This is a genomic window from Streptomyces sp. NPDC056734, from assembly GCF_042790455.1.
Lineage (GTDB): Bacteria > Actinomycetota > Actinomycetes > Streptomycetales > Streptomycetaceae > Streptomyces.
The window spans coordinates 87,438-144,217 of sequence record NZ_JBHTZD010000016.1 but is presented as its reverse complement, the minus strand read 5'-3'; the positions used below and the strand labels follow the sequence as shown (position 1 = coordinate 144,217).

Here is a 56,780-nt window from a genome sequence, read left to right as displayed (position 1 = left end):
ACCGATCTGGGGCCGCTGGCCGACGTCGTACGGGACGCCGATGTGGTGGCCCTCGGGGCCGCGACCCGTCAGTCCCATGAACTGTCCGTCCTCGCGCACCGGATGCTCCGGTTCCTGGTCGAGGAACTGGGGTTCCGCACCCTCGCGCTGGAAGGGGACGACGCGTCGAGAGTCGGACTCGACACCTACATCGGCACGGGGGCGGGTGACCCGCGGCTGATGCTGGCCGGCGCCCGGTCCTTCTGGCGGACCGAGGAGTTGCTCGACGTCGTCCACTGGATGCGCTCGTTCAACCGCCGGCACCCCGGTGACCCGGTCCGGTTCGCCGAGACGGTCCACGCCCCTCGCGGGCAGGTGCCCCCGTCGGTCACCCTCGCCGAGATCGAGTGGAGTCTGGCCGAGGACACCATCCGGTGGCAGGAGCGGACCGCGGACCGGATCGTCTACTGGGGCGGCCTCGGCCACACCGCCGACAGCCGCCCACGGACCGGCTCGCCCTCGTCCCCGCCCGTCACGCACCGCACCGCGGGCAGCCATCTCCGCGATCATTTCGGCGCGGGCTACGTCTCGATCGGCCTGACCTTCCATCACGGCACGCTTCCCTACCCGGTCCCCGCCCCGCCCGCCGACTTCGCCGACGCGCTCCTGGGCACCGCCGGACCCGGCAGCTACCTTCTCGACCTGCGCACCGAGGCACCGGCCACCGTACGGACCTGGCTCGACACCCCGACCAGGACCCGTCTGATCGGCCCGTTCTACGACCCCGGCGCCGACGCCGCCTTCCATCTGGCCGGTGGCTCGCTCACCGACTGGTTCGACGCCGTCCTGCACACCCAGGAGGTCACCCCGGCCCGCTCGCTGTCCCAGCCGGACGATTCCTGAAGCGGTCCTTCGGACGCCGCGCGTGACACCGAACGGGTGGTCGCTGTTCGGGCGAGTGTCCGGGAGCCTGCGGGGTGCGAGTGACGGATCGGGGGCGTGTGCCCCACCTGGGTCGTCTCTCCTCGTGTGTTTTCGCGTCTGTTCGCGTCGGAGGTGGTGGGCGGCCCGCGCGGGGGAAGAGTGGAGCCGTGGCTACCACCAGCAGTGCCTTGCAGGAGGCTCAGGAGCGGGTCCGGGTCTGTCGGGAGAGCGGTGACCTGCCCGGTCTCGCCCACGCCCTGATCGTGCTGTCCTCGGAACTTCAGAAGGTCGCCCGTCATGACGAGGCGATCGCCGCGGCGCGTGAAGGGGCGGATCTCTATCGCGGGCTGGGCAACCGCGGCGGGCTCGTCTGGGCCCTGGAGAATGTCGGCTACCGCTGTGCGGCGGCGGGCCGGTACCAGGAGGCCGCCGAGGCGACACAGGAGCGCGTCGACATCCAGCGCGCCGCGCAGGACATGCTGGGGCTCGCCCATGCGCTGGTCACCCTGGGCTCGCACCTCGAAGGTGCCGGGCGGCTGGAGGAGGCGATCACCGCGGCCCTGGAGGGCACGGCCGTGTACCGGCAACTCGACCGGGCCGGCGGGGTCGCCTGGGCGCTCCAGAACCTCGCCCGCCGCTACTCGACGGCGGGCCGGCATCACGACGCCGCGCAGGCAAGCTTGGAGGAGGCCGGTATCCACCGTGCCGCCCAGGACGTTCCCGCGCTGGCGCACGCCCTGGTCGTCCTGGGCTCGACTCTGCTGAGCGCGGGCGAGCCGGAACAGGCCGTCGTGCCCGCCCGTGAGTCGGTCGGGCTCTACCAGTCGCTCAACAACCTCGCGGGCTTCACCTGGGCGCGCGAGAGCCTCGACCGGATCGGCGCCGTCCTGGCCACTCGGCAGCCCTTCGAGTACACGGTGCCGCCGCCGTTCACCGTCGAGGCGTCGTTTCCGCCGGGTGCGCCGCTGGCGACGCTGGCGCGGATCGCCGACCACATGGAGGTCTTCGCCGTCGACACCGCCGGGCGGATGTGGACGTCCTGGTGGTGGTACGGCTCGTGGGAGGGGAGCTTCCTGCTGGGCGGGCACGCGTTCCTGCCGGGCGCCCATGTCGCCACCGTGTCGCGCAACGACGACCACATGGAGGTCTTCGCCGTGGACGGCGACGGCCAGGTGTGGGGCAACTGGTGGAACGGGGACTGGAAGGGCTGGTTCCCGCTGCCGGGTCACACCTTCCCGCCGGGTGCGCCGCTGGCCACCCTGGCGCGCAATGACGACCACATGGAGGTGTGGGGCGTCGACGGCGAGGGGCGGGTGTGGGGCAACTGGTGGAACGGCGAATGGAAGGGCTGGTTCGAGATCCCCGGGCACACCTTCCCCGCCGCGGCCCACCTGGTCTCGCTCACCCGCAACGACGACCACATGGAGATCTACGCGGTCGACGGACAGCGCAGGGTGCACGCCGCGGCGTGGGGCGGTGAGTGGGGACCGTGGACGCCCATCGGATCGTACGACTTCCCGCCGGGGTCCCCGCTGGGCAGTATGTCGCGGCACGAGGAGCACCTGGAGGTCTTCGGCATCGGCACCGACGGGCAGGTGCGCGGCAACTGGTGGGACGGCCACACCTGGCACGAGTGGTTCCCGCTCGGGACCCGGCTCTTCGAACCCGGGTCACCCCTGGCCACGGTCTCCCGCCACGAGGACCACATGGAGGTTTTCGTCGTCGCCGCGGACGGTCAGACGTGGGGGAACTACTGGGACTCCGAGGACTGGCACGACTGGTTCAGGGTCAGGGACGAGCGGCCCTTCGCCGGGCCCGCCCATCTCGCCACCCTGACCCGCGACGACCATCACATGGAGGTCTTCGGCATCGGCGGATCGGGGAAGCGGACCGCCGCCTGGTATGTGGACGGCACCTGGCACGACTGGTTCACCCTGCCCCCGGCGACCGTGCCGCTGCCCGACGGCGAGATCCCGCCCGGCGACGAACGGACCTTCACCCTGGGCAAGGAGATCTGGGTCTACAGCACCGTCGGCACCCGGCTCCCCCTCTACTGCTCCGAGGCCCGGCTGGTCTGCCGGCAGGACGGCGGCTGGCGGTTCACCGCCTTCCTGCGCAACACCGAGACCGACGCCGACTGCCAGTTCGACCTCTACCTCCGGCTCAACGGCACCTCCAGGCCGTTCGACTTCCGGCTGTCGGGCGAGCTGGGCGCCCCCGGCGACAAGGAGGCCGCACGCATCGGCCGCCGGGCCCTGGGCATCCTCCCGGAACGCCGTTTCCAGGAGGAGGGCCACTACGACGCCCTCACCGACCCCGCCTTCTTCCGCGAGGTGTACACCTGCGCGGCGACCTTCACGATCCCCCCACCGGCCTGGGACGACTACATCGTGCCGCCGGCGGAGGAGCCCGAGGAGTAGGTCCCCAAGTCCGCTGGGCCTCCGGGCTCCTGGGGTCCTGGGGTCCCAGGTCACCGCTTGGGGCCGCCGCTGCCTTCCAGCATCCGTTCCAGCCGGTCGAAACGCTCGTGCAACGCTCGGGCCGCCTCCTCCATGCTCTCCTCGGCACGTGGCACGCGACGGTGTCGGCGCTCCTGGTCCCGACCACCGGTTCCCTCGCGCTGGGACTGCTCCGCCCGGCCTCCGGCACCGTCCGGTTCCTTGGGGAGCCCCCTCGCCGCCGCCACCCGCACCCGGCTGCGCGCCCACCACGGCGTGGTGGCCGGACTGCTGGACCGGGTCGGGCTGCCGGAGCGGTTCGCCGACCGGCTGCCGCACGAACTGTCCGGCGGCCGGCGCCAGCGGGTCGCCATCGCCCGCTCCCTGATCACCCGGCCCCGGTTCATCGTCTTCGACGAGGCCGTCAGCGCCCTTGATGTGTCCGTCCAGGCCCAGACCCTCAACCTGATCCGCGACCTCCAGCAGGAACACGGCTTCGGCGCCCTGTTCATCTCCCACGACCTAGCCGCCGTCCGGTACGCCGCCCACCGCATCGCCGTGATGCAGGGCGGCCGGATCGTCGAACTCGCGGACACCGCCCGCTTCTGGAACACCCGCCCCGAACCGCGCCCCAGCGCCGGGGACCGGGTGGTCGGCTACGACTTCCCCGGCGTCGAGGTCGGCACCGCCGAGTACACCGAGGGCCCGACCGGCGTCACCGTGGTCCATGTCCCGGCGGGCGCCCGGATGTCCTCGACGCCCGGGGCGGCGCCATCGGCCTCACCTACGGCGCCGACCACTTCGCGCACGCCGTCTGTCTGGCCGGCGGCTCCCTCTACGGGCTCGGCGCGGCGCCCGGGGTCGGGGCGGAACTCCTCACCCGGGTCGGCAACGACGTCAACTGGGACCGGCTCAAGTGCGTGGCCGGGGCGATCATCTACGACTTCAGCGCCCGCGACAACGCCGTCACCCCGGACGCCGCCCTCGGCCGGGCCGCGATGCGCGCCGCCCGGCACGGGGAGTTCCCCGTCGGCCGCTGCGGGGCGGGGGCCAGCGCCTCCGTCGGCAAGGTCGAGTACTCCCGTACCGAATTCGCCGGCCAGGGCGCCGCGTTCCGGCGGATCGGGGACATCAGGATCCTCGCCGCGACGGTGATCAACGCGGTCGGTGTCATCGTGGACCGGGACGGCACCGTGCTGCGCGGCGACTACGACGCCGCGACGGGCACCCGGATTCTGCCGCAGCTCGACTACGCGGAGGCGTTCGAGAAGAACCCGGCCGCCGCGCCCGCGACCATGCCGGGCAACACCACGATCTCGGTCGTCGTCACCAATGTCCGCCTGGACGACCGGGAACTGGCCTGCTTCGGCCGTCAGGTGCACGGTTCCATGCATCGCGGCATCCAGCCCTTCCACACCAACCTGGACGGTGACACCCTGTTCACGCTCACCACGGACGAGGTCGATCTGCCGCGCAACCCGATGCGCACCGGGCAGGACACCATGACCTCCGTCGCCCTCGGCTCGGTCGCCTCCGAGGTGATGTGGGACGCGATCCTGAGCAGCGTCCGGTGACCCACGCCGACCTCTCCCGCCCGGCCCCCGGCGTGACGGCAGCCGCGCCGGGGCTGCCCGCCTTCCGCTCCGACGACCCGGACCCCACCCGCCGGGGCCACGCCTTCGGCCGCACCCACGGCCACCGCGTCCGGGCCACCGTCGCCGCCTACCGCGAACTGTTCGACGCGGTCGGTGTCGACCCGCACGACCTCCGGCCGCACGGTGAGCAGGCGGGCGACGAGATCGCCCGCTGGGCGCCCGACCTGTACGCGGAACTCGCCGCGTCGGCCTCGGGGGCGGGGCTCCCGGTGTGGGAACTGGCCCTGGTCAACGCCCGTACGGAGATCCTCGCCACGGTCGGCGCGACCGCCGAGGGCGAGTGCTCCACCGCCGTCCATGCGGGGGGTCCGGGAGCCCCGCACACGGCCGACGACGGCACCCTCCTGGACCTGGGGGAATCCGCCGGAGTCCGGCTCCCCTCCGCCTGCCGCGCGGCAGCCTGCGGAACCTGTCTCCAGCGGGTGGAGGGCGCGACGGCACACCTGATCACCCCGGGCCTGCCGGTCCCTCCGGGCCATGCGCTGCCGTGCTGCGCGGTACCCACGGGCGCGATCACCGTGCGCGCGTGAGGACGGCCAGGTGTCGCCGTGAACCCAGCGGCTTCCGGGCGTCCCGCGAGCGGCCGGGAAGGTGCTCGTGTGATCATCATCGGTATGGGAAGTCCAGCGCCGCCCGGCCACGAGCCGACCGACCGCCGACCGCGACGAGGCGGGCCCGAGCGCCGGAGGGACGCGCCGTAACCTATGTCGGATCATGCCCATCGGGAGAACAAGGGCCTGGCGAACAGGAGACGCGCACCTGATGAAGCCCTCACGGACACCGGCCGTGGGTGAGCCCACCGACCCGGACGTCGACCTCCATGTCCCTTCGCAGCGGCCCGGCCAGTGGCGTGCGCAGCTTCCCGTGGTGACGGCGGTGGCGCTGGGCGGGACGCTGGGCGCCTCGGCCCGCTACGGCGCGGCCCTGCTGTGGCCGACGGCGACCGGCGGCTTCCCGTGGACGACGTTCTGGGTGAACACGCTCGGCTGCGCGGTGATCGGGGTGTTCATGGTGCTCATCAGCGAGGTGTGGACCGCGCACCGGCTGGTGCGGCCGTTCTTCGGCACCGGTGTGCTGGGCGGCTTCACCACGTTCTCGACCTACGCGGTCGACATCCAGCAACTGGTCGACGGCGGCCGGGCCCGGGCCGGACTCCTGTATCTGGGACTGACACTGATCGCGGCACTGGCGGCGGTGTGGAGCGCGGCGTGGGTGACCCGCCGGATCGTGGCGTGGAGGCAAGCATGACGAGACTGACCGGGCGCGCGCTGCGCGTGACCATCTTCATCGGCGAGGACGATGTCTGGCATCACAAGCCGCTGTTCACCGAGATCGTCCACCGCGCCCACCGGGCCGGGCTCGCGGGCGCGTCGGTGTTCCGCGGGATCGAGGGCTTCGGCGCCTCCTCCCTGATCCACACGACCCGGCTGCTGTCGCTGAGCCAGGATCTGCCCATCGCGGTGGTCATCATCGACGACGAGACCCGCGTCCGGGCGTTTCTGCCCCAGCTGGACGAGCTGGTCACCGAGGGCCTGGTGATCCTGGACGACTGCGAGGTCATCCGTTACGTGGGCCGGTCGAAGGAACGTGCCGAGTGAACTGGTTTCTGGTGATCGCCGGAGCCGCCGTCGGCGCGCCCCTGCGCTATCTCACCGACATGGCCGTGCAGAGGCGCCACGACACGGTGTTCCCCTGGGGCACCTTCACCGTCAACGCGGCGGGCTGCCTGATCCTGGGCCTGCTGACCGGCGCGGTCACCTACGGCGCCGCGTCCCACTCCCTGCAACTGCTGATCGGCACCGGCCTGTGCGGGGCGCTGACCACGTACTCGACCTTCTCCTACGAGACGATGCGGCTGGCGGAGGAGGGCGCGAGGTTCTTCGCCGCCGCCAATGTCGTCGCCAGCGTCGTCGCCGGTCTCGGTGCGGCCTTCGTGGGGGCGGCGGTGGCGAACGCGATCTGGGCCTGAGGGGCCTGAGGGGGCACCCGCTCCCCCCTCAGGCGGCTCCGCGATGGGCTCAGTTGCCGCTGGCGGCGGCGTGGCTCGCGCTGACGGCGCCGTAGAACGGCATGGCGAGGTTGCTGAAGATGTCGGCGGTGCCGGGGCCGCCGGGGTTCTTCCAGTCACGCAGGAGTTCCGAGATGACGCCGACGGTGCTGTTGAGGGTGGCACCGGCGTTCTGGAGGCGGAGCAGGGAGGTTTCCCGGGCGAGGGTGTTGGTGGTGCCCGAGGCGTCGGTGACGGCGTGGACCCGGTAGCCCCGGCCGAGGGCGGACAGGGACGCGAACATCAGGCATACGTCGGTGATGACGCCCGCGATGACCAGGTTGGGCCGGTCCATGGCGCGGACGGCGGCGTCGAAGTCCGGGTCGTCGAAGGCGTCGACCTCACCGCTGCGGTGGATGACCGGGGCGCCCTCGGGCAGCTCGCGCACGAGTTCCGGGAGCAGGGGGCCGTTGGGGCCCTGCGGTGCGGAGGTGGTGGCCACGATCGGGAGGCCGAAGACCTTGGCGGTGCGGGCGAGGGCCTGGGCGTTGCGGCGGACCTCGTTCTGGTCGTGGTCCTGGACGCCGAGGATCAGCCCGGTCTGGTGGTCGACCAGCAGGATCCCGGTGTTCTCCGGGGTGAGCCGGTGGGTGAGGTAGCTGTTCTCGCTCATCGTTCTTCCTGGTTCCTTGGGGTGCGGCCGTGCTCACGGCCGGGGCGGTCGCCCGCTTCGCCAGCACCTGTTTGTTGCTTGCGCATTCATCTTAACCATGAGGGGTGGGCGGCCATTCCCCGCCCGGTCAGCCGCCCGATGTGGTCTGCGTCACTCGCTGGTGTCGCAGTCGGCCGGGTGCTCCCCCGGTTCCAGCCGCGCCAGAACGCCGTACAGCATGTCCAGCTCCTGCCCGGAGAGACGGCCCGCGAAGGCCCGCTCCACCACCTCGGCATTGGTCCGCACGGCCGCCCGCAGCAGCTTCCGGCCCTCCTCGGTCAGCTGGATCAGCGCCCCGCGCTGGTCCTCCTCGATCGGCGTCCGGGTCACCAGACCGCGCTGCGCGAGCCGGTCGGCCATCCGGCTCACCGCGCTCTGGGTCAGCACGATCCGCTCCTTCAGATCCTTCAGCCGGGTACCCGCGAGCGGAATGTTCACCAGGGTGTCGAACTCGCTCACGGACAGCCGGTGCCGCTCGGCCAGTTCCCGCTCGATCTCCCCCAGCACCCGCTGATGCACCTCCATGAACGACCGCCACACCCCGACCCTGAAAGCCTTCGACCTCACCGGCTCCGTACCCGACACTCCAGCCTCCTCCTTGAATGCGCCTGCATCATTGTCGCACCGGCCGGCCGCTCGCGGTGAGGCCGGCGCAGCCGTGCGGGGCGGCGAGGACTGGACGGCTGGGCGCGGCCGGGCTGACGCCGATGTCCCGGGCCAGCTGCCGCGGCGGTGCATACATTGGGACCATGGCCAAGAAAACGGACACCCATTCCTGGAACACCAGCGACATCCCCGATCAGGGCGGCCGGACCGCCGTCGTGACCGGCGCCAACAGCGGACTCGGCCTCGCCACCGTCACGGCGCTGGCCGACGCGGGCGCGCATGTGGTCCTCGCCGTCCGGGACACCGGTCGTGGCGAGGCGGCGGCACGGACCGTGCGGGGCAGTGTGGAGGTACGCCGGCTGGACCTGGCCGACCTGTCCTCGGTACGCGAGTTCGCCGCCGCCTGGCACGGCCGCCTCGATCTGCTCATCAACAACGCCGGCATCATGAACGTCCCGGAGGCCCGTACCAAGGACGGCTTCGAGAGGCAGTTCGGCACCAACCATCTGGGCCACTTCGCCCTGACCAACCTGCTCCTGCCGCACATCACGGACCGCGTGGTGACCCTGTCCTCGGGCGCCCATCGGATGGGCAATCCGCACATCCGCTTCGACAATCTCAACCTCGCGGGTGAGTACAAACCGGTGGCCGCCTACAGCCACTCCAAGCTCGCCAACCTGCTCTTCACCCTGGAACTCCAGCGCCGGCTCGACGCGGCGGGCTCGTCCGTCCGCTCCCTCGCCGCCCATCCCGGAATTGCCGCCACCAACCTCCAGGCACACGACGCCAGCCGCTTGCGCGTCCTCGCCATGCGGTTGGGCAACCGCGTCATCGCCCAGGACAGCAAGGCGGGGGCGCTGCCCACCCTGTACGCGGCGGTCGAGGAGCTGCCCGGTGCCAGCTATGTCGGCCCGGACGGGTTGTTCGAGATGCGCGGCGCACCGACCCTGGTGGGCCGTTCCACGGCGGCCAGTGACCTGGCCACCGCCCGGCGCCTGTGGACCGTCTCCGAGGAACTGACCGGGGTCACCTTCCCGGAACCCGCCCTGACGGCCCGGAGCTGACGAGGCGGAGCCGAAGGAACAGGGCCGGACGGGTGGCGGGGCCGAGTCCTACTCCGGGCTTCCCGTCGGCCGGAAGTCCATCACCGTGGCGCCCCCGGGCAGCCGGTGCGACGCCCTCAGCCGGAGACCGGCCCGTCCGGCGAGGTGCGCGTAGTCGGACTCCGCACGCTTCCTGCCGCCCAGGAGTACCAGCATGCGCAGATCGTGCGAGGTGAGCCGCCGGGTCTCGGAGAGGTCCCCGGCGGCGGCCGGTCCGCCCGGGAACACGCGCTCGGCGATCAGCACCCGCCCCTCGGCGGGGACAGCCGCGGCACAGGTCCGCAGGACGCGTACGGCACTGTCGTCGTCCCAGTCGGCCAGGACACGGGAGAGAAGGCAGGTGTCGGCGCCGGCCGGCAGGCGGTCGAACATGTCGCAGACCACGGCGTCGCTCCGCTCGGCGAGCCCCGCGGCGGCGAGATGCCGGCGGGCCTCGGCCACCGATGCGGCTTGGTCGGCCACGGTGCCCCGCAGCCTCGGGTGGGCCGTGAGGATCTCCTGGAGCAGGGCTCCGGTGCCGCCGCCGACGTCGATCACATGCCGGACGCCCGACCAGTCGTAGCCGGTGCCGATGCCCCTGGTGGACCGGGAGACCTGTGACATCAGCCGGTCGAACGACTCGGTGCGCGCGGGCGTCGCGGCGAGGTCCTCCCAGAACGGGGCGCCGTGGACCTTCGCGTAGACGGAGGTTCCGGAGCGGACGGCGTCCACCAGGTGGGCGAAGGTGGTGTCGAGGCGCCCGGCGACTTCGTCGGCGTCCAGCCACTGACGCAGGTTGTCGGGATGGTCGGACAGCAGTTCCGCGGCCGGTTCGGTGAGCGCGTAGGTGCCCGGTTCGGGCTCGGCGAAGATGTCCCGGCAGCTGAGGAAGCGCAGCAGGCGCGCGAGTGCCCCGGGGTCCGCTCCGGCGGCCTTGGCCAGATCGGGCAGCCGGGTGTGTCCGGCGGCGATGTGGTCGGCGAGGCGCAGGGTGGCCGCCGCGCGGACCGCGAAGGGGGTCACGATATCGGCGATCTCGGCGAGGCCCCGAGGCTGCTCCGGGCGCTCGGGCCGACCTGGGGCCGAGGTGGACGCGGCGGTCATGTCTTCCTCCGTAGGGGCGTCGCGGGGGCGACACCGGGGCAGGTGCAGGGGCGGACGGGCTCGGGTGGGGGGGACGCGTGGGGTGGGGGTGACGCGTCGGGCGGGGTTGGCGCGTGCAGCGGGGTTGGCGCGTCCGGCGGCGGCGCATCCGGCGGGGGGTGATCGGGCGATGGTGGTGGCGCGTCGGCGGGCCCGGCGGCGGCTCCGACCCCGAGCGCGGCGGCCTCCGCTCCGGCCTCAGCACCGGCTCCGGCCTCAGCTCCGGCTCCGGCCTCAGCTCCGGCACCGGCACCGGCACCGGCACCGGCACCGGTCAGCGTGGTGAGCAGGGCCGTGGCCTCGCGGCGGGTGCGGCAGCGGTGGACCGGGGTGCCGGCGCGGCGCAGGGCCGCGTCGATGATGACCAGGTCCCGCCGCCGGAACAGCAACGCCTTGCGCAGCAGTGCGGTCAGGCTCAGCACCGGGGGGTCGCCGGACTCACGGAGCCGACGCGGCACGTACTCCGTTCGGTCACCCCCGGGCGGCCGTCGGGCGGATGGCGGTACCCGACGGCGTACCCGAAGAGGCGCCCGACGGGGTGCTGGACAACGTACGAGAAGAGGCGCCGCACGGGATGCCGCGCGGGCCGCGTGGCGCAGGCGCAGGCTGCGACGGGCCAGTGCCTGGGCGCACAGCAGCGGATGGCGGTCGAAGAGGACGACGAGATCCGCGGCGTGCACGCGCGGTTCGGCGGTGGCGGCGTAGTTGCCGTCGGCGATCCATCGCGGCAGGGCGCACAGCGCGTGGACGCGGCGGTTCCACTCCTCCTCCGCGGGCCGGGTCCAGCCCGGGGACCAGTAGAAGTCGTCGAGGTGGTAGAGCGGCAGGCCGGTCGTGGCGGCGAGCAGATGACAGAAGGACGTCTTGCCGCTGCCGGGGCTGCCGAGCACGACGATCCGCCGGGGCGCGTGCCCCGGCGGCGGGTCACAGTACGGCGATGCCATGGAGCTTCCCGAACCGCGCGGCGTCCTCCACGGTGTTGACCAGCGGTTCTCCCTTGATGTTGAGGCTGGTGTTGAGCAGCATCGGGCAGCCCGTCTCCTCGTGGAAGCGCCGGAGCAGGGTGTGTACGAACGGGTTCTGCCGCTCGTTGACGGTCTGCACCCGGCTGGTGCCGTCGACATGGCACACGGCGAGATGGGCGCCCGGGTCGCGTGCCGTCCCGACGAACTGCATGTACGGGCTGGTCGGTACGGGCAGGTCGAAGCACGCGTGGGCGTGGTCCTCCAGCACGATGGGCGCGAACGGCCGGAACGGCTCACGCCGTTTGATCTCGTTCACCCGGCGTTTGGCGGTGGCCGGACGGGGGTCGGCGAGCAGGCTGCGGTTGCCCAGGGCCCGGGGGCCGAACTCGGCGCGGCCGTGGGCCAAGGCGACGACCTCACCGCGTACGAGCCGCTTGAGGGCGTCCTCGGGATCGGGCTGCCGTTCGATGTCGTGGCCGAGATACGGTCCGGGCCACCTGATGTGCCGCCCGAGACGGGCGAGGGCCGAGCCGACCGAGCTGCCCGCGTCGCCGGGGCTCGGCATGATCCAGATGGTGTCGAAGAGGCCGGAGCGGGCCAGGCGGGCGTTGTAGGCGCAGTTGAGGGCGACGCCGCCGGAGAAGACGAGATTGCGGGACCCGGTCTCCTCGGCCGCCCAGGCGAACAGCCCGTCCAGCAGCCGTTCGGTGACCTCCTGGGCGCCGGCTGCGATAGTGGCCGGGTCGGTCAGCTCGGGCCGCCAGTCGGCGATGCCCCGGTGCACCGAGCGGGTCAGCCGGAAGTGCGGCCAGTCCGCGCGGCGGACGAAGTCGCGCCAGATGACGTCGGCGAGGTCCGGAGTCCCGTAGGCCGCGAGGCCCATCATGATGTACTCCTCCTCGTTGGGCTTGAAGCCCGCACGCTGGGTGAAGGCGGAGTACAGCAGGCCGATGCTGTGCGGGTAGTTCACGGTGGCCACCCGGTCGAGCCGGTCGCCGTGGCCGCGCCACAGCGAGACGGTGTTCCACTCGCCGATGCCGTCCACGACGACCACGGCGGCCTCGGGCAGGCCGGAGGTGTAGTAGCCGCCGGCCGCGTGCGAGTGGTGGTGGTCGACGCTGTGGACGCGCGCTCCGCGCAGTTGCGGAAAGCGGCGCAGGTAGGCGCGGAGTCCGACCGGGTCGGCCGCGAGGCCCAGTTGCCCGGAGCGCAGTTGCCGGGTGCGTTTGAGGAGGGGGCGTTCGTAGTACACGACGTCGTCCACGCGGTCCAGGTGGGCGAGGGCCGCCGACAGGGCCCCGGCGGACAGCTCGGCGTCGTTCTTGCGTCTGCTGTAGCGCTCGCAGTGGGTCGCGAAGACGAGTTCGCCGTCGCGGATCGCGGCGACCGCCGCGTCGTGACTGCGGCAGGACAGGCCGAGGATGTGCGTCATGGGGTGCGGCACCTCCGGTGGTGCGCGGCGTCGGCGTTCACGGCATAGGGGGTCGCGGGGTCAGGGGTCGCGGGTCAGGGGCCGCGGGGTCGGGGTTCGCGGGGTCGGGGGTCGCGGCAACGGGGCCCATCTGCGTACGGCCGCCCCTCATCGCGCGAGGCGCCCTTCCGTGGCGAGGCCCTCCTGGCGGGCGGCGGCCGGGCGGTCGGTCACCGCGTCCAGCAGGCGGGCGACGCGTTCCATCCGGGGCCGGTCCGCGAGGGACACCCGGAAACAGCCCCGCAGCCCGGGGACGTCGGACAGGGAGCGGATACGGACATGATGCGCGGCCAGATGGTCGCGGGCCGCGTCGGCGGTGGCGGGGTCGGGAGACCAGAACGTGGCGAAGTTGGCGCCGGGCTCCAGCACCCGCCAGCGCGGGTGGGTGGACAGCACCCGGTCGGTGAACTCCCGCCGCAGGGCGCGGACGTCCCGCCAGATCTCCCGCCAGCGCTCGCCCTGGGGCGCCAGGCGTTCCAGCAGGGCGAGCCCGGGGGCGCCGACGGCGTTCTCGGGGCGGAAGCGGCCGAGGTGCTCCCGCAGTTCCGGGTGGACGAGCAGCGCGGCGACGCGCAGTCCGGCAAGGGCGAACACCTTGGAGTAGGAGTGGACCACGACGACATTGGCGAACTCCGCGACCAGCGGCGCGTGGGAGACCTGGACGAAGTCGCCGTACGCCTCGTCGATCACCAGGAGATGGCCGTGCGCCCTGGCGGTCTCGGCGAACCGGCGCATGACGGACGGGGCGAAGAGCAGCCCGCTGGGGCTGCCCGGGTTGGTGACGGCGGCCACCGACGGGCCCGGCGCGCACCGCAGCGCGTCGAGCAGGGGGCCGGGGTCGGCCACGGCGGGTGCGCCGGCGGTGCCGGGGACGGCGGTCACGCGGACCCGGCGCAGCGCGGCGTAGTGACGCCATGCCTCGAAGGCGGGCTCCTGGAGGAGCAGGCGTCCCACCGGGCGGACGAGGGCGTCGACGACGAGGCCGATGCCATTGTCGGAGCCGGCGGTGAGCAGGATGCCGGTGCTGTCGATGCCGTGGTGGGCGCCGAGCCTCTCCAGGGCGCGGTCCTGGAAGGGGTAGGCGAGGGTGTCCGCGAGGGTGAGGGCGGCCAGTGCGTCCTTGACCAGCCGGTCGCTCCACGGGTGCTGGAGTTCGCAGCTCTTGAGGTTGAGGGTGCCGGGGCGGCGCTCGCGGGGCTGCCAGCGCACGCCGAGGGTCTCGGTGCCGAGAGGGAAGCGGAATCCTTGGAGGTCGGCGGTGCGGGTGAGGCCGGGCACCTCGTGGTCCGGGCCGGTCACCGGGCGGTTCGCTGCGGGATGCGTTCATGGACGCTGGTGAGGCGGTCCTCCCGGCCGAAGAGGAAGGCGTAGCGCGGGTCGGCCCCCGGGCCGTTCTCCGGCGCTTCCTCCGGCCCGCCGGAGATCAACTGGCGGTTGAAGCGGGACACTTGATGGGGCGTCATGTCGGCGGTCATCTCATGGAACGGGGTGTACATGGTCGGGCGGACGCGGGCGCCGAGCGAGCGGGCCAGTTCGAGGGTGCGGGCGGTGCCCTCGGCGGAGGTCCCGGGCAGCCCGACGATGATGAAGGCGTTCAGCTCGATCCCGGCCGCGTCGCACCACTGGGCCAGCGACCGGAACCGCCGCTCCTCGGTGCGTTTGCTCCGGGGCAGCCCGCCCTGGCCCTGTGCCTCCAGCGTCTCCAGGCCCACGGAGATCCGGACACACCCGGCCCGGCCCATCAGCGCCACCAGCTCCTCGCCGAGGTGGTGGACGGTGGTCGCGCACTTCCACCGCGGTGCGACGGGACCCTCGATGAACCGCTCGCACAGCTCCCGGACCCAGCGCCGGTCCAGCGTGAACGTGGGCGCGTAGAAGGCGACGTACTCGAAGGCGTGGCGGTCGTAGCTGTCCCGGATGTAGTCGATGACGGCGTCCACCGGCAGCCGGCGTTCGCGCAGTCCGAAGATCTCCGGGACCTCGCAGAACTCGCAGCCCACCGGGCATCCCCGGGCCGCCGGAACGACCAGTTCCCGTCGGAAGGGTATCCCGCAGAATTTGTGTTCGTCCTTGGCGTAGAAACGATCGTAGTCCTGATAGGGGATCTCCTCGATATCGGGAAGAACCCACTGCTTCGGATCAAGTCGGCTGCCGTGTCCGGAGGGCTCGATCCAGTCCCCGCCGTGCCGTACCGCGACACCGGGCAATCCGGCCGGGACCGTGTTTCCGGGGCCGGATCGGGCCAGGGCGTTCACATACTCGGCGACTCCGCACTCGTAGTCGCCGGACTGCACGACCGCGTCCAGATCGAACTGGCGGAAGAATCCTGGATTGAGGCTGGAGAGGCGACCGAAAGTGATCAGCCGGCTGTTCGGGGAAAGCCCTCGCGCGTAGTCGGTGAATCGCGCCAGGCCGTCCACCGCGTCGAAATCGTTCATGACCGCGATGACGTCATATCGACCTTGGTAGAGCAGGTCCCCGACGCCCTTCCAGTTCATGCTCAGGGTGCCTGCCTCGCAGGTGTCGACCCGCCCGGTGGTGGGTTGGAGGCGCAGATGTCCGGCCACCATGTACAGCGGGCTGTGGTGACCCGCGTTGAAGTAACTCGGCACGTGAGGCGGCCAGATCAGCAGCACGTCAGTCATGTGGGACCCCTGGTGTCGATGGGTCGTGGTGTGGCTGAGATTGCGCCCCGCCGAGACTGAGCAGACCTACCTTTGTGGCTGCGGAAGCACAGCGTGTGTTTTACCCCGTCGTGGTCCGCTCGGCAATGGCACATCCCGCCCGATCGACCGGTTCTTACCGGCTGGACCGAATGGCGTGGATCCGGAGGGTCAGGTCAGACGGTCGGAACCGGGGGATTGATCTATCTGAGTGTATCCACCAATGGCCGAAAGCATCGAGAATCATGGACAGGCGGCGCTCGGTCGCGGTTGCCGTTCTGAACAGCACAGTGCTTCAATCCGAGTCAGTCCGCGACGAGTTTGTCAGCCGCAAGTCGGTCAGCAGCAAGTCGGTCAGCAGCGAATCGGTCGGCAGCGGGATGCCGCGCTACTTCCCTGTGTTGCGCTGGAGGTCATTGATGCTTCTGTACGCGAACGGCTGTTCAATGACGTACGGCGCCGAGTTGGTGGACGACAATGACCACGACCCCATGCGCCAACGCTATAGGGAGGATCATTCCTGGCCGGCCCGGCTCGGTGACTTCCTGGACGCCGACCGGGTGGTCAATGAGGCGGTGATCTCCGGTTCCAACGACCGGATCGTGCGCACCACGATCGACTGGCTCTCGGAGCACGCGGAGAGCGTCGGCGAGGGGCAGTTGCTGGTCGTCATCGGCTGGTCGGGGGCGATGCGCCGGGAGTTCTATGTGGACGGCGAGTTCCGGCAGGTCATCCCGTACCAGCCGCACCGGCATCCGGACGTCCAGCGGCTGACCGATGTCTACCGCGAGGTGGCCTGGAACGACCGGGAGTGCGGAGCCCGGCTCGCCACGCAACTGCTGTCCCTCCAGTCGTTCCTGTGGCTGCACCGGATCCCGTATCTGTTCTTCGACGCCATCGAGAGTTCCTTCGACAGTCTCGGGCGGGCCGGGCTGGCGGAGCGCGGCACCACACGGCTGGTGGACCGGTCACGCTTCTACCGGTTCGGGGACGCGGACGGGTCGATGGCCGACGTACTGCGGGCCGCGGGGACGGGCTGGAAGGGACGGCATCCGGCCGAGGACGGGCACGAGACCTGGGCGCACAGGCTGGCGGCGCACATCGTGTCCGGACGGCTGCTGCGGCGCCCCACCGCCGCGTCCGCCGCGCCGCCGTCCGGTCCCGCCTTCACCCGCCGACGCGTCTTCCGGTCCGCGAACCGCGACTTCCTCTACCCCTGAGGCACCCCGGCCCGACGTGCCTCGCGCCCTCGTCCCGCCCCGCTCCCGGAGAGGCACAGCCGATGGACACGCCCTGCGCTCCCCCCACGCCCCCGCCATGCCCGGCGCCCGCCCGGTGAGCACTCCCCCGCCCAGGTCCCCGTACGTACCACGGCTGTTCGCCGCGGGGGTCAACCTGCGGGCCGTGACCCCTTTGGGGGTGGCTCCGGGCCGGATCTGGCGCGCGGGCGACGGGGGGTCCATGGACGCGGGCACCGCCGCCGAGCTGACCGGACGTCATGGCCTGCGCAGCGTGATCGATCTGCGCTCGCCCGGGGAGACGGCGCGCTCCGGCGCCCCGGCCGCACTCCTCGCGCACCGGGCGCGCTGGGTCCGCGCCCCGCTCACCGGGTACCCGCGTGACATCGTGCATGTCCCCCGGCCGACCCCCGGCCACTACGTCCGCTACTACCACGCCATCCTCCTGCACAGCGCCCGGGGCGGTGTTCCCGCGCTGTTCGCCGCCCTGGCCGGCGCGGCCGGTGAACCCTTCCTGGTCTGCTGCCACCTGGGCAAGGACCGTACGGCGGTGGTGGTCGCCGCCCTGCTCTCCCTGGCCGGGGTGCCCGACGAGACGATCGCCGCGGACTACGCGGCCAGCGGTACGGCTCTGCGTCCGCTGCTCGACCGCTTCGAGCACAAGTGGCGGGCGCACGGCTGGACCCGCGAGGACTATCTGACCCACCTCGACACACCGGCCGTGATCATGCGGACCTGGCTCGCCGAACTGCGTCTGCGGCACGGCGGTGTCCGGGCCGCGCTGATCAGCGCCGGGGCCGCCCCCGGCGACCTGGCGGCGGTCACCGCGGCGCTCGCCCGACCGGTGGAGCAGCCGCCCGGCACCGTCGGTCCGCCACCGTCCCGGACCGGGCCCTGAGCCCCCCGCCCCAGGGCGTACGGCAGAACGGATCCTCCGCCCGGCGGTGGAGGCAAGGAGAAGGTCAGCCGTGGGACACCCAGAACGCCGCGACCGGACCGCCCGAGACGGCACCTGCCGCCGCGGCCCACTCCTTGTCTCTTCCTCCGGGCGGAGGAACACCCCGGCCCCGCCCTTCCGCTCCCGGCATCACTCCCACCCCCGGCGACAGGAGCCCCGATGAGCCCCCCACCCGCAGCCACTCCGCCCGCCCCCGGCCCCTTCCGGGGTGCCGTGGTGCTCGGCGGTACCCACGGTCTGGGTCGCGCGCTCGCGCTCGGCGCGCGGGAGCGGGGACTGCGGACCGTCGTCTACGGCCGCTCCGCCGGGTCGCGGCCCGGCACCGAGGGCCTGCTGCCCCGCCACCTGGACCTGTGCGATCCGCAGAGCGTACGGACCGTCTCCGTGGACGTCCCGAGGCCCTGCTACGTGCTGTGGGTGGCCGGGGCGTTCCTCAAGAAGCCGCTGGTGGAGACCACCGAGGACGAGGTCGAGCAGCTGACCCGGCTGCTGTTCACCGGGCCGGTGCTCTTCCTGCGGCGGCTGCTGGCCGGTGCCCCGGGGCCCGTTCATCTGATCACGATCGCGTCCTCGTCCTCCTGGAAGCGCCGCGAGCGCGAGTCGCTGTACTGCGGGCTCAAGGCCGCGCAGGCCACCCTGGTGCGCAATCTGGTGCCCGAACTGCTCGCCGCGCACCCCGGGAACCGGATCACCCTGGTCAACCCGGGCGGCCTCGCCGTACCCGACTTCCACACCGGACTCGCCCTGGACTTCGGCGCCATGATGGACCCCGGCGAGGTGGCCGGGATCGTCTGGGACATCGCCACCGCACAGCGGCAGGCGTTCACCGAGGTCCAGATCCTGCGCAGTCTCTCCCCCGGCGCCGAGGGCACCCCCGAGGTCTCGTACGGGGCCCGCCTGCCGCAGACCCCCGAGGAACCGGCCCCGGCCGCACCCCTCGCCCCGCACTCCCCCCACCACTGACGGAAGGGACACGCCATGCTGGACCTCGACGCGCCGGTGGAACGGCACGACGAACCGTACCGGTGGGCCGTGGCCCACTCCGTCGTCCCGGAGCCGACCACCAGGATCCTGCGGGCGGAGATGCCCGCTCCGGGGGAGCTGCACCCCGCCGAGCGGACCGGCGACGGCGACAAGACCTACCGGATGGCGGTCCTCCCGCTGATCCACCGGGGCGCCCATGAACCCGGCATGGCGAAGGTGGGCGCGAAGTGGCACGAACTGATCGCGCACCTCCAGTCGGACGCGTATCGCGCCTGGGTGCGCCGGACGATCGGGATCGATGTCACCGACACCACCATGGACATCGGTCTCTTCGTCTTCCAGGGCGGTGACCGGATCTCCGCGCACACCGACAAGCCGGGCAAGCGCGCGACCCATGTCATCTACCTGAACCACGACTGGGCGCACGACCACGGTGGACAGTTCGAGGTGCGCACCGGCCCCGACCTGTCCGTCACGCCCTATGCCACGGTCGTCCCGGGCGGCGGACGTTCGGTGCTCTTCGCCCGGTCCGAGCACTCCTGGCACGCGGTCTCCCCGGTGGCCGCCCACGCCCCGCAGTTCCGGCTGACGTGCCAGGTGGAGATGTGGAATCTCGGCTGACCCCCGCCCTGTCCCCCGGCGAGCGGCCGGCGGGCGGTGGCGGTGGGGTCCCCTACTGGGACGTGGAGGCCGCGCCGCCGCTCTCCGGTGAGCTGCGGATGTCCGGGTTCAAGCACCTCATGGTGGGCTGCCTGGCCGCGGCCGGGCTGTCCGAGGAACCCTGGGACCTGTACAACGCGCCGGACCTGACCGACCGGCAGGCGCTGGCGGACATGCTGCGGGCGCTCGGGGCGCGCGTCGACATCGACGCGGCCGAGGAGCGGATACGGATCGACGCGGCCCCGCTGACCGGCCATCACGTCCCGCCCGAGCGTTCGGCCCAGGTCCACGGGGGCGCGTATCTGCTGCCGGTGCTGCTGGCCCGGGGCGGGCGGGCGGAGTCGGGGGCGCACGGCGGCTGCCGTATCGGAGACGGGCGCGGGGGTGGCCGGCCGGTGGAGCACATCGCGCGGGTGCTGGAGCGGTTCGGGGCGGTGTGCGACACGGACGGCACCGGGCTCACCGCGACCGCTCCGCGCGGACTGCGCGGCGCCGTGATCGACCTCGCCGACTTCTCGACGCCCGACCCGCACCGCGGGCTGCCCACGGGTCCGCACTACTCGGGCGCCACCAAGACCGCGCTGCTGGCCGCGGCGACCGCCCGGGGCACCACCGTCCTGCGGCACCCCTATCCCAAGCCCGACGCCCAGGAACTCGCCCGGGTGCTGGCCTCGGCCGGAGTCGCGATCGACGTGGCACCGGACGCCATCGAGATCCAGGGCGCGGACGGCCCCATCGGCGCCGCCTCCGTCCTGCTGCCCTCGGATCTGCTGGAGGTCATCACCTTCATCACGGCGAGCGTGCTGCTCGACCGCGCCCTGACCCTGCGGCTGACCCGCGCGGACGTGGTACGGGAGGGGCTCGCCCCGGAGTTGCACCATCTGCGGCGGATCGGTGTCCCGCTCACCTGGGACGGCGAGCTGCTGCGGATCGCGCCGGCGGCGGGCCCGCTGGCGCCCGACCGGGTCGTGGCCGCGTCCCATCTCGTCTACAGCGACGCCCAGCCGCTGTTCGCCCTGCTCCTGCTGGCCGCGTCGGCACCCTCGACCCTGGTGGAGACCGTCTGGTCCGGGCGGTTCGGCTATGTCGACGGGCTGCGCTCGATGGGCGCGCGACTGTCCGTGGACGGGCGGGAACTGCGCATCCGCCCCGGCCCGTTGCGCCCCGCCCCCGGACCACTGCGCGGCACGGATCTGCGGGCCGCCGCCACGCTGCTGCTCGCGGCGCTGGCCACCGGCACCCCGCACCGGCTGTTCGGCGTGGAGCACCTGGCCCGCGGCTATGCGGGGCTGCCGGGCAAGCTCCGCGCGTTCGGCGCGCGGATCACGCCCGGGAGCACCACGGCGCCCCTCGCCGACATCCACTCACCGACCTCACCGACCTCACTGGGCGCATGGGGCTCACTGGGGTCGCCGGACTCATTCGAGCCGTCGGACTCATCGGGGCCGTCGGGCTCAGTTCGGCCGTCAGGCTCATTGGGCCCGTCGGGCTCATTGGGGCCGTCAGGCACACCGGGGCCGCCAGCCTCACCGAGCCCGTCAGGCACACCGGGGCCGCCAGGCTCACCGGGCCCGCCAGGCACATTGAGTCCGCCGGCCTCACCGGGCCCGTCAGGCACACCGGGGCCGCCAGCCTCATTGAGCCCGCCAGGCACACCGCACCCGTCAGACTCACCGGCCTCACCGGACTCCCAGCAGAAGGAGCCCCTCCCCGATGCCTGACGTCCCCCCGCAGACGAGCCCCCTCTCCCCCGGCGACCCGGACCCGGTGCTCGACCTCTCCGCGCTGCGCCGCGCCGAACCGGCCGCGCGCCCCTATCACTGGGTGGAGCTGCCCGACACCCTGCACGGCCCCGGCGGCCGGACCGCAGAGCGGCTGGAGGCGGAGTTCCCGACGCGCGGTTTCCGGCTGACCGAGCGGACCGACGCGGGCGCGGGAAAGACGTACCGCACCCGCAATCTGCCGCTGATCGAGGAGGGCCGTCCGGTCGCCGGGAGCCGCTTCGCCCTCACCCCGCTGTGGCGGCGTCTGGTCGATGAGCTGGCGTCGGCCGACTACCGGTCGGCGGTGGCCGGGGCGGTCGGCCGCCCGCTGGACGGCTGTCTCGCCGAGGCCCGCGTGGTCCGCTACGGCCCCGGCTACTGGATCGCGCCGCACACCGACCGGGCCGACAAGGTGGTCACCCAGCTGTGGTACTTCAATTCCCACTGGCCGGCACACTGGCGGGGAACCCTGCGCATCCTGGGTTCGCAGGCGGAGGACGACGTACGGGCCGAGATCACACCCCGCCAGGGTTCCTCCGTCCTGCTGGTCCGTTCGGATGACTCCTGGCACTCCGTCAGTCCCGTCTCCCCCGAGGCGACCCAGGACCGGCGTACCTTGCTGCTGCACTTCGTCGACCCCGCGGTCGATGCCGCTTCGGGCGGTCCGGCGCCCGGCGCGGACGGGTGACCTCGGGGCGGACCGGCGCGACGCTTGCGCGCGGGTGGCAGGAGAGCCCGGCGCGGCATCCCCGCACGGACTCCGCACGCCACCCGGCTGACACCCTGTCACCCCCCGCTTCCCGGGCGGTCGGACGCACCCACGACCGACCGGGAACCCGCTCCTTGAACCGACCCCCCGCAGCCGCCGTACCGACCGCCCCCACCGAGGACCCGGTACACAGCCGCCGCCACGGCCGCCGCGTGCTCTCGGTGACCTCGATCACCGCTCTGCTGACCGGCCTCAACACCAGCGGCCTGGATGTGTCGCTGCCCAGCACCGTCCGGCACTTCGACGCGTCCGCCGCGCAGGCGGGCTGGATCGTCCTGGGCTATCTGCTGGCCGGTACGGTCCTGCTGCTGGTCTGGGGCCGGCTGGCGGACCTGTTCGGACGCCGCAGCCTCTATCTCACCGGGGTCGCCCTCTTCGCGGTGGCCAGCGTCTGCTGCGCCCTCGCCCCGGACGCCCGGATACTGATCCTCGGCCGGATACTCCAGGGCGTCGGCTCGTCGGCGATCGTCGCCAACACCACGGCGCTGCTCGCGGACTCGTTCCCGCCCGGGCGGCTGCCGGGGGCCCTCGGTCTCAACGCGACGCTCATCTCCGCCACCCAGGCGGCCGGACCGCTGCTCGGCGGGGCCCTGACGAACCTGTGGGGCTGGTCGGGCATCTTCTGGGTCAGCGGCGCGACCGGCCTGGTGGCCCTGGTGTGGGCGGCCCACATTCTGCGTCCGGGCCGCCCGTCCGACTCGGCGGAACGGTTCGATCTGGCGGGCGCCCTGCTGTCGGTGCTGTTCCTGGGCGGCGGGGCGCTGGCCCTCACCGAGGGCGGCCCGCGAGGGTGGACGAGCGGCACCGTCCTGCTGAGCGCGACGGTGTCCCTGTGCGCGCTGCTCATGTTTCCCGTGGTCCAGAGCCGCCGCCGCCACCCCCTGCTGGACTCCTGGCTCTTCCGCGACCAGCGCCGCGCGATGGCCCTGCTGGCCGCCTTCCTCACGGCGACGTCGTACTTCTCCGTCGTCCTGGTGATGTCCCTGTACCTCCAGACACTTGAGCGTCTGGACGCCCTCACCGCGGGACTCCAGGTGATGCTCATGGCGGCCGGTTCCATGCTCACCTCCCCGCTGGCGGGATACCTCTCCGGCCGCTTCCCGGCCCGCACGGTGGCCAGTGCCGGTACGGCGGTGTCCGCGCTGGGCATCGCCCTGCTGACCCTGGCCCTCGGGCCGCCCGCACCCGCCGGACTCATCGGCCTGGGCCTGTTCCTGACGGGCGCGGGCGCGGGCCTGTTCGGGGTGCCCAACACCGACGCGCTCATGTCCCTGGTCCCCGCCCACCGCCGGGGAATCGCGAACGGAGTCAGGTCACTGCTCCAGAACGCCGGGTATGTGATCAGTACGGTCCTGACGCTGACGCTGGTGGCGGGTCACGGACTGACCGGAAGCGCGGCGAGCCAGCTTCCCGGGCCCGCGGTCGGCCCGTACCGCACGGCCTTGGTCGTGCTCCTCTGCCTGTGCCTGGCCGCGATGACGGCATCCCTCCTGCGCGGCACAGCACAGGCGCAGCCCGAGCCCAGCTGAGACAACAGAATCGGAGCAGCCGTGGAAACCCCCATACTCAAGGCGCACCACACCGACTTCGTGGTCCAGGAGACCATGGTCCTGCCCCTCCAGGACGACCTGGACGGCACGGGCACCACCCAGTACCAGTACCTGCGTCTGCGCAAGCGCGGATACACCACCTTCGAGGCGGTGGAACGCATAGCCTCCGTGTGCGGTGTCCCCGCCTCCGACCTGTCGACGGCGGGACTCAAGGACGAGGACGCCGTCACCGAGCAGCACCTAGCCTGCCGGGGCGGACTGCGCCCCGAGGCGATCAGCGAGTTCAACAGGGTGCACGCCACGGGTGAACGGGCCATGACGCTCACCGTCCACGGACACGGCCATCTCGCCCTGACCGCAGGGCACTTGGAGGGAAACGCGTTCAGGATCACGGTCCGCGGGCTGAGTGCCGGATTCGCCGCCACGCTGTCCGCCCTCGGCGAGCGAGCCGAGAACCTGTTCTTCGTCAACTACTACGACGTTCAGCGCTTCGGTGTGGCGGGCGGCCCCAAGACCACGCACCGGATCGGCGGGGCGCTGCTCGAAGAGGACCACGCGACGGCTCTCGCCCTGGTCCGGGAGTCCAGGTCCCCGGAGGAGGACCGCGCCCGGCGGTTCACCGGACCGGCGGCGGAGTTCTTCGACCGCATCGACCCCAGGGTCCGGGCCTTCTACCTGTGCGCACACGCCTCGCAGCTCTGGAACGCCCAGCTGGCGGCCCTCCTGGCGAAGGTGAGCCGCCACCCCCTGGACGAGACACTCCGGGAGGGCATCCCGTACGTCTTCACGACCCATGACGATGACGTCCTGGCCCTGCTGCGGAGGGCGACCTCCCTCCCGTACGACCGTTACCGGTGGTCACAGGGGGCGATCCGCCGGACGCAGGGGCTGCGCCGGACGGTCGTGCAGAGCCGGGTCCGGGTGGACCGCACCGGCCAGGACGGTGACTCGCCGGGGCGGTACGCCTGTGAGATCGCGCTGTTCCTGCCGCCCGGGTGCTACGCCACGAACGCGGTGTCGCAGTGGGTCACCCGGATCGCGCGCGCGGACGCGCCCGGGGCCACGGACGCGTAGCGGCGGCGCTGTCAGGTGTGCCGGGCGGGGGTGCGGGGGGTCATTGTGTCGGCCGCCCGCCAGCCCGTGGCCCGCGCCCAGGGTTCGGCGACGGCGACCACGAGATCGACGACGGGGTCCTTGACATCGGCGTAGGTGGCGAGGTCCGGCACGGATCGGGCCAGCACCCGCTTGAAGGCCGCGTACGCCGGAACCGCGTCCGGGTGGGCCCGCAGCCAGTCACGGAAGAGGAGGGCGAGCCGTTCGTTGGGCGAACCGGCCACCCGCACATGCAGGTTGACGTCCGGCTCCCGGTGGTCGCGCCGGGTCCACAGCCGCTTGGTCCAGCGCGCCGGATCGTCATCGCTGCCGGCCGGCACATGATCCTGCCGGTAGGGCTTGAGCACGAACCCACGATCGGCCAGCGGCCCGGCGAACGCCTCCTGCGCCTCCTGGAGATCACGGACGCTGGCCTGGAGGTCGAAGACGGGTTTCGCGGCCATGCCGGGCACCGCCGTACTGCCGATGTGCTCGACATGCACCACGAGCGGCGTGAGCAGGTCGTACAACTCGGCGGTCAGAGCGCTGCCCCGAACGGTCCAGGCGGGGTCGAAGTCGGCCACTACGAGGTCGGGGGGAATGTCCTTGGGCACCGGGCGAGTCTAGACCGGGAGGGGAGGTGCCTCGCGCAGGCGGCGAGAGGGGAGCGGCCGTCGCCCGGTGACTCCGGCCGCACCTCCCTCCCTCAGGGCGCGGTCACTTGCGCCAGAACAGATGGTGGGTCACGCCGCTCGGGCTGGGGACGACGTCCAGGTGGAAGCGGTCGAGGAGTTCGTCGGGGGATTCCCACAGGCGTACTCCGGAGCCGAGCTTCACCGGCGAGACCGCGATGTGCAGGGTGTCGACCAGGTCGGCGTCGAGGAACTGCCGGATGGTGGTGGCCCCGCCGCCGAGCCGGACGTCCTTGCCGCCCGCCGCCTCCCGGGCCTGGGCGAGGACCGTGGCCGGGTCGGCGTCGACGAAGTGGAACGTGGTGTCGGAGAGGGTGAACGAAGGGCGCGGGTGATGGGTCAGGACGAACACCGGGGTGCGGAAGGGGGGCTCGTCACCCCACCAGCCCTGCCACTCATGGTCCTGCCAGGGCCCGCGCTGGGGGCCGAACTTGTTACGGCCCATGATCTCGGCGCCGATGTCGCGGGCGTAGTCCCGCGTCAGGTAGTCGTCGAGGCCCCGGCTGCCCCCGGGCTCCGTCCGCATGGGCCAGCTCGCCGTGGCCCCGGCCCAGGCGAACAGCCGCCCGGGATCGACATGACCGAACGGCCGCTCCAGGGTCTGATCCTCACCCGCGCCGATGCCATCACTTGAGACATTGAAATTCTGAACCCTCAGCAACTGAGTCATGTGTTCCTCCTGTAGTGACCCGTAACGGTGGTCAGACTCTCACGGACGGGAAAACTCATCGCCACCGGTGAGGTGCGCGTCCGGACAGGACGTGCCGGGTCAGGTGGTGTACGAGGTCGTCCGCCGCGTGCGGGCCGCGGGCGCCGCCGAACAGATGGAAGTCGGGGCGGATCACGACCACCGAGGCGGGCAGCCGGCCGAACCAGGCGGCGTACGCGCCCTCGGGGTCGGTGAGTCCGCCGGGGCCGAAGTGGGCGCTGCGGCCGCCCAGCCGGTGCCAGGCCGTGCGGTGGGCGGGTGAGAGGACGTCCAGCGGGTCTTCGTCCCGGCCCAGCAGGAGGAAGGTCCCGGGGGCGATCACCTCGTCCAGGGGGCCGGTACGGGTCCCCGCGCCGACCCTGGCCTGCAAGCCCAGGCCGCCGCCGATGCCGTCGTCCTGGAGGGTGCCGCCGCGCAGGGTCCAGTTCATCCGCACCTCGTGGACCGGGCCGGCGTTCCCGCCGAGCAGGGCGTCGCGCCGGGCGCATTCCGCGGGGTCGGTCATGCAGATCAGGCGGCCCAGGTGGACGGTGTCCTCGATGATGCGCGCGAGCTGTCCGGCGCGTTCGGCCGAGTAGTCAGCCAGGAGCCGTTCGTCACCCTGGCCCCGGATCAGCAGGGCCAGGCGCCAGGCCAGATTCGCGGCGTCGCGGATGCCGGAGTTCAGCCCCTGGCCGGTGAAGGGCGGCATCTGGTGTGCGGCGTCACCGGCCAGGACGACACGGCCGTGGTTCCACCGGTCGGCCCAGCGGCCCCGGAAGGTGTACCGGGCGTGCCGGACCAGTTCGGCGTTGCCGGGGTGGACTCCGAAAGGCGCCAGCAGTTTCCAGGCGTTCTCGTCGGTGTCGACGGACTCCTGCTCGTCCGTCGGCAGGATCATGAACTCCCAGCGCCGCCGCCCCGGGCCCGCCGGTACGAGGGTGGTCGGTCTGCCCGGTCCCAGTAGCTGGCAGGCGTAGGGCGGCCAGGCCAGCGGGGCGTGCGGGACGACGTCCACGACCAGCCAGTCACGGCTGAAGCCGAGGTCCGTCAGCTCCAGCCCCAGCAGCGCGCGCACGGTGCTGTTGGCGCCGTCGCAGCCGACGGCGTAGGCCGCGCGCAGGGTGCGGGGCACACCGTCCGGCAGGGGGGCGAGGCCCGTGTGCGGCCGGATGCGCGCGCTGACGCGGTCGCCGTCGTCGGTCAGCGCGTCGAGCGTGTGGCCCCGGTACTGGGCGATCCGGGGCTCGGCCCGCACTCGCCGCTCCAGCAGGGTCTCCAGGTCGGGCTGTGAGAAGCCGGACATCCGCGCGTGGCCGGACTCGGACTCCGGCGGGCACGCCGGCTCACCCACGATGAGTCCGGAACCGTCCGCGAAGCTGAACCGCTGGCCGTCCAGGCCCCAGGGTTCGAGCATCGGGTCGAGTTCGGTGCCCAGGCCGAGCTGCCGCAGGATCCGCTGGACGTCATGGCTCATGGTCACCGCGCGCGGCAGCGGGTAGGGCTGCGCCCACCGCTCCACCACACTCACCCGCAGCCCCTGCCGGGCCAGCAGCAGCGCCAGCACCTGGCCGACCGGTCCGGCGCCCGCGATCAGTACATCGGCGTCGGGGTGCGGGCGCCCGCTCGCCGGGTCGGTCGTCGTCTTCTTCGTCTTGGTCTTGGTCTTCGTCGTCGGTTCGTCGCTCATCGGTCAGCCCGGGGTGCCATGCCTGATCGGGGGAAACGCAACCGTACTATCCGGCGGGCGGCGGGGCTGTGTGGCGTTGGCCGTGTCGGCGGTGCCGGCCGATCATTGGTAGTACACGGCGGTCCGCTTCCCGTCGATCTCATGGATCCGGACGGGGGTGTCGAACACCTCGGTGAGTACGTCGGCCCGCATCATGGCGTCGACCGTGTCGGAGGCGGCGACGCGGCCGTCGCGCAGGGCGATGATCCGGTCGGAGTAGGCGGCGGCGAAGTTGATGTCGTGCACGATCAGGACGATGGTCTTGCCGAGTTCGTCGGCTGCGCGGCGCAGTTGGCCCATCATCCGGACGGAGTGCTTCATGTCGAGGTTGTTGAGGGGTTCGTCCAGCAGGAGGTACCGGGTGTCCTGGGCCAGCACCATCGCGACGTAGGCGCGCTGGCGCTGGCCGCCGGAGAGCTGGTCGAGGTAGCGGTGCTGGAGGTCGCCGAGGTGGAGGAAGCCGAGGGCGTCGTCCACGTGGGCCACGCACCGGGGGGTGAGCCGTCCTCGGCTGTGCGGGAAGCGGCCGAAGGAGACCAGCTCTCGTACGGTCACCCGGGCGGTGAAGTGGTTCTCCTGGCGGAGGATGGACAGGGTGCGGGCCACCTCCTGGGACCTGGCCCGGTGGATGTCGAGTCCGTCGACGGTGACGGTACCCGAGGTCGGTTCGGCGAGCCGGCCGATGATGGTCAGCAGGGTGGACTTCCCCGCACCGTTGGGGCCGACGAGCGAGGTGACGCCGCCCGCGGGGATCTGTCCGGAAACAGGGCCGAGCACGGTGTCGTCGCCGTAGCTCTTGCTGATGTCGGTGAACTCGATCACAGGGTGCCCTTCCTGAGGAGATGGATGAGGAAGACCGCCCCGCCGAGGAACTCGATGACGACGGTGAGCATGCCGGAGGCGTAGAAGACGTGCTCCATGACGAACTGTCCGCCCGCCAGGGTGATCAGCCCGATGAGGAACGCCATCGGCAGGACGACGACATGCCGGTGGGTGCCCGCGAGCTGGTAGGCAAGCATCGCGGTGACGAATCCGAAGAAGGTCATGGGTCCCGCGAGCGCGGTGGACATCGCGATGAGCACGGAGATCAGCAGCAGCATCACCATCAGCTCGCGCTTGTGGGCGATGCCCAGGCTGGTGGCGGTGTCCCGGCCGAGCAGCAGGGTGTCGAGCCGGTAGCGGCGGTGCCAGATCACGGCGCCGACGATCAGGCACACCGCGCCGGCCAGGGGCAGGTGCCCGGCTTCGGCGCTGCTGAGCCGTCCGAACAGCCGGGCCGACAGGACGTCGTACTCGGCGGGCGACAGCAGCCGTTGCAGGAAGTCCGACAGACTGCGGAAGGCGAGCCCGAGCACCACCCCGACCAGCAGCAGTACGTGCAGGCTGCCCCGGCGCCCGGAGAACAGCCAGCCGAACAGCAGCATGGTGAAGCCGACCATGAGCAGCGTCTGGGTGAGGAGCTTGGGTGTCCCGTCGGTGACGGCGAGGACGCTGCCGCCGAAGAGGGAGACCAGCAGTGTCTGCATCAGGATGTAGACGGCGTCGAACCCCATGATCGACGGGGTGAGCAGCCGGTTGTGGGTGATGGTCTGGAAGACGACGGTCGCCGCCGCCTGCGCGAACGCGACGACGGCCATGGTGCCGAACGTGGTCAGGCGCCGCTCGAAGGCGAACTCGAAGGAGCCTTCGATGAACAGGAAGAGGAAGGCGCCTATGGAGGCGGCGGCGAGGACGGCGGCCAGGCCGATCCGGACGGCCGCGGGCAGTCCGCGACGGCCACCGGGGGTGGGCACCCGCTTCCCCGCAGCCGGCGGTACGGCACGCGGTTCGTCCCCCGGTGGGGCACTCGGCACCCAGGGCGTCGCCGACAACTGACGCTCAGACATGAACCATCCCTCGCTGACGCAGGATCATCGCCACGAACACGACCGCGCCGACCGCTCCGAGCACCACCGTCGCCGGGATCTCCAGCGGGAAGACGACGAGCCGGCCCACGAGGTCGCAGGCGATCATCAGGGCGACACTGCTGAGCACCACCCAGGGCAGGTTCTTGCGGACGTCGTCGCCGCGCGCCATGGAGACGAGGTTGGGCACGATCAGCCCCAGGAAGGGGATGAACCCTACGACGACGGTGGTCACGCCCGTGGCCAGGGCGACCATGGTGAGTCCGATGAACAGGATGCGCCGGTAGGGCAGTCCTAGGCTGACGGCCGTGTCACGGCCGAGTCCGGCGATGGTGAAGCGGTCGGCCGCGAGGTACAGCCCGATGACGATGGCCCCCACCACCCACAGCGGTTCATAGGTGCCGCGCACCACGGAGCTGAACCCGCCCGAGCGCCAGATGGCGAGCATCTGCAACAGGTTGGTGGAGGAGGCGATGTACAGGGTCACCGCGCTGACCAGCGCACCCAGCATGATGCCCACGATCGGCACGATGACCTGCGACTTGAGCGCGATCCGGCCGAGCACGAACAGGAAGACCAATGCGCCGACGAACGCGAAGGCGCTGGCGGCCCCCATCTTCACCATGGGGGGTGCGGCCGGTGCGAGAAGGGTCAGCAGCAGCACGCCCAGGGCCGCCCACTCGCTGGTGCCGGTGGTGGTCGGCTCGACGAATCGATTCTGGACCAGCATCTGCATGATCACGCCGGAGACCGCCATCGCGGCGGCGGCGAGGATCAGGGCGAGGGTGCGCGGCACCCGGGAGATCAGGAACATCCGCCGGGCCTCGGGGTCGGTGAACAGCGCGTGCAGGTCGATGTCGTAGCCGCCGACGAACAGCGAGACGATGACCAGGGCCAGCACACCGAGGGCGGCGAGCGGCAGGGGAAGTCGGCGCATGGGGCTTCCGGTACGAGGGAGGGCGACGCGGCTCCGCAGCGGGCGGGGCCGCGTCGGCGGTCAGGTGTCAGCCGGCCGCGTTGAACGCGGTGACCACCTGGTTGAAGGCGTCGGTGTACGCCTGGGCGCCCTCGGTCACATAGAAGTCGCTCGCCAGGTAGAGGACCTGGTCCTGCTTGCGGAAGGTCGTCTTGTCCCACGCCTCCATGCCGTCCACGATCTTCTTCGCGGCGATGGCCTCGGAGCCGTCCTCGGTGCCCACGGCCGCGTCCCGGTCCAGCATGATGACCCAGTCGGGGTTTAGCTTGGCGACCGTCTCGGGGGCGAGCCCCGAGTCGTTGTGCACGGAGGTGCTGTCCTCGCCCTCCGCGCTGAGTACGTTCTTCAGGTTCAGCGGCTCGGCGAGCCGGCCGATCCGGCTGGCACCGTTGTCGATCTTTCCGGCGCTGGCGACGGCGAGGAACACGCTCTCGCCCTTGGTGGCCTCGACGGCGTCCTTCTCGGCCTGGTCGAGCGCGCCGACGATGTCCTTGGCCTTGGCCTCCTGGCCGAAGACCTTGCCGAGCGCCTCGGTCTGCGTCTTCAGCGAGTTGACGTAGCCGCCCTCGGCCTCGTCGGACGGGGCGACATCCACGGTCTTGGCGATCTTGGACAGCTTGTCGTGGTGGTCGGTGAAGCGGTAGCCGCCGATGATCAGGTCCGGCTCACTGGCGTTGAGCGCCTCGAACTTGGGCTCGCGGTGCGTGCCGACATCCTGGATCGAAGAATCGTTTCGCCAGTCCTCGAAACCCTCCTTCGGCAGCAGCGCCTTGGGCACCGCGACAGGCTTGACCCCGAACGCCTTGAGCGTCGCGAAGGACGTGTTGTCGAGCGCGGCGACCCGGGCGGGCTTCACGGGGACGTCGAGGTCACCCTTGGCGGTGGCGATGGTGACGGTGCCTTCGCTTCCCGCGTCGGCCGGGTCCGTCTTGTCGTCGGATTCTCCGCAGGCGCTCAGCACCAACCCCGCACACAGGACCGAGCTGGTCACGAGGGTGGTCTTGCGGAAACGGATGGATCGCACGGCGGCTGCTCCTGGGACGGTCGGGGCAGCCGTCAACACATGGTTATCCGGCTGCATGAACGTGTAACCATGCTTAGCCTAACCTAAGTAGCGGCTGAGAATCGTCTGTGGGGTGGCTGTTTGGGTCCCGACCGGCACGAGAGGGGAGCGGCGAGCAAGGCGAAGGAGGCGAGCGGACGCGGACAGCGACGAGACCCCTGGTCCCGGCGGATCCCTGGAGGGATCCCCGACACAGCAGGGGTCTCGTTCCACCACTACCACCACCGGCAGCGGCACCGGCACCGGCACCGGCACCGAAGGCCAGCGATCACATCGTCACGGGCGTGAACAACCCCGCGAAACCTAGGGCCTAGCTCTCGTGGCCCTGGTAGATCAGCTTGATGGCGTCGTCCACGCTCCGGAAGACATCGTTGATCGACGACCGGTTCATGACCCAGCTGCGCAACTGCGTGACCAGCACCGACTCGATGGTCATGATGATCGCTGTGCGGTTCGCGTCGATCGGGCCGTCGAAGGCGAGTTGCAGGGTCTGTGTGTACTGCGAGCCCATGGCCTGGCTGTAGACCTCGGCCGCATAGGTGTCGGTCGTCGTCTCCATCATCATCAGCACCCGGAAGAACTGCGGCTGCACCTGGAACGCGCGAATCGAGCGGTAGAAGATCTCCCGCAGCCGGTCAGCTTCTGTGTCTCCCGCAGGAGCGGACTTTTCCAGCTTCGTCTTGAGTGCCTTCTGCCATTCGACGAAGACGGCGGCGAACAGGTGCTCCTTCGAGGCGAAGTATCGATAGAGCGTGCCCAGCGCGACTCCCGAGTCGCGCGCCACGTCGGAGATCTTGACCTGTTCGTAGTCGCTGCCCGCGAGTGCGCGCAGCGCGGTGCGGATGATTCGGTGCCTGCGTTCGGCTTGGTTCTGCCGTAGCGTTTCCGGCGCCGGAGGCCCTGTGATCTGCAACGCCTTCCCCGACTTCCCTGTCTCGGCCGCTGACTCAATTCTAGAACTAGAGCCTAGCACTTGGGGTCGGTGGCGTCCGGGGAGCGGCGGCCGGAGCGCGCCTTCATCGGTCCGTGGTCGCCAGGTGATCGACCGTCCAGACCGGTGTGCCCGTCAGCGGATCCCGGGGCAGCGGAACCGCGTCGGCCCTCTTGCCGGCGACCTCATCGACCGAAAGGTCCGCGGGCCCGAACATCACATGGGCAACGCCGGGGACGGGCTCCCGCCTCCACAGCTCTGGATGGCCGGGCACGCCGGTCTCGTCGCGGAGCAGCAGTCCGCGTGACGGTCCCCATGACAGCCGCGCCCACCCCAGGCCCTCCTCTACGATGTCGCCACGCAGCACGCCGGCGAAGAGTTCCTTGGCCCGGTCGAGCGATTCGACGCTCAGGCCGATCCAGCTCAGGCCGCGCTGTGGCCCGGCCCGCTCGGGAAAGTCCGCCGGCCGCCTGGCGCCGATCTTCATCCGGTCCATGGCCTCTTCGTCGATCTGTGCGATCTGGATGAGTGTGCCCACTCCGGCCAGCTTCGGGTGCAGAAAGGCTTCCTGCCAGAAGTCCATCGTGGTCCGGCCGCCCAGGATGGAGAGGCCGAGGCCGCCGACCTCCTCCAGTGCCCGATCGAGCGAGGGGACCTTGAAGGTGATGTGGTGCGGACCGCACCCGCTGCGGTCGATGAAGCGGCGCATGAAGCCGTCGACGCTGTCGCCGGGTGAGATGAACTCAAGGTGCATGTCGTCGCGATAGGTCAGCTGGTAGGGCCAGAACTCACCCGCGCCGCCGCCGTGGCTCCACCGTCCGCCCAGTTCCACGGCAAAGCGCGGATACGCGTCGGCCCACCGCTCCACCCCGATGGCGAGGTGGTCGAGCTTGAAGGGTGTGGACATCAGTCACCGCCCCCCGCCGCAGGGCCGCCGGGCGATCGGGACGCGCGCCGAAGCGAAGTGCCGGATCCCTTACTTTTGAATTCTAGTTCAGTCATTGTCACCCATAGCCGGACTCGGCTTCCCCATCCGAAATCAGAGAGCGGATTTACATGAGAGTCACTCAGTTGACCGTGGACGCCATGGACTCGTGACCGACGGCGGCTCGGACCACCGTCGCGCCTGCGGTGTCAGCGCTGACCTGCGGTCACCGGCAGTTCGACGCCCGTGATGCGGGCGGCTCCGGGCCCGGCGAGGAACAGCACCGCGGCGGCGATGTCCTCCGGGGAGACATGGCTGCGCAGCGCGGCCGTCCTCGCGAGCCGGTGGGAGACCTCCTCCACGGACTCTCCGGTGCGCTGGACCACTCCGGCGAACAGGCCGTCGAGGTTGGGCCCGGTCGTATAGCCCGGTGTCACCACATTGACCCGGATGTTGTCCGGCCCCAGTTCCTTCGCCAGGGTCTGCGACGCGGACAGCAGTGCCTCCTTCGTCGAGGTGTAGGACCCCTGGCGAACGGGCCGGCTGTGGGTGCCGAACGTACCGATCTGGATGATCGAGCCGCCCCCGTGCCGCATCATGATCCTCGCGGCCTGGCGGCTGAGTTCGAGGTTGCCGATGACATTCAACTCGAATGCCTTGCGCCATCCGTCCCAGTCCGCGTCGATGATCGGCACATGGGATCCACCGCCGGTCGCGACATTGACCAGGATGTCGAGGCGGCCGAAGCGCTCCTCGGTCTCCGCGATGAGGTCCTTGCAGGACACCAGGTCCCCGAGGTCGGCCTCAAGGGGGATGATCAGCTGTCCGGTCCGATCGGCGAGGTCCGCGGCGAGCAGTTCCAGCCGCTCCACATTGCGTGCCGCCACGACGACATGGGCGCCCGCCTCGGCCAGAGCGAGCGCGGTCGCGCGACCGATGCCCGGCCCCGCTCCCATCACGACGCCGACCTTCTTGTCCAGATCTCCCATTTCCTTGACCCGTTCTCTCCGTGATGGCCTACAGAGTCGTACTCACTGCGATGCGGCCGGACAGTCGCCAGGTGACAGCTGAGTTCGGCGCATCTTTGATGCGATGGATCTACGGTTCTCCGGTCGGGCTCGATCCGTCGCCGGGCTCCGGGGCGGGAGGCCGGGCTCGTCTGCTCGCCAGCCGGCCTCTCCCCATGCCCAGGACGAGCACCGTCAGGGCGAAGGAGAAGATCGCGATGCATGCGGCGCCGAACATCCCCTGCGCATAGCCGTGTGTCAGGGCGGCGTGCCGTACCTGCTCGGTCACCGGGCCGGCACCGGCGGACTTCAGATCGTGGTCGGTCACCATGACCGACACCGTGGCCAGGACTCCGAGACCGACGGCGCCGCCCATGCGCTGACAGGTGCTCTGTACGGCCGAGGCCAGCCCGGCTTCGTCCTCGCTCACGCCGGACACAGCGGTGAGAACGAGCGGCACCATCGCGGTGCCCGATCCGTACCACATCACCAGTTGGGGCAGCAGAATGTCGATGAAGCTCGATTGCGCGTCCATCGTGCTGAGCCAGCCCAGCCCGAGCGCGACCACGAACGACCCACCGGCGATCAGCACATGGGGCGGATACCGGTCGACCAGCCGTGACGCCACTTGCGTCGCGATGATCACCACACCGGCGATGGGCAGGAACGACATACCGGTTTGCAGGGCGCTGAAGCCCAGGACCTCTTGCAGATACAGGCTGACGAAAAAGAACGCGGCGATGCTGCCCGTGCCCAGGAAGAAGCCGACGAGGTAGGCCCCGGCCCGGTTCCGGTCCTTGAAGATACGCAGCGGCATCAGCGCGTGGGGCGTACGTGCCTCCCAGATCACGAAGAAGACCAGCAGCACCGCCCCGCCGATGAGCGACCGTACGACGCCCGCCGCCCCCCAGCCCTGCGACGCGGCGTTCGTCAGGCCGAGGACCACCAGGATCATCCCGGCGGTGACCGCCAGCGCGCCGATCCCGTCGAGCCGCCCACGGCGGTGTCCGCCCTCGTCCAGGGCGCGCGGCGCGAGGTACATGATGAGCAGGCCGAACGGCACGTTGATGAAGAAGATCCAGCGCCAGCTCACCATGTCCACCAGCAGGCCGCCCACGATCTGCCCGATCGCGCCGCCGACCGCCGACATGCCGGCGTAGGCACCCATGGCCTTGTTGCGCGGTTTCCCTTCCGGGAAGGTGGTGATGACCAGGGACAGCGCGGTCGGCGACGCGATCGCGGCGCCGATTCCCTGGAGACCGCGTGCGGCGATCAAGGCCAGGTCGTTGACGGCCAGTCCGGCGAGCAGTGACGCGGCGGTGAACAGCCCGACGCCGATCATGAAGAGTCGCCGCCGGCCGTACAGGTCGCCGATCCGGCCGCCGAACAGCAGGAAGCCGCCGAAGGTGAGGGTGTAGGCGGTGGTGACCCACACCAGGCCGACCGTCGACATGTCCAGGCCGCGCTGGATGGAGGGCAGGGCGACGGTCACCACGGTGCCGTCGAGCACCATCATCAGCTGGGTGACGCAGATGACCAGAAGGGCGATACGGCGCCGGCCGGCCATCCGCCCGTCGTCGGCGTCGGCCGGTGCGTCGACCGTGGGGCAGGAGCCTGTCATCCAGTCGCCCGCGCAAGCGCCGGGGCATCGCCCGCCCCCGCCGTGGCATCCGTGCGCACGAGCTTCTCGCCCGGTTCGAGCGGGTGGTGGCAGGCCACGAAGTGGCCTTCGGTGTCCGTGGAGGGAACCAGCGGCGGCACCTCGGCGCGGCAGATCGCCGTCGCGCGCGGGCAGCGCGTGTGAAAGCGGCATCCGGGCGGTGGGTCGACCGCCGAGGGCAGGTCACCTTCGATCGGTGGCCGCTGTGGCTCCTGGGTCGGGTCGGGCTCGGGCAGGGAGGCGATCAGGGCCGAGGTGTACGGGTGTCGCGGCGTGTCGTAGACGGCGTCGCGGGGTCCGATCTCGCAGATCACACCGAGATACATGACACAGATCCGGTCGGAGACATGCCGGATCACGGACAGGTCATGGGAGATGAACAACAGGGTGAGGTGGTATTTCTCCTTCAGTTCCTCAAGGAGATTCAGGATCTGTGCCTGTACGGAGACATCGAGTGCCGAGACCGCCTCGTCACAGACGATGAAGCTGGGCTCCAGGGCCAGGGCCCGCGCGATCGCGACGCGCTGACACTGGCCGCCGGACAGCTCGTGGGCGCGGCGGTCGCCGAACACCTCCGGGTTGAGGCCGACCGCGTGGAGCAGTTCATCGACCCGCTTCTGGCGCTCGGCCTTGTCCGGGTATCTCTTCCAGATCACGAAGGGCTCGGCGACGACCTCGGAGATCTTGCGCCCGCCGTTCAGCGCGGAGGTCGGGTCCTGGAAGATGATCTGCATCCGGGTGCGCATCCTGCGCAGCTTCGCCTTCGACAGGTTGGCGATGTCGACGTCCTCGAAGGTGATCGTCCCGTGCTCGGGCTGGGGGAGACACACCAGGGCGCGGCCGACCGTCGACTTCCCGCACCCCGACTCACCGACCAGACCGAGGGTCTCGCCCTTCTCGATGGTGAAGGAGATGTCGGAGACGGCCTGGAGGCGTCCGGCCGGAACCTGATAGGTGACCGACAGATCGCGGACATCGACGAGCGCCTCGCCGGTTGGGTCCGCGCTGACGGCCTGGCCGGGTGCTGCTGAGCCGTGGGCGTTCACGTTCCACCTTCCGTAGCTGCCGGGGAGCCGGTGGCGGCACTGACATCGACGGTGCCGCGTTCCTCGCGGGCCCCTGGGATTCCGTCCTCCGCGTGAACCGCCTCGCTCCTCGCGGCGCCGGCCGGCGCGTTGCAGGGGAAGTGGCAGGCCACCGCGTGGCCGACGCCGTCGTCCTCCAGTTCCGGCCGTTCCTCCCGGCAGCGGTCCTGGGCGTACGAGCAGCGCGGCGCGAAGGCGCAGCCCACGGGGAGCCGGCCCAGGTTGGGCGGGGCGCCGGAGATGGCGTTCAGCGGGGTGTGCGGGGTGTGGCTGTAGCGCGGGATCGAGCCGAGAAGGGCCTCGGTGTAGGGGTGCCTCGGTGAAGCGAACAGCGCGCGCGTCGCCGCTGATTCGACGATCCGCCCGGCGTACATCACCTTGACCGCGTCGGTCCGGGTGGCGATGACGCCGAGGTCGTGGCTGACGAGGATCAGGCCCATGGCCCGCTCGTCCCTGATGCGGCCGAGCAGGTCGAGGATCTGGGCGGCCACGGTCACGTCGAGCGCGGTGGTGATCTCGTCGGCGATGAGCAGGCTGGGGTTCGCGGCGAGCGCGAGCGCGATGGTCACCCGCTGGCGGAGCCCGCCGGACAGCTGGTACGGGTACGCCTTGCTGCGTCGCTCCGGGTCAGGAATGCGCACGTCGTGCAGGAGCCGGATCGCCTCTGCCTTCGCCGCGCTCCGGGACATGCCCAGGTGATGGCGGAGCCCGTCGGCGAGTTGCTGTCCGATGCGCCGGGCGGGCGCCAGCGCTGTCATCGGGTTCTGCATGACCATGGCCAGTTCGGAGCCCCACAGCTTCGCGAGGTCCGCGCGGCTCTGGGTGGTCAGCTCCGTGCCCTGGAAGCGGACCGAGCCGGTGTAGGTGGTGTAGCGCCGTGGCAGTACCCCCAGGATCGACCGGCCCAGCACGGTCTTGCCGGAGCCGGTCTCCCCCACCACGCCGATGGTCTCGCCGCGCTGGAGGGTGAAGGTGACCGAGTCGTTCGCCCGGACCAGGCCCTGGGGAGTGGTGAACGTCGTGGACAGATCAGTGACTTCCAGCAGTGGGGCGTCGCTCGACGCGGCGGCCGGGCTGGAAGGAAGCGGAGAAGTGGTTGTCACCCGAGGACCGACTCTCTCGTGTCCGTGGCGGTTCTTGCGCCTTCACCCAGCCTGTTGAAGGCCATCACGGTGATGAACAGGACGATGGACGGGACTATCACGCCCTGGGGGTGCTGCTCCAGGACGTCCTGGGAGTCCGCGATCATGCCGCCCCAGGTGGGAGCCGGTGGCGGCACGCCCAGACCCAGGAAGCTCAGCGACGCTCCGGCGATGATCAGCGCCGCGACGATGACTCCGCTGAACGGGAGGAGCACGCGGGCCACACCGGGCAGCAGTTCGCGCACCATGATGCGCGGGCCTCGGGCGCCGAGTGCCTTCGCGGCCAGCACATGCTCCCGTGCGGCGAGCCGTGCCGCGGTTCCCCGCGACAGACGCACCATCGACGGGACGACGAAGAACGAGAAGGCCAGGAACAGGGTGCCGAAGGTCGGCTTCAGCACCGCGACGAGCGCGAGCAGCAGGACCAGCGGCGGGAAGCTCAGCAGGCTGTCGGTGACGACCCGGACGACCGCGTCGAGGAGTCCGCCGTAGTGCGCCGCGAGGATGCCGATGGACATGCCGACCACCACCCCGATGACGGCGCTGCCGATGCCGAGCACGAGGGAGGACTGGGCTCCGGTGATGATCCGGGAGAGGACGTCGCGCCCATTGCTGTCGGTGCCGAGGACGTACTCGCCGAACAGGTCGGCGGAGATCCAGGACGAGGTGTCGAGGGGAAGGTGGGTCGGGCTCTGCACGGGCAGCAGCGGCGCGGTCACGGCCAGCAGGACGATGAGCACGGTCCAGAGGGCGGCGATCCACAGTCCGGTCTGGAACCGGGGGCCGAAGTACGACTTCGCCGCTCTGTCGGTCCCCCGGAACCAGGCGAACAGGCCCGTAAAGGCGATCAGCCAGCGCGTCCAGGCGGGCAGCTGTGCCGCCGGCAGCACGGCCAGGAACAGTGCCGCCGCGCCTGCGGCCGCGAGGGCCAGGCCGAGCCAGGTCCGGCGGGTCGGGGTGCGCCGGGTGGGTGCGGGCGGCGCCGCGGTGCCGGTGGCGCTCTCGGCCCCGGTTCTAGGCATGTCGCATCCTCGGATCGATCAGGCGGTAGGACAGGTCGACGAACGCGTTGATCACCACGTAGGCGACGGAGATCAGGAGCACGCCGCCCTGGACCAGTGGGTAGTCGCTGTTGACGACCGCGTTGAGCAGCAGATTGCCCATGCCGGGCAGGGCGAAGATGGATTCCACGATCACGGTGCCGCCGAGCAGGGAGCCGAGCGTCACGCCCGAGATGGTCACCAGCGAGACGCACGAGGGGCGCAGGACGTAGCGGAACAGGACCGTTCTGATCGGCAGGCCGCGGAGCCGGGCGAACATCACGAAGTCTTCCTGGAGGGTCTGGACGATCTCCGCCCGGAGCACCCGGGTGAAGTAGGCGATCATGGGCAGGGCCAGGGTGACGGCCGGCAGGGCCGCGTGCCAGATGCTGCGCGCCGGATCGGTGGTGAAGGCCACCCATCCGGTACGGGGGAAGAGGTGCACCTGGAGGGTCAGCAGCAGAGCCAGCAGCAGCGCCAGGACGAAGGACGGTACGGCGAGGGAGCCGATGCTGGTGGCGTTCAGCGTCCGGTCGACCTTTCCGCCGGGGCGGTATCCCGCGTAGACGGCGGTGGGGACGGCGACGAGGAACGCGATGAGCAGTGCCATGGCGGCGAGTTGGAGGGTGACCGGGAGGGCGGTCTCGATCCGCGAGGTGACGGTGCCGTACGGCGCGACGAGGGAGTTCCCGAAGTCGCCCTGGGACGCGTTGCCCATCCAGTGCAGGTACTGGGTCAGCAGGGGCTTGTCCAGGCCCAGTTCGCGATTGATCTGGGCCACGGCCTCGGGGGTGGCGGACGCCCCGAGGATGGCGGCGGCCGGACTGCCCGAGGAGAGTTGCACCAGCATGAAGGTGCCGAAGGACACGAGGAGTACGACGACGATCAGGTGGGGTAGTTGAGCCAGGACCGGCCCGGCCACGGGGATGCGGGTGACGGCCCGTATCCGGTCGCCCGGACCTCGCCCGGGAGGCGTATGACCGCGTTTCGGTGACGTCACGACATCCATGCCTTGTCGAACTGGATCATCTGGCCGCCGACCTGCTGCAAGCCCTGCACATTGGGCTTGTGGAAGAAGTTCCAGGTGGTCGTGCCGCAGGAGATCGAGGGCACGGTCTCTATGTAGAGCGCGAGGAATTTCTTCATCACCACCCGGCGCTCGTCGAGGGTGGCCGCGGCGGCCATCTCGTCGGAGATCTTCACCATCTCCGGGTTGCTGTAGCCGAGTGAGTTGGTCGGCGTGACGTAGTTGTTGTGGATGCTGCCGGCCGGCGTGGAGTCGGCGATGGCACCGCCACCGCCGGCGATGTCGTAGTCGTGCTCGACGTAGACCTTGGTGTAGAAGTTCGCGACCGGAAGGTTCGTCACCTTCAGGGTGATGCCGATCGGGTTCAGCATGGACGAGAGGATCACGGGCTGGTTGGTCTGGGTGCTGGGTCCGACCCAGTCCAGCTCGCCGTTCCAGCCGGTGTCGGCCTTGACCTGGTCGACGAGTTGCCTGGCCTGCTGCGGGTCGTAGGGGATCTTCTGCTGGTCCTCCGAGTGGAAGAGCGATCCCTTCATGAAGAGCAGGTCGCTGGCGACTTCCTCACCGGCGTTGTTGCGCTCGTTCCACACCTTCGGGTTGAACGCCAGCTGGACTGCCTTGCGCAGCCGGACGTCGCCCAGCGGCGAGGTCTTGCGGTTGTTCAGCTGGAGGGCGACCCCGGAGGTCTGCCTGGTCGCTATCGTCGGGATCTTCTTCTGTTTGATCTCGATGTCCGAGTGGGAGTCGAGCGTGATCCCGGCCTGCAACTGACCGGCCTCGAACGCTTGCAGCTGGGCCTTCTCGGTGCCCGCCATCTGGAAGGTCAGGGTGTTCAGCAGCGGCTTGTCGAGGGCGTGGGTCGGGTTCGGCTTCAGGGTGAGGCTGCTGCCCGGCTTGAAGTCACTGACCACGAACGGGCCCGCGCCGACCGCCGGTGCGGTCTTGTTGCCGCCGTCCACCGCCTTGATGTAGTTCGGCGACGCGATCATGCCCGGCCCGATCGAGAGCACATAGGGGAACTGGGCATCCGGCTTCTTCATGGTGATGACCACGGTCAGGTCGTCCGTGGCCTTGACCGACTCGATCTTCGACAGTGAGTTCGCGATCGAGAAGAAGGACTTCCGGTTCCGGTCGAGGTTCATCACCACGGCCGCGGCGTCGTAGGGACTGCCGTCGGAGAACACCATGCCCGGACGCAGCTTCATCGTCCACTGCGTGTGATCCGCATTGTGCTCCAGGCTTTTCGCCATGTACGGCACGCCTTCGAGCTTCTTGCTGTCCCAGCGGATCAATGTGCCGTAGATGGCGAGTGTCTCGTTGCCGCCGATCGTCACACTGCCCGTGTTCATCATCGGGTCGAGCGAGTTGACTCCCGAGTACTCACCTACGACGAGGGTTCCGCCCGACTTCGCGCCGCCGGTGCCGGGCGGCTCCGGTGCCTTCGCATTCGAGCCTGAGCACGCCGTGAGGGCCATGGCCGTAGCCACCGCCGCCACCAGGGCGAACCTCCGAGACGCCTTTATGACCACGCTGTTTCTCCGTCCTGAACATGTGTGTTCACAGAGGAAATCCACCAATGCGTGCGGCAGGCCGCAGGGAAGGGTCCAGGCGGCTACCGCAGGGGCGGGGAGTGGGAGGTGGCGCCTAGCATGGAACTGGATTACAGTGCCGTCAAGGCTCGGGGCAGAAATCAGACGAAGCGTGATATCGCCGCTCGGAGCGGTCGCGGCCACACCGGTGACATGGCCGGTCTGCCACTGGTAGCGGGTTTTGTCCGCTCACCGCTGGCGCTTCGCACGCCGACCCGCGTCGCACGGCCACGAGAATGAACGCGGGTTCTTGACGGTATTGAATTCTCGTTTCAAGATGAGCGCGGCATCGATGCCTGGGCCGGAGCGACCGGCGGGAGGCGTCGACGGCCGGACGGGTCGTGGACGCCGGGTCGGTCACGCCGGGTTCTTCCCCGCCGGCCCCGTCCTTGGAGCGCAGCTCGGCTGCATCGCCGCCTATCGCGTTCGGGACGAGGTGCGGCGAGAGATTTCTGTTCGTCAATGCGCGGTGTACTCACGATCGAGAGTTGGTACTCCATGGGAATCGCCCTGACCGAAGACCAACTGGCATGGGCTGACGCCGTTCGCGGATTTGTGAAGCGTGAGGTGTCGGTCGCGACGACGCGGGCCGAGTTCGAAGACCTCGCCGCGGGGATCTGGCCGATCGTCTGGCCGTCCCTCGTACGGCAGGGCTTCGTCGGGATGCATATCGACCCGTCGGCCGGCGGCGATGGCGGAACCCTGGTCGACGTCGCCGTCCTGCTGGAGGAGACCGGGCGGGCCCTGGTACCCGGGCCGCTGCTGCCGACCGTGCTGGCCAGTGTCGTGCTGGGCCGCCACGGATCCGAGTCGGTCACCGAGACCGTACTCCCCCGGTTCGTCACCGGCGCGACCGGCGCGTGTGTGACGACCGCTCAGGGACTGACCGCGGTGCCGGACGGCGACGGATGGCGGGTCAGCGGGACCACTGCACCGCTGCTCGGCGCGGTGAGTGGTCAGTTCCTCATCCTCGGCGCGCAGGCCGCGGACCGTACCGTGTGGTTCGTCGTCGAACGGCCGGAGGACACCTCGATCAAGGTCGAGCAAGGCATCGGCGTCGATCTGACCCGGGACATCGGCCGGGTGACCCTGGCCGGCCTCGCGGTGCGGCCGGAGAATGTACTGACCGCGAGCTGTGACGACATCCGGACCGTCGCGGCCGTCCTCTTCGCGGCCGAGGCGGCCGGGATCGCCCGTTACCTCCAGGAGTCCGGGCTCGCGTACGCCAAGATCCGGGAACAGTTCGGCCGGACGATCGGCTCGTTCCAGAGCGTCAAGCACAAATGCGCGCGGCTGTACATGCAGACCGAACTGATGACGGCGGCGGCCTGGGACGCCGCCCGCGCATTGCAGGACCAGCCCGCCGACCAGGCACAGCTCGCCGCCGCGGCAGCCGCCGTGTACTGCTTCAACACGATCGCCGACATCGGTCTGGAGACGACCACCCTCTTCGGCGGCATCGGGTACACCTGGGAGCACGACACACACCTGTACTGGCGGCGCGGGCTGTCGCTGGCGAGCCTGCTCGGTCCGGCCCGGGCATGGGACGAGCGGCTCGGGCGCCTGGCCGGGCAGAACACCCGGCGACGCCCGCTGGACCTGGGCGCCGAACCCGAGGGATTCCGGGCCGAGATCGCGGGCACGATCGCCGGGATCGCGGCCGCGCCCGAGGGCCTGCGCCGGGCGATGTACGCCGGGGCCGGACTGGTCTCGCCGCACTACCCGAGACCGTACGGGCGCGCGGCGGGCCCCGTTCAACAGGTGATCATCGCCGAGGAGTTCGCGCGCGCGGGCATCACACCGCCGTCCACCATCATCGGCGAGTGGGCGCTGCCGACCATCCTGGCGCACGGAACCGAGGAGCAGCGCGAAGCCTTCATCGGGCCGACGCTGCGCGGTGACATCGTCTGGTGCCAGCTGTTCAGCGAGCCGGGCGCCGGTTCGGATCTGGCGTCGTTGCGCACCCGGGCCGAGAAGGTCGACGGTGGCTGGCTGCTGAACGGCCAGAAGGTGTGGACGTCCGGCGCCCACGAGGCCGACTGGGGCATCTGCCTCGCCCGGACGGACCCCGACGTGCCAAAACACAAGGGCATCAGCTACTTCCTCGTCGACCTTCACGCGCCCGGCCTGGAGGTTCGTCCGTTGCGTGAGGCGAGCGGGGCCTACCTGTTCAACGAGGTCTTCTTCGACGATGTCTTCGTCCCCGACGCGCGCCTGGTCGGTGAACCGGGCGAGGGATGGCGGCTGGCCCGGACCACGCTCGGCAACGAGCGGGTGAGCATGGGCTCGGGCATGGCCGGCATGAGACGAGACCCCCTCCAGGTGGCGCGCGCGCTCGGCTCCACGGGATTCGGGGAGGTCATCGGTGAAGCGGGCCGGCTACAGGCGCAGCGGGAGGCATCGGACGCGCTCGGCCAGCGCGCCCTGCTGCGTCAGCTGACCGGCTTGCAGCCCGGTCCGGAGTCGAGTGTCCTCAAGCTCGCGTCGGCGTGGAACTCGGCGGCCATGAGCCGTGCCGCGCAGGGCTGGGCCGGACCGGAGGCGGCGGAGATGGGTGAGCCGTACGGTGGCGCGGCCCAGGGACTGGTGTCGGTGGGACCGTCCCTGATCGGCGGCGGCACCGCGGAGATTCAGCTCAATGTGATCGCCGAGCGGGTGCTCGGGCTGCCGCGGGACTGATGGGACAGACGCAAGGACCGAACCGAACCGGCGAACACATGGGGTTTGCCGGAGCTGAAGGAGCAGGCATGGAATACACGTTGGTACAGATCGATGAACCGGCACCGCACCTACGCCGGATCACCCTGAACCGGCCGGAGAAGCGCAACGCGCTGAGCGGCAGACTGCGGACCGAGATCAGCGCGGCGGTTCATGAGAGCGAGAGCCTCGACGAGGTGCGCGTCACCATCATCCGGGCGAACGGGCCGAGCTTCTGCGCGGGGTACGACCTGAGCCCGGGCCCGGGCGACAACGTTCCGCTTGAGTACGGTCATCAGGGCCTCGCGGGCTACCAGCGCAGCGTCGTGGATCTGTGGACGGGCATGTGGGACCTGTGCAAGCCGGTGATCGCCCAGGTGCACGGCCACTGTCTGGCCGGCGGCACCGAGCTGGTCACCGGCTGCGACCTGGTGTACGTCGCCGAGGACGCGAAGATCGGTTATCCGGCCGTCCGGTTCGGCACCCCGGACATGCAGTACCACGCCTGGCTGCTGGGGATGCGCCGCGGTATGGAACTCATGCTCACCGGTGACTCCATGAGCGGTGTCGAGGCCGCGGACTGGGGATTCGCGAACCGGGCGTTCCCGGCCGACGAGCTTGAGGAGGAGACTCTGCGGATCGCGAGCCGGATCGCGCGGATTCCGTCCGACATCCTCCAGATCAACAAGCGCACGATCCATCGGGCGATGGACTACATGGGTATGCGCCAGTCGCTGTACGCGGGGACGGAGATGTGCGCCCTCGCGACCCACACCGAGACCTTCAAGGCATTCCTCGGCAGCATCGGCGACAGGGGTCTGACCAGCGCGCTGACCGAGCGGGACAAGGCGTTCGGCGACGGGCGCGTCGCGACGGGCGCGACCGCGGAGGCATAGCGCACCGCGGTCGGCGTGGGCCGGGTGCGCGGCGTGCTGCCGTCCATCGCGGGCCCATCTCGCCCGGCAGTACCACGTGACGCCACCTCACCCGCGCGTTGTCCCGGGCCAGGTGGTGACAACCCGCGCGAAGGAAGGCACTACGACCATGACGCCGACCACGGGCCAGGCGCCCGGCGGGGCGGACCGGATCAGAGGCCGGCTGCTGCTCGCCCTGGTCATCATCTGCGCGACGCAGCTGATGATGGTCCTGGACGGGACGATCGTGACCGTCGCGCTGCCGGCGATCCAGCGCGGCCTGGACCTGTCGACCACGGACCTGGTGTGGGTCACCACAGCCTACGGACTGACCTATGGCGGCCTGCTGCTGATCGGCGGGCGGGCCGGTGATCTGTTCGGCCGACGGCGCGTGTTCACGTTCGGCCTCGGCGTTTTCACCGCGGCCTCGCTGCTCGGTGGCCTGGCGCCCGATGGGACCTGGCTGATCGTCGCACGGGCCGCGCAGGGCATCGGGAGTGCTGCCGCGTCACCCACCGCACTGGCGCTGATCATGTCGAACTTCGCCGCGGGGCGGTTGCGCAACAGGGCGATGGGCGCGTACGCGGCGATGTCGTCGGTCGGCGGCGCGTTGGGCCAGATCGCCGGCGGACTCTTCGCCGACCTCGCCGGCTGGCGATGGATCATGTTCGTCAATGTGCCGATCGGCGTGGCCGTTCTGCTGCTGGTGCCTCGGGCACTGACCGAGGGCGAGCGGGCGAAGGGGCGTCTGGACACGCAGGGCGCGGCGCTGGCCACCGCGGCCATGTTCCTGATGGTCTACGGACTGACCAGCGCGTCCACGCACGGCTGGGGCGACTGGATCGTCGCCGGGCCGTTGCTCGCCTCGTGCGTGATGTTCGCCGTGTTCCTGCTCTGGGAGGCGAGGACGCCCCACGCGATGCTGCCCCTGCGGCTGTTCACCGACCGGGCCCGGGCGGGGGTGTATGCGCTCGCCTTCCTGATCGCCGGGTCGACGTTCGCCTCGTTCTTTTTCATCACCCTGTTCTTTCAGAGTGTCCGGGGCTACACGCCGTTGCAGACGGGTCTGTCCTTCCTGCCGATCGCGGGCATCGTGGTGGTCGCGACCCAGTTGTCGTCGCGGCTGGTCAGCCGGGTCCAGGCGCGGTTCCTTCTGTCGGGGGGCGTCCTGGTGGGGGCCTTCGGTCTGGTCTGGCTCAGCGGGATCACCGCGGACTCCGGCTATCTCGCGGTGCTGGCTCCCCTGCTGGTGCTGTGGTTCGGCATGGGGCTGTGCATGGTCCCGATGGCGTTGATGGCACTGGCGAAGGTGGCCCCGGCCGAGAGCGGGATCGCGGCTGCGGTGCTGAACACCGGTCAGCAGCTGGGCGGGGCGGTCGGGCTGGCCGGGCTGGCCACCCTGGCGGCCACGGTGACCAGGGACGACCTGGCGCCGCACCCTGCGGGCGGGCTGAGTGAGCGGGCCGTCGCCGTCGCGACGACGCACGGATACGGCCAGGCGCTGCTCCTGGGCGCGGGCATCGCGGTGCTGGGCTTCCTGGTGGCGGTGCTCGTCGTCGGCATCGGTAACAGGACGAGGTTCGGCGCCGGGGAGGACGGGCCGGGAATGTCATCAAAGACTCCGGACGCCCACCTTGACGCCCTATCAGGCCCCGACTAAATTGAATTTAGGTTCTAGTTCACAGAAGGGTAGTGGAAGTGTCCGACAATTCTCCGTACACGATCATCACCGCCGATACCCACGGTGGAGGCAGTCACGCCCAATACCGTGAGTATCTGGATTCCAAGTATCACGAGCAGTTCGACGCCTGGCGGGCCAGGTACAAGAACCCCTACCGGGACCTTGCCTCCGGTGACGACCGCCGGCTGCGCAACTGGGACGACGAGATGCGCAACAGCCAGCAGGACGAGGACGGGATCGCGGCTGAGGTCATCTTCCCCAACACGGTCCCGCCGTTCTTCCCCGGCTTCGTGCTGTTCGCCCCGCCGCCCACCCCGGAGACCTACGAACTGCGGCACGCGGGCATTCAGGCGCACAACCGCTGGCTCGTCGACTTCTGCTCCAGATATCCGGAGCGGCGCAAGGGGCTTGGCCAGATCTTCCTGAACGACATCGACGACGCGATCGCCGACATCAAGTGGATCAAGGAGAACGGCCTGGCGGGCGTGCTGATCCCGCCGGTTCCGCCGGACGCGCACGACATCATCCGCCCGCTGAGCGATCCGGAGTACGACCGGATCTGGTCGCTGTGCGAAGACCTCGACCTCTCGGTCAATGTGCACGGCGGCACCGGGTCACCCTCGTACCCCCGGCTGGCGTCGTCGCAGATCCTGCACCTTCAGGAGATCACGTTCTACAGCCGACGCCCGTTGACATGGATGCTGATGTCAGGTGTCTTCGAGCGGCACCCCAAGCTCAAGCTCGTCATCACCGAGATCGGCTGCGCATGGCTCAAGGAGTACGGCGCGGAGCTGGACAGCATCATCAAGGGGGTCCAGTCCGGGCAGACGGGTGAGCTGCGCTTCGCGGAGGGCATGGCCCCGCCGAAGCTGGCCAGCGAGTACATCCACGACAACCTCTATGTCGGTGTCAGCATGGCCAGCACGCGTGATGTCGCGGCCCGCGACGTCGTGGCCCCCGGCCACTGGATGTGGGGCAGCGACTACCCGCACGACGAGGGCACCTACCCGTTCTCCAAGGAGCACCTGCGGGTCAGCATGGCCGGCATCAGTGTCGCGGAGAAGCGGGCGCTGCTCGGCGAGAACGCCGCGAAGCTCTACGGATTCGACCTGGGGGCCCTGGCGCCGGTCGCCGCGAAGATCGGACCGTCGGTCGCGGAGCTGGAAGCACCGCTGACCTCACTGCCCGAGAAGGCGAACGGGGCGCTGCGAGGCGTGTTCGCCGGCCGGGGCTCCGTCTGAGTCGCGGCGGCCGCCCGTCGGCTGCTGCGGGCCGGTCTGCCCTAGGGACATAGTGCGGGCCGGTCTGCCCGAAGGACATGATGCGGGCCGGTCTGCCTGAGGGGCAGGTTGCGGCGCCCGTGGGCTTGCGTCCCGCGGGTGCCGCTGTCCCCGCCGGGCCGGCGGCGAGCATTTCAGTGTGTGCCACAGACATTCATGCCAGTGACCAGATGATGGGGAGTGCGATGAGCGTGGAACGTGAGCCGGCTCAGGCAGCAGACGCCGCAAGTCCTGCCGCGCGGGGCGGCGAGCACCCGCTCGCCCCGATGTTCGCGCCGAAAGGCATCGCGATCGTGGGCGCGAGCGAGCGTTCGGCTTGGTCATGGCAGACGTTCGACAATCTGCGGCGCGGGAACTACCCGCACGAGATACACCTGGTCAACCCCAAGGGCGGGGAGATCCACGGCCGGCCGGCGGCGCGGTCGCTGCGCGAGGTGGAGGGGCGCGCCGACCTGGCGGTCGTACTGACCGGGCCCGATTCGCTGCCGGGCATCATGGACGAGGCGGCTGCGGCCGAGGTGCGCAACCTGGTCGTCATCGCCGCCGGATTCGGGGAAGCCGGTGCGGAGGGCGCCCGGCTGGAGCGGGAGCTGGCGGAGCGGGCGCGTGACCTCGGCCTCCAGATCCTGGGCCCGAACAACCTCGGCTTCATCAACACCGTGTCGTCCACCTACGCGTGGACCTCACTGATGCCGGCGTCACTGAACCCCGGCAGTGTCGGCATCGTCTCGCAGAGCGGGGCGCTGGGCATCTTCCTGATGAACTACCTCCAGAGCAGAGATGTCCCGTTCAGTCATCTCATCAGCGTCGGCAACGAAACTATGCTTACCGTCGCGGAGAGCATGGACTATCTGCTCAGCCAGGACTCCACCAAGGTCATCGCGCTCTACCTGGAAGCTGTCAGGCACCCGCAGGTGTTCATCGACGCGGCCGAGCGCGCCCTGGCCGCGGGGGTGCCGGTGGTGGCGTACAAGGCGGGCCGTGGCGAGGTCGGTGCGCGGGTGACCGCGGCACACACGGGCTCGCTGGCCGGCGACGACCGTGTCTACGACGCGGTCCTGGCGCAGCACGGCGTCATCCGCGTGGACACCATCGAGGACCTCGTGACGACCAGCGGACTGCTGGACGCGCACGGCGAACTGCCGGGCCACCGCGTGGGTTTCGTGACCGCCTCCGGCGCCATGTGCGGTGTGATCGGTGATGTGTCCGAGGAGCACGGTCTGGCGCTGCCGGAGCTGGACGACTCGACGGTGCGTGCGCTGCGGGAAGGCGGGCTGCCCGACTTCGCCACCGCGCAGAACCCGCTGGACACCACGGGCTATATGACCGTCAACCCCGCGATCATGCCGATGTCGCAGGAAGCGGTGGCACGTGACCCCAACGTCGACATCCTGGTCGTTCACGGCGGAGTGCCGGCCACCGCCGAGGCCGCGGCCAGGTACTCCGGCGGGGGTGGCGACCAGCGTAAGAGCATCGACGAGATCAGTCCCGTCCCGGTCATCAGGATGGAGTTCTTCCCCACCGAGCGCACCGAGTTCGCGCGCGAGCTGCGCCGGGAAGGCAAGGCCGGCTTCGTGGCCGACTCCTTCACCCGGGGCATCCCCGCGCTGGCCAGAGCCATCCGGTGGTCGCAACTGCGCAGATCACGCGCGGCCGGGCGCCCGGCCGGCACACCGCTGCCGCTGGATCCGGACACCGGCACCCAGTGGTCCGAACGGCAGGTCGCCGAGCTGCTGGCGCGACACGGTGTCGCGGTCGTGCCGCAGCAGCTGGTGACCAGTGCCGACGACGCGGAGGAGCGGGCCGGGTCGTTCGACGGGCCGATGGTCCTCAAGATCAGCTCCGCCGATGTCGCGCACAAGACCGATGTCGGCGGTGTGCGGCTGGGGCTGCGGACTCCGGCCGAGGTGCGCGCCGCGTACGAGAGCATGATCGCCGGTGTGCGCGCCGCGCAGCCGCACGCCGTGATCGAGGGCGCGGTGCTGAGCCCGATGCGACCGGAGGGCCTGGACCTGGTGGTCGGTGTGGTCCGTGACCAGGTGTGGGGCCTGACCCTGGTGGTCGGCCTGGGCGGCGTATGGGTGGAGGTCCTGCGTGACAGTGCCATCCGCGTACTGCCCGCCACCACGGCCGAGATCCGCGCGATGTTCACCGAGCTGAAGTGCTTCCCGCTGTTCGAGGGCTTCCGGGGAGCGCCCCCGGTGGACCTGGACCACCTGGCCGAGGTGATCAGCTCGATCGCGGACATCGCCGTCGCCTGCGGAGACCGCCTGGAAGCACTGGAGATCAACCCCCTGCGCGTCCACGGTGACAAGAGCGAGGTACTTGACGCGCTCATCCGCTGGACCGAGGGAGAACCCCGGTGATGGACGGAACAGCGTCAGCGGCGGACTGTGCGCTCCTGCTGTTTCGGCTGGTGCTGGCCCTCGTGTTCATCGCGCACGGCTTGAACCACGTCTTCGGCGGCGGCAAGATCGAGGGAACCGGACGATGGTTCGACACACTGGGCATGCGACCGGGTCTCCTGCACGCGTGGTTGGCGAGTCTCACCGAGATCGGCGCGGGCGTCCTCATGGGACTGGGCCTGCTGACCCCCCTCGCCGCCGCGGCGATGCTCGGGGTGACGGTGGTGGCGCTGACCACCCACCACATCCGCAACGGCTTCTTCACCTTCCGCCCAGGCGAGGGCTACGAGTATGTGCTCGTACTGGCCACCTGTGCCATCGTCATCGGCGCACTGGGCGGTGGCGGCTGGTCGGTGGACAGCGCACTGGGCGTGTTCGGCGGCGGTTGGACCCAGCTCATCCTGACCGCGGCTGTCGGTACGGGCGCGGCCGCCCTGCAACTGATCGTGTTCTGGCGGCCCGGCAGAGCACACGACACCGAACCCCAGACCTGAGGGCGTGTCCTGTGCTGGGCGTAGGCGCTGGTGTCGGCTGACGCCGGGGCGGCGTCAGCCGTCCTGCCGGGGGCGCCGCCACCACGGGGGCAGTTGGTCCCGCACGCGTTGGACATAGGCGTCGGTGTCCTGTGCCTCACGCCGTCCTGAACGCCTTTCGGTTGGCCTCGGCCGTGGCGTCGCCCACGTGGCCGGATTCCAGCACATCGCGGGCCGCCTGTCGGAACTTTGCGACGGTGTGGGCCGTACGGGGGTCGGGTCGGACGCGACCGCTCCCCGCGTCCGGGCCGCTGTGCTGTGCGGTCACGGTCGGCCGGTCGCGGGCCGGACGGGCCGGCGGTCAGCGCGGAGCCATCCGCAGGGCCCCGTCCATGCGGATGGTCTCGCCGTTGAGGTAGTCGTGCTCGATGATCGTCAGGGCCAGTTGCGCGTACTCGTCCGGGCGGCCGAGGCGCTGCGGGAAGGGGACTCCGGCGGCGAGGGAGGCGCGGAACTCCTCGGAGATGGTGGCGAGCATCGGTGTCTCCACGATGCCGGGGGCGATGGTGCACACCCGGATGCCGTACTGGGCGAGGTCGCGCGCGGCGGGCAGGGTCAGGCCGACGACCCCGCCCTTGGAGGAGGCGTAGGCCGCCTGGCCGATCTGGCCCTCGTACGCCGCCACGGACGCGGTGTTGACGATCACCCCGCGCTGGCCGTGCTCGTCGGCCTCGGTCTGCGCGATGGCCTCGCCGGCGAGCGCGAGGACATTGAACGTGCCGATCAGATTGACCTGCACCACCTTGGCGTACAGGCCCAGGTCGTGGACGCCCTTCTTGCCGAGGACGCGCATGGAGGGGCCGATGCCGGCGCAGTTGACGACCGTGCGCAGCGGGACACCGCCGGAGGAGGCCGCGTCGACGGCTTCCGCGACGGCGACGGCGTCGGTGATGTCGGTGGGGAGGTAGGTGACACCCTCGATCCGGGCGGCGTTCTCGATCCCGGCCGCGAGGTCGAGGACGAAGACCCGTGCCCCCTGTTCGGTGAGGGCCGCCGCGGTGGCCGCTCCGAGCCCGGACGCGCCGCCGGTCACGATCGCCGCGGTGTTGTCGATTCGCATCAGTGCTCCTGGTTCCGCACCCTGAGGGGGCCTCGGTCGTCGTTCTTCAGCGCCCGGCTGATGATCAGGCGCTGGATCTGGTTGGTGCCTTCGAAGATCTGCATGACCTTGGCCTCGCGCATGTAGCGCTCGACCGGGAAGTCACGGGTGTAGCCGTAGCCGCCCAGCACCTGCACCGCGTCGGTGGTGACCTTCATGGCGTTGTCGGTGGCCACCAGCTTGGCGATGGCGGCCTCGCTCCCGAACGGGAGCCCTTGGTCCCCGAGCCGCGCGGCGGCCAGGGTGGTGGCACGGGCGGACTGGACCGCGGCGGCCATGTCCGCGAGGACGAAGGCCAGGCCCTGGTGCTCGATGATGGGCTTGCCGAACGTCTCCCGTTCCCGCGCGTAGCGCACGGCGTGGTCCAGTGCTCCCTGGGCCAGCCCGACCCCGACGGCCGCGATCCCGAGCCGTCCGCGGTCCAGCCCGGCGAACGCGATCTTGAGCCCTTGGCCCTCCTCACCGAGGCGGCGGCGGGCGGGGACGCGGACGTCCTCCAGCCGCAGGGTGGCGGTGGCGGAGCCGGTCAGTCCCATCTTGCGCTCGGGCGGGTCGGCGATCAGCCCGGGGGTGTCGGCCGGGACCAGGAAGCACGAGATGCCGCGCGAGCGGTGGTCGGAGGTGCGGGCCATGACCGTGTAGAAGTCGGCGTGGCCGCCGTGGGTGATCCATGCCTTGGCGCCGCTCAGCACATAGTCGTCGCCGTCCCGGACGGCCCGGGTGCGCATCGCCCCGGGGTCGGAACCGGCGTGGGCCTCGGACAGGCAGTAGGCGCCGAGCAGATCGCCGCCGAGCAGGTCCGGGAGCCACTCCTTCTTCTGCTCCTCGGTGCCGAAGGCGGCGAGGGCGTAGCAGGACAGCGCGTGGACGGAGACGCCGACCGCGACGCTGGACCACACCGCCGCGATCTCTTCGAGGACCTGGAGGTAGATCTCGTAGGGCTGCCCGCCGCCGCCGTACTCCTCGGGGTAGGGCAGGCTCAGCAGTCCGGCGCGGCCGAGGGTGCGGAAGACCTCGCGGGGGAACCGCTCCTCGGCCTCCGCCTGCGCGACGCGCGGGGCGAGTTCCTTCCCGGCGAGTTCACGGGTCAGTTCGATCAGGTCGACGGCTTCCGGTGACGGGAGCGTACGGGTAGCGGGCATGGGATTCCCCTGGTCAGGACACTCGGAACAACGAACAGGCGACAACGAACGGCATATGGCATGGGGCATATGACATGTGGCGGCGATGACGAGCCTGGAGTATTGATACGCCAAGCGATACAACAGTATCGCCTGAGGTACGGTAATGCCATGCCTCCCAGAGATGGATCCGTGGGTCCCCTTTCCGGCCTGCGCGTTCTTGAGCTGGCCGGACTCGGGCCCGCTCCCCACGCGGCCATGGTCCTGGCCGACCTCGGCGCCGATGTCGTACGGGTCGAGCGGCCCGCCGGGCGGGCGCTGCGGCTCGGTCCGGACGGGGCCACCGACATCGTGCTGCGCGGACGCCGCTCGGTCCTCGCGGACCTCAAACGGCCCGAGGACCGTGCGCGGGTGCTGGCGCTGGCCGAGCGCGCCGACGTCCTCGTCGAGGGGCTGCGGCCGGGGGTCGCCGAACGGCTCGGGGTCGGCCCCGCCGACTGCTCCGCGCGCAACTCCGGGCTCGTCTACGCCCGGATCACCGGCTGGGGCCAGGACGGCCCGCTGGCCCAGGCGCCCGGCCACGACCTCAACTACATCGGCCTGACCGGCGTGCTCCACGCGATGGGCCGCCCCGACGGTCCGCCGCCCCCGCCGCTCAACCTGGTCGGCGACTTCGGCGGCGGCTCCATGCTGCTGGTCGTCGGGATCCTCGCGGCCCTCTTCGAACGGTCACTGTCGGGCACCGGGCAGGTCGTCGACGCCGCCATGGTCGACGGGGCCGCCCTGCTGGCCCAGATGACCTTCGCCCTGCGCGGGATGGGCCGGTGGTCGGACGAGCGAGGCTCCAACCTGTTCGACGGGGCCGCCCCCTACTACGACACCTACGTCTGCGCCGACGGCGGGTTCGTCGCCGTCGGCGCGCTCGAACCGCAGTTCTACGCCGCCCTGCTCGCCGGCCTGGGCATCGATCCGGCCGGGCTCCCGGCCCAGGACGACCGCACCGGCTGGCCCGAACTGCGGGCCCGGTTCACCGAGCGGTTCGCCGCCCGCACGCGCGATGCCTGGGCCGAGCACTTCGCCGGGACGGACGCCTGTGTCACCCCGGTCCTCACCTTCGCCGAGGCCGCCACACACCCGCACCTCGCGGCCCGTCGCACCCTGGTCGAGGCGGGCGGGGTGCTCCAGGCGGCAACGGCACCACGCTTCTCCCGGACGCCGGGCCGGGAACCGGCACCGCCGCGGGCGGAGCAGGAGCCGGACACCGAGGCGGTGCTCAGCAGCTGGGGCGCCCGCCCCTGACCTTCACTCGCTCAGGGCGAGAGGGCGTGGACGATGAGGGACGCCAGCTCGGCGTACGCCTCCGAGTCGGTCAGCCCGGTGCGGGTGGCGATCTCGCCGCGCTGGATCTCCTGCATGGTGGCGGCGACGACCTCGCCGACGAAGGCGGCGTGCACATCGCGGAAGGCACCGGCGGCCACGCCCTCGGTGACCAGCTGCCGGATCCGGCCGGCGGCGATGCGCGTATTGGCCTCGTAGACCTCACGGGCCGGTTCGAATCCGGCCATGTCGTCGAGGAAGCGCCGGGACAGCGGCTTGAGCTGCTCGGCGACCGCGTTCAGATAGACCACCACGCGCTCGGAGGGCGCCGAGGCGTCCGCGACCTGCTGCTCGATGGCCTGGGTCGCTTCCCGGAAGTAGTGCTTGACCGCCTCGCGGACCAATTCCTGCTTGCTGCCCGCCAGCTGATACAACGTGGTCTTCGAGCAGCGCAGCCGCTCGGTCAGCTCGTCGAGGGTGAAGGAAGCGAAACCCTCCGCCGCCAGCAACGCCACCAGCCGTTCGAGCAGATCTCGCTGGCGCGCGGTACGGCGTGGGGACGGCATGATCCCCAGCCTAGCCGCTCCCCCTTCGTGAGGCGTGACCGGTATCCAGGCAGCCAAGGGCAGTATGTCTCAGTGGAGCGGTGCAGCCGGGTGACTCACTGTCGTCCGAGTCCAAGCTGGTCGAGGAGTACGACGTCTCACGGCCGACCCTGCGTGAGGCGCTGCGGCTGCTGGAGGCCGAGCAGCTCATCACGGTGCGGCGCGGCTCGCACCGCGGTCCGGTCGTCAGTCACCCGGACACCTCGGTGACGGCCCGCGGCTTCAGCATGCTGTTGCAGCTGCGCGAGGGGACGCTCGCCGACATCTACGCGTTCCGGATGGTCTTCGAGCCGGTGGCGGTGCGGATGGCCGCCGAGACGGCGAGCGACGAGGATCTCGCCGGGCTGCGCGCCCTGCTGGAGGAGGAGTACGAGGTCCGCGGCGACGCCGACCGGTTCCCCGAGGTCGCCTGGCGCTTCCACACCACCCTGGCCGGGCTCTCGGGCAACATCACCATGACGCTGCTCGCCGAGACCCTTGAGCACATCTCGAAGCGGCACGCGCAGGCGGCGCTGCTGCGCTGGGCCGACGGGGACCGGCAGCGGGACAGCGCCTACCGGGCGCACAAGAAGCTGGTCGGCCTGATGGAGAAGCGGTCCGGTGCGGAGGCCGAGCAGTTCTGGGCCGCGCACATGGCCGAGGTCGGCAAGAAGCTGCTGTCCAGCACGGACGAGCTGTCCATCATCGAACTGATGGAGTGAGCCGGGCCGGACTGGGCCGTCCTGAGCTTCACCGGCAGCCCGACACCCCTCGGCGTCATCATCGCCTGTGCGGAGCGTCATGGCCGTACCGGCGCCGATCCTCGCCGTGCTGACGCTGACGGGCCGGGCGGCAGGTGTGTGAGGTCGACCTCCTGGCCCTCTGTCCGGGGCTGGTGAGCGCCCTGAAGGATCCGGCCCGTTCCCTCGATCGCCGGAACCGGGCTGGGACGTGGGACGGGCGGGGGGGGGGGGGGGGGGAGTGCCCCCCCCCCCCCCCCCCCGCCGGACACACAGGGGGGTTTTAACAAAAAAAAGCCCCCCCCACCACCC

51 protein-coding genes and 1 pseudogene (1 of these 52 only partly in view) are annotated in these 56,780 nt (G+C 70.7%); 25 read left to right on the top strand and 27 right to left on the bottom strand.

The genetic code is table 11. The features are described from left to right. From ACFRFC_RS24605 to ACFRFC_RS24595, 3 genes and pseudogenes are all read left to right on the top strand, one after another. Positions 1-882, top strand: partial view of an erythromycin esterase family protein gene (locus tag ACFRFC_RS24605; RefSeq protein ID WP_382691403.1) — the 3' portion only. Its footprint begins 75 nt before the window's first position; only the last 882 of its 957 coding nucleotides appear in the window; its start codon lies beyond the left edge, outside the window; the stop codon is at positions 880-882. Positions 883-1,070: 188 nt separating this feature from the next. Then, the gene (locus tag ACFRFC_RS24600; RefSeq protein ID WP_382691401.1) at positions 1,071-3,323 is read left to right on the top strand and encodes a hypothetical protein; all 2,253 of its coding nucleotides are present in this window, start codon (positions 1,071-1,073) and stop codon (positions 3,321-3,323) included. A gap of 132 nt (positions 3,324-3,455) precedes the next feature. Continuing rightward, positions 3,456-3,707, top strand: a pseudogene (locus ACFRFC_RS24595) (ABC transporter ATP-binding protein); the annotation flags it as partial. A 156-nt stretch (positions 3,708-3,863) separates the two neighbouring features. Here the strand turns inward: ACFRFC_RS24595 and ACFRFC_RS24590 are convergent. After that, positions 3,864-4,070 carry a hypothetical protein gene (locus ACFRFC_RS24590; protein ID WP_382691542.1) on the bottom strand — a complete coding sequence of 69 codons (207 nt, stop codon included), beginning with the start codon at positions 4,068-4,070 and terminating at the stop codon, positions 3,864-3,866. 44 nt (positions 4,071-4,114) lie between these two features. Between ACFRFC_RS24590 and ACFRFC_RS24585 the strand changes: the two genes are divergently transcribed. The 5 genes from ACFRFC_RS24585 (at position 4,115) to crcB (ACFRFC_RS24565) (ending at position 6,965) form a co-directional block, all read left to right on the top strand. After that, positions 4,115-4,915: a P1 family peptidase gene (locus ACFRFC_RS24585; protein WP_382691536.1), complete on the top strand. Its 801-nt coding sequence runs from the start codon at positions 4,115-4,117 to the stop codon at positions 4,913-4,915. Then, positions 4,885-5,526: a 2Fe-2S iron-sulfur cluster-binding protein gene (locus ACFRFC_RS24580; RefSeq protein WP_383112652.1), complete on the top strand. Its 642-nt coding sequence runs from the start codon at positions 4,885-4,887 to the stop codon at positions 5,524-5,526. The genes ACFRFC_RS24585 and ACFRFC_RS24580 overlap by 31 nt, the downstream gene beginning before the upstream one ends. A 232-nt stretch (positions 5,527-5,758) precedes the next feature. Beyond that, a complete protein-coding gene (gene crcB, locus ACFRFC_RS24575; protein ID WP_382691397.1) occupies positions 5,759-6,244 on the top strand; it encodes a fluoride efflux transporter CrcB in 486 nt (161 codons plus the stop codon). Beyond that, positions 6,241-6,594: a DUF190 domain-containing protein gene (locus ACFRFC_RS24570; RefSeq protein WP_382691395.1), complete on the top strand. Its 354-nt coding sequence runs from the start codon at positions 6,241-6,243 to the stop codon at positions 6,592-6,594. The genes crcB (ACFRFC_RS24575) and ACFRFC_RS24570 overlap by 4 nt, the downstream gene beginning before the upstream one ends. Next, positions 6,591-6,965, top strand: coding sequence for a fluoride efflux transporter CrcB (gene crcB / locus ACFRFC_RS24565; RefSeq protein WP_382691394.1), 375 nt, complete (start codon positions 6,591-6,593; stop codon positions 6,963-6,965). The genes ACFRFC_RS24570 and crcB (ACFRFC_RS24565) overlap by 4 nt, the downstream gene beginning before the upstream one ends. A 49-nt stretch (positions 6,966-7,014) precedes the next feature. Here the strand turns inward: crcB (ACFRFC_RS24565) and ACFRFC_RS24560 are convergent, their stop codons facing one another. Continuing rightward, positions 7,015-7,656: an isochorismatase family protein gene (locus ACFRFC_RS24560; RefSeq protein WP_382691392.1), complete on the bottom strand. Its 642-nt coding sequence runs from the start codon at positions 7,654-7,656 to the stop codon at positions 7,015-7,017. Between the two features lie 150 nt (positions 7,657-7,806). Continuing rightward, complete coding sequence (locus tag ACFRFC_RS24555; RefSeq protein WP_382691390.1) at positions 7,807-8,220, bottom strand: MarR family winged helix-turn-helix transcriptional regulator; 414 nt, start codon at positions 8,218-8,220, stop codon at positions 7,807-7,809. Between the two features lie 224 nt (positions 8,221-8,444). On the opposite strand from ACFRFC_RS24555, the gene ACFRFC_RS24550 reads away from it, so the two are divergent. Further along, positions 8,445-9,365 carry an oxidoreductase gene (locus tag ACFRFC_RS24550; protein ID WP_382691388.1) on the top strand — a complete coding sequence of 307 codons (921 nt, stop codon included), beginning with the start codon at positions 8,445-8,447 and terminating at the stop codon, positions 9,363-9,365. A 48-nt stretch (positions 9,366-9,413) separates the two neighbouring features. Here ACFRFC_RS24550 and ACFRFC_RS24545 read toward each other — a convergent pair whose 3' ends face one another. The 5 genes from ACFRFC_RS24545 to ACFRFC_RS24525 form a co-directional block, all read right to left on the bottom strand. Beyond that, entirely contained in the window at positions 9,414-10,487 is a 1,074-nt protein-coding gene (locus ACFRFC_RS24545; protein WP_382691386.1) for a methyltransferase, read from the bottom strand. After that, the gene (locus ACFRFC_RS24540; protein WP_382691384.1) at positions 10,484-11,470 is read right to left on the bottom strand and encodes a hypothetical protein; all 987 of its coding nucleotides are present in this window, start codon (positions 11,468-11,470) and stop codon (positions 10,484-10,486) included. The genes ACFRFC_RS24545 and ACFRFC_RS24540 overlap by 4 nt, the downstream gene beginning before the upstream one ends. After that, a complete protein-coding gene (locus tag ACFRFC_RS24535; RefSeq protein ID WP_382691382.1) occupies positions 11,451-12,923 on the bottom strand; it encodes a carbamoyltransferase in 1,473 nt (490 codons plus the stop codon). Before ACFRFC_RS24535 ends, ACFRFC_RS24540 begins: the two co-directional genes overlap by 20 nt. 147 nt (positions 12,924-13,070) lie before the next feature. Further along, complete coding sequence (locus ACFRFC_RS24530) at positions 13,071-14,261, bottom strand: aminotransferase class I/II-fold pyridoxal phosphate-dependent enzyme (protein ID WP_382691381.1); 1,191 nt, start codon at positions 14,259-14,261, stop codon at positions 13,071-13,073. Further along, the gene (locus ACFRFC_RS24525; protein WP_382691379.1) at positions 14,258-15,607 is read right to left on the bottom strand and encodes a B12-binding domain-containing radical SAM protein; all 1,350 of its coding nucleotides are present in this window, start codon (positions 15,605-15,607) and stop codon (positions 14,258-14,260) included. The genes ACFRFC_RS24530 and ACFRFC_RS24525 overlap by 4 nt, the downstream gene beginning before the upstream one ends. Positions 15,608-16,044: 437 nt before the next feature. On the opposite strand from ACFRFC_RS24525, the gene ACFRFC_RS24520 reads away from it, so the two are divergent. The 8 genes from ACFRFC_RS24520 to truD all read left to right on the top strand — a co-directional run bounded on the left by ACFRFC_RS24520 (position 16,045) and on the right by truD (position 24,621). Further along, positions 16,045-16,845 carry a DUF6071 family protein gene (locus ACFRFC_RS24520; protein WP_382691377.1) on the top strand — a complete coding sequence of 267 codons (801 nt, stop codon included), beginning with the start codon at positions 16,045-16,047 and terminating at the stop codon, positions 16,843-16,845. 97 nt (positions 16,846-16,942) lie between these two features. Next, a complete protein-coding gene (locus tag ACFRFC_RS24515) occupies positions 16,943-17,761 on the top strand; it encodes a tyrosine-protein phosphatase (RefSeq protein WP_382691375.1) in 819 nt (272 codons plus the stop codon). A gap of 219 nt (positions 17,762-17,980) precedes the next feature. Continuing rightward, positions 17,981-18,784: an SDR family oxidoreductase gene (locus ACFRFC_RS24510; RefSeq protein WP_382691373.1), complete on the top strand. Its 804-nt coding sequence runs from the start codon at positions 17,981-17,983 to the stop codon at positions 18,782-18,784. A 15-nt stretch (positions 18,785-18,799) separates the two neighbouring features. Further along, the gene (locus ACFRFC_RS24505; RefSeq protein WP_382691371.1) at positions 18,800-19,426 is read left to right on the top strand and encodes a 2OG-Fe(II) oxygenase; all 627 of its coding nucleotides are present in this window, start codon (positions 18,800-18,802) and stop codon (positions 19,424-19,426) included. After that, a complete protein-coding gene (locus ACFRFC_RS24500; RefSeq protein WP_382691369.1) occupies positions 19,411-21,186 on the top strand; it encodes a hypothetical protein in 1,776 nt (591 codons plus the stop codon). Before ACFRFC_RS24505 ends, ACFRFC_RS24500 begins: the two co-directional genes overlap by 16 nt. Beyond that, the gene (locus ACFRFC_RS24495; RefSeq protein ID WP_382691367.1) at positions 21,179-21,916 is read left to right on the top strand and encodes a 2OG-Fe(II) oxygenase; all 738 of its coding nucleotides are present in this window, start codon (positions 21,179-21,181) and stop codon (positions 21,914-21,916) included. Before ACFRFC_RS24500 ends, ACFRFC_RS24495 begins: the two co-directional genes overlap by 8 nt. A gap of 155 nt (positions 21,917-22,071) precedes the next feature. Continuing rightward, positions 22,072-23,526 carry an MFS transporter gene (locus tag ACFRFC_RS24490; protein WP_382691365.1) on the top strand — a complete coding sequence of 485 codons (1,455 nt, stop codon included), beginning with the start codon at positions 22,072-22,074 and terminating at the stop codon, positions 23,524-23,526. 21 nt (positions 23,527-23,547) lie between these two features. Next, on the top strand, positions 23,548-24,621 hold the full coding sequence (gene truD, locus ACFRFC_RS24485) for a tRNA pseudouridine(13) synthase TruD (RefSeq protein WP_382691362.1): 1,074 nt from the start codon (positions 23,548-23,550) through the stop codon (positions 24,619-24,621). 11 nt (positions 24,622-24,632) lie between these two features. Here truD and ACFRFC_RS24480 read toward each other — a convergent pair whose 3' ends face one another. The 16 genes from ACFRFC_RS24480 to ACFRFC_RS24405 form a co-directional block, all read right to left on the bottom strand. Further along, positions 24,633-25,253: a GrpB family protein gene (locus tag ACFRFC_RS24480; RefSeq protein ID WP_382691360.1), complete on the bottom strand. Its 621-nt coding sequence runs from the start codon at positions 25,251-25,253 to the stop codon at positions 24,633-24,635. A gap of 103 nt (positions 25,254-25,356) precedes the next feature. Then, positions 25,357-26,001, bottom strand: coding sequence for a dihydrofolate reductase family protein (locus ACFRFC_RS24475; RefSeq protein ID WP_382691358.1), 645 nt, complete (start codon positions 25,999-26,001; stop codon positions 25,357-25,359). 55 nt (positions 26,002-26,056) lie between these two features. Further along, entirely contained in the window at positions 26,057-27,709 is a 1,653-nt protein-coding gene (locus ACFRFC_RS24470) for a bifunctional 3-(3-hydroxy-phenyl)propionate/3-hydroxycinnamic acid hydroxylase (protein ID WP_382691356.1), read from the bottom strand. 102 nt (positions 27,710-27,811) lie between these two features. Then, a complete protein-coding gene (locus ACFRFC_RS24465) occupies positions 27,812-28,570 on the bottom strand; it encodes an ABC transporter ATP-binding protein (RefSeq protein ID WP_382691354.1) in 759 nt (252 codons plus the stop codon). Beyond that, on the bottom strand, positions 28,567-29,634 hold the full coding sequence (locus tag ACFRFC_RS24460) for an iron chelate uptake ABC transporter family permease subunit (RefSeq protein ID WP_382691352.1): 1,068 nt from the start codon (positions 29,632-29,634) through the stop codon (positions 28,567-28,569). The genes ACFRFC_RS24465 and ACFRFC_RS24460 overlap by 4 nt, the downstream gene beginning before the upstream one ends. Further along, positions 29,627-30,589 carry an iron chelate uptake ABC transporter family permease subunit gene (locus ACFRFC_RS24455; RefSeq protein ID WP_382691350.1) on the bottom strand — a complete coding sequence of 321 codons (963 nt, stop codon included), beginning with the start codon at positions 30,587-30,589 and terminating at the stop codon, positions 29,627-29,629. The genes ACFRFC_RS24460 and ACFRFC_RS24455 overlap by 8 nt, the downstream gene beginning before the upstream one ends. A gap of 67 nt (positions 30,590-30,656) precedes the next feature. Beyond that, complete coding sequence (locus ACFRFC_RS24450; protein ID WP_382691348.1) at positions 30,657-31,652, bottom strand: ABC transporter substrate-binding protein; 996 nt, start codon at positions 31,650-31,652, stop codon at positions 30,657-30,659. Positions 31,653-32,001: 349 nt separating this feature from the next. Further along, on the bottom strand, positions 32,002-32,604 hold the full coding sequence (locus ACFRFC_RS24445) for a TetR/AcrR family transcriptional regulator (protein WP_382691346.1): 603 nt from the start codon (positions 32,602-32,604) through the stop codon (positions 32,002-32,004). Positions 32,605-32,707: 103 nt separating this feature from the next. Further along, entirely contained in the window at positions 32,708-33,529 is an 822-nt protein-coding gene (locus ACFRFC_RS24440) for a hypothetical protein (protein ID WP_382691344.1), read from the bottom strand. A 227-nt stretch (positions 33,530-33,756) separates the two neighbouring features. Beyond that, the gene (locus ACFRFC_RS24435; RefSeq protein WP_382691342.1) at positions 33,757-34,536 is read right to left on the bottom strand and encodes an SDR family NAD(P)-dependent oxidoreductase; all 780 of its coding nucleotides are present in this window, start codon (positions 34,534-34,536) and stop codon (positions 33,757-33,759) included. A gap of 109 nt (positions 34,537-34,645) precedes the next feature. After that, the gene (locus ACFRFC_RS24430) at positions 34,646-36,175 is read right to left on the bottom strand and encodes an MFS transporter (RefSeq protein ID WP_382691340.1); all 1,530 of its coding nucleotides are present in this window, start codon (positions 36,173-36,175) and stop codon (positions 34,646-34,648) included. After that, positions 36,172-37,260, bottom strand: coding sequence for an ABC transporter ATP-binding protein (locus ACFRFC_RS24425; protein ID WP_382691338.1), 1,089 nt, complete (start codon positions 37,258-37,260; stop codon positions 36,172-36,174). The genes ACFRFC_RS24430 and ACFRFC_RS24425 overlap by 4 nt, the downstream gene beginning before the upstream one ends. Next, on the bottom strand, positions 37,257-38,402 hold the full coding sequence (locus tag ACFRFC_RS24420) for an ABC transporter ATP-binding protein (protein WP_382691336.1): 1,146 nt from the start codon (positions 38,400-38,402) through the stop codon (positions 37,257-37,259). The genes ACFRFC_RS24425 and ACFRFC_RS24420 overlap by 4 nt, the downstream gene beginning before the upstream one ends. Then, positions 38,399-39,463 carry an ABC transporter permease gene (locus ACFRFC_RS24415; protein ID WP_382691334.1) on the bottom strand — a complete coding sequence of 355 codons (1,065 nt, stop codon included), beginning with the start codon at positions 39,461-39,463 and terminating at the stop codon, positions 38,399-38,401. The genes ACFRFC_RS24420 and ACFRFC_RS24415 overlap by 4 nt, the downstream gene beginning before the upstream one ends. Beyond that, positions 39,456-40,403: an ABC transporter permease gene (locus tag ACFRFC_RS24410; protein WP_382691332.1), complete on the bottom strand. Its 948-nt coding sequence runs from the start codon at positions 40,401-40,403 to the stop codon at positions 39,456-39,458. The genes ACFRFC_RS24415 and ACFRFC_RS24410 overlap by 8 nt, the downstream gene beginning before the upstream one ends. A gap of 74 nt (positions 40,404-40,477) precedes the next feature. Beyond that, positions 40,478-41,995 carry an ABC transporter substrate-binding protein gene (locus ACFRFC_RS24405; RefSeq protein WP_382691330.1) on the bottom strand — a complete coding sequence of 506 codons (1,518 nt, stop codon included), beginning with the start codon at positions 41,993-41,995 and terminating at the stop codon, positions 40,478-40,480. 564 nt (positions 41,996-42,559) lie between these two features. Here ACFRFC_RS24405 and ACFRFC_RS24400 point away from each other — a divergent pair. From ACFRFC_RS24400 to ACFRFC_RS24375, 6 genes are all read left to right on the top strand, one after another. Continuing rightward, entirely contained in the window at positions 42,560-44,776 is a 2,217-nt protein-coding gene (locus ACFRFC_RS24400; protein ID WP_382691328.1) for an acyl-CoA dehydrogenase, read from the top strand. A 68-nt stretch (positions 44,777-44,844) separates the two neighbouring features. Continuing rightward, positions 44,845-45,690: an enoyl-CoA hydratase-related protein gene (locus ACFRFC_RS24395; RefSeq protein WP_382691326.1), complete on the top strand. Its 846-nt coding sequence runs from the start codon at positions 44,845-44,847 to the stop codon at positions 45,688-45,690. 148 nt (positions 45,691-45,838) lie between these two features. Beyond that, entirely contained in the window at positions 45,839-47,368 is a 1,530-nt protein-coding gene (locus tag ACFRFC_RS24390; protein ID WP_382691324.1) for an MFS transporter, read from the top strand. 38 nt (positions 47,369-47,406) lie between these two features. Continuing rightward, the gene (locus ACFRFC_RS24385; protein ID WP_382691322.1) at positions 47,407-48,630 is read left to right on the top strand and encodes an amidohydrolase family protein; all 1,224 of its coding nucleotides are present in this window, start codon (positions 47,407-47,409) and stop codon (positions 48,628-48,630) included. Positions 48,631-48,854: 224 nt separating this feature from the next. Further along, positions 48,855-51,035 carry an acetate--CoA ligase family protein gene (locus ACFRFC_RS24380; RefSeq protein WP_382691320.1) on the top strand — a complete coding sequence of 727 codons (2,181 nt, stop codon included), beginning with the start codon at positions 48,855-48,857 and terminating at the stop codon, positions 51,033-51,035. After that, on the top strand, positions 51,035-51,568 hold the full coding sequence (locus ACFRFC_RS24375) for a DoxX family protein (RefSeq protein ID WP_382691318.1): 534 nt from the start codon (positions 51,035-51,037) through the stop codon (positions 51,566-51,568). Before ACFRFC_RS24380 ends, ACFRFC_RS24375 begins: the two co-directional genes overlap by 1 nt. A 340-nt stretch (positions 51,569-51,908) precedes the next feature. Here ACFRFC_RS24375 and ACFRFC_RS24370 read toward each other — a convergent pair whose 3' ends face one another. Both ACFRFC_RS24370 and ACFRFC_RS24365 read right to left on the bottom strand, forming a co-directional pair. Then, the gene (locus ACFRFC_RS24370; protein ID WP_382691316.1) at positions 51,909-52,667 is read right to left on the bottom strand and encodes an SDR family NAD(P)-dependent oxidoreductase; all 759 of its coding nucleotides are present in this window, start codon (positions 52,665-52,667) and stop codon (positions 51,909-51,911) included. Next, complete coding sequence (locus ACFRFC_RS24365; RefSeq protein ID WP_382691314.1) at positions 52,667-53,848, bottom strand: acyl-CoA dehydrogenase family protein; 1,182 nt, start codon at positions 53,846-53,848, stop codon at positions 52,667-52,669. The genes ACFRFC_RS24370 and ACFRFC_RS24365 overlap by 1 nt, the downstream gene beginning before the upstream one ends. Positions 53,849-53,998: 150 nt before the next feature. On the opposite strand from ACFRFC_RS24365, the gene ACFRFC_RS24360 reads away from it, so the two are divergent. Continuing rightward, the gene (locus ACFRFC_RS24360) at positions 53,999-55,126 is read left to right on the top strand and encodes a CaiB/BaiF CoA transferase family protein (protein ID WP_382691312.1); all 1,128 of its coding nucleotides are present in this window, start codon (positions 53,999-54,001) and stop codon (positions 55,124-55,126) included. An 11-nt stretch (positions 55,127-55,137) separates the two neighbouring features. Here the strand turns inward: ACFRFC_RS24360 and ACFRFC_RS24355 are convergent, their stop codons facing one another. Beyond that, complete coding sequence (locus ACFRFC_RS24355) at positions 55,138-55,710, bottom strand: TetR/AcrR family transcriptional regulator (RefSeq protein ID WP_382691310.1); 573 nt, start codon at positions 55,708-55,710, stop codon at positions 55,138-55,140. Positions 55,711-55,790: 80 nt separating this feature from the next. Between ACFRFC_RS24355 and ACFRFC_RS24350 the strand changes: the two genes are divergently transcribed. Beyond that, positions 55,791-56,450: a FadR/GntR family transcriptional regulator gene (locus ACFRFC_RS24350; RefSeq protein ID WP_382691307.1), complete on the top strand. Its 660-nt coding sequence runs from the start codon at positions 55,791-55,793 to the stop codon at positions 56,448-56,450. Positions 56,451-56,780: the final 330 nt, after the last annotated feature.

What these genes read in the sequence shown, in the direction of transcription:
- ACFRFC_RS24415 (WP_382691334.1), bottom strand. Translation starts at nt 39,463, where the DNA reads ATGCCTAGAACCGGGGCCGAGAGCGCCACCGGCACCGCGGCGCCGCCC.
- ACFRFC_RS24495 (WP_382691367.1), top strand. Translation starts at nt 21,179, where the DNA reads ATGCCTGACGTCCCCCCGCAGACGAGCCCCCTCTCCCCCGGCGACCCG.
- ACFRFC_RS24560 (WP_382691392.1), bottom strand. Translation starts at nt 7,656, where the DNA reads ATGAGCGAGAACAGCTACCTCACCCACCGGCTCACCCCGGAGAACACC.
- ACFRFC_RS24400 (WP_382691328.1), top strand. Translation starts at nt 42,560, where the DNA reads ATGCGCGGTGTACTCACGATCGAGAGTTGGTACTCCATGGGAATCGCC.
- ACFRFC_RS24430 (WP_382691340.1), bottom strand. Translation starts at nt 36,175, where the DNA reads ATGACAGGCTCCTGCCCCACGGTCGACGCACCGGCCGACGCCGACGAC.
- ACFRFC_RS24470 (WP_382691356.1), bottom strand. Translation starts at nt 27,709, where the DNA reads ATGAGCGACGAACCGACGACGAAGACCAAGACCAAGACGAAGAAGACG.
- ACFRFC_RS24375 (WP_382691318.1), top strand. Translation starts at nt 51,035, where the DNA reads ATGGACGGAACAGCGTCAGCGGCGGACTGTGCGCTCCTGCTGTTTCGG.
- ACFRFC_RS24435 (WP_382691342.1), bottom strand. Translation starts at nt 34,536, where the DNA reads ATGGGAGATCTGGACAAGAAGGTCGGCGTCGTGATGGGAGCGGGGCCG.
- ACFRFC_RS24505 (WP_382691371.1), top strand. Translation starts at nt 18,800, where the DNA reads ATGCTGGACCTCGACGCGCCGGTGGAACGGCACGACGAACCGTACCGG.
- ACFRFC_RS24390 (WP_382691324.1), top strand. Translation starts at nt 45,839, where the DNA reads ATGACGCCGACCACGGGCCAGGCGCCCGGCGGGGCGGACCGGATCAGA.
- ACFRFC_RS24570 (WP_382691395.1), top strand. Translation starts at nt 6,241, where the DNA reads ATGACGAGACTGACCGGGCGCGCGCTGCGCGTGACCATCTTCATCGGC.
- ACFRFC_RS24460 (WP_382691352.1), bottom strand. Translation starts at nt 29,634, where the DNA reads ATGTCTGAGCGTCAGTTGTCGGCGACGCCCTGGGTGCCGAGTGCCCCA.
- ACFRFC_RS24515 (WP_382691375.1), top strand. Translation starts at nt 16,943, where the DNA reads ATGCCCGGCGCCCGCCCGGTGAGCACTCCCCCGCCCAGGTCCCCGTAC.
- ACFRFC_RS24440 (WP_382691344.1), bottom strand. Translation starts at nt 33,529, where the DNA reads ATGTCCACACCCTTCAAGCTCGACCACCTCGCCATCGGGGTGGAGCGG.
- ACFRFC_RS24380 (WP_382691320.1), top strand. Translation starts at nt 48,855, where the DNA reads ATGAGCGTGGAACGTGAGCCGGCTCAGGCAGCAGACGCCGCAAGTCCT.
- ACFRFC_RS24545 (WP_382691386.1), bottom strand. Translation starts at nt 10,487, where the DNA reads ATGACCGCCGCGTCCACCTCGGCCCCAGGTCGGCCCGAGCGCCCGGAG.
- ACFRFC_RS24395 (WP_382691326.1), top strand. Translation starts at nt 44,845, where the DNA reads ATGGAATACACGTTGGTACAGATCGATGAACCGGCACCGCACCTACGC.
- crcB (WP_382691397.1), top strand. Translation starts at nt 5,759, where the DNA reads ATGAAGCCCTCACGGACACCGGCCGTGGGTGAGCCCACCGACCCGGAC.
- ACFRFC_RS24360 (WP_382691312.1), top strand. Translation starts at nt 53,999, where the DNA reads ATGCCTCCCAGAGATGGATCCGTGGGTCCCCTTTCCGGCCTGCGCGTT.
- ACFRFC_RS24555 (WP_382691390.1), bottom strand. Translation starts at nt 8,220, where the DNA reads ATGGAGGTGCATCAGCGGGTGCTGGGGGAGATCGAGCGGGAACTGGCC.
- ACFRFC_RS24475 (WP_382691358.1), bottom strand. Translation starts at nt 26,001, where the DNA reads ATGACTCAGTTGCTGAGGGTTCAGAATTTCAATGTCTCAAGTGATGGC.
- ACFRFC_RS24455 (WP_382691350.1), bottom strand. Translation starts at nt 30,589, where the DNA reads ATGCGCCGACTTCCCCTGCCGCTCGCCGCCCTCGGTGTGCTGGCCCTG.
- ACFRFC_RS24550 (WP_382691388.1), top strand. Translation starts at nt 8,445, where the DNA reads ATGGCCAAGAAAACGGACACCCATTCCTGGAACACCAGCGACATCCCC.
- ACFRFC_RS24510 (WP_382691373.1), top strand. Translation starts at nt 17,981, where the DNA reads ATGAGCCCCCCACCCGCAGCCACTCCGCCCGCCCCCGGCCCCTTCCGG.
- ACFRFC_RS24370 (WP_382691316.1), bottom strand. Translation starts at nt 52,667, where the DNA reads ATGCGAATCGACAACACCGCGGCGATCGTGACCGGCGGCGCGTCCGGG.
- ACFRFC_RS24535 (WP_382691382.1), bottom strand. Translation starts at nt 12,923, where the DNA reads ATGACGCACATCCTCGGCCTGTCCTGCCGCAGTCACGACGCGGCGGTC.
- ACFRFC_RS24540 (WP_382691384.1), bottom strand. Translation starts at nt 11,470, where the DNA reads ATGGCATCGCCGTACTGTGACCCGCCGCCGGGGCACGCGCCCCGGCGG.
- ACFRFC_RS24365 (WP_382691314.1), bottom strand. Translation starts at nt 53,848, where the DNA reads ATGCCCGCTACCCGTACGCTCCCGTCACCGGAAGCCGTCGACCTGATC.
- ACFRFC_RS24520 (WP_382691377.1), top strand. Translation starts at nt 16,045, where the DNA reads ATGCTTCTGTACGCGAACGGCTGTTCAATGACGTACGGCGCCGAGTTG.
- ACFRFC_RS24590 (WP_382691542.1), bottom strand. Translation starts at nt 4,070, where the DNA reads ATGGACCACGGTGACGCCGGTCGGGCCCTCGGTGTACTCGGCGGTGCC.
- ACFRFC_RS24355 (WP_382691310.1), bottom strand. Translation starts at nt 55,710, where the DNA reads ATGCCGTCCCCACGCCGTACCGCGCGCCAGCGAGATCTGCTCGAACGG.
- ACFRFC_RS24525 (WP_382691379.1), bottom strand. Translation starts at nt 15,607, where the DNA reads ATGACTGACGTGCTGCTGATCTGGCCGCCTCACGTGCCGAGTTACTTC.